This is a genomic window from Mycobacterium sp. E2479 (genome assembly GCF_001667925.1).
GTDB lineage: Bacteria > Actinomycetota > Actinomycetes > Mycobacteriales > Mycobacteriaceae > Mycobacterium.
Genome location: NZ_LZJR01000146.1, coordinates 1 through 48,586, shown reverse-complemented (window position 1 = coordinate 48,586; position 48,586 = coordinate 1). Strand labels below are relative to the sequence as shown.

Sequence of the window (48,586 nt, the reverse complement as noted above, 5' to 3'; positions counted from 1 at the left end):
GAATTCGAAGCAATCATGACCACACCGGCCAGTCAGGCCGCATGACCGAAACTGTCACCTATCCGTGCAGCAGACCCAGTCGGCGTGGGCTGCGGGAACGGGTGCTGTGATCGCGATAGCCGATGCTGCCACTGCGAGTGCCGTCAGAGTCTTGATCATGGGAATCTTCGCTGCCTTGCTTCACCTTGTTTGCCGGTACTTTCTTGATTCATTTCCGCCTACCAGACCACAACTTCCGCTTGGTCTCCGCCGTAGCAGTTGACCGATTTCAGCACCTCGCCGTCGGGGAAGTCTGCGGGGCGCATTTGCCCACACACCATGGGATAGACGGTGCCGGTTTCCGGTGAGTACGCGTCGAATTGGCGGCACATTCCGCAGGCGTAGAACGCATGCGCCACGGCGTCGGCGAAGGCACACGATGTGCGGTCACCGACTACGCCTGAGTGACCGCCAGGGCACATGACAAAATTGTCGGCGTGCGCAGGTGCCGGGGGCGCGGCAAATCCCAGAACCGTTATTCCGGCGAATAGTCCGGCGGTGATCGTGCGTGGGATTGCGTGGTTGGCATTCATCTCGTTTCTCTTCTCGGGTGTTCAACATGGGACAAATACGGCCCGGTCATCGGGCGGCCCGACGCCCTACGGACATCATGGTCCGCGTCGGGGTTTTATACGCTCGGAATTGGAAATATTTGCACAGCGGCGTTCTTTTCGACCGGTGTGAGCGCACTACCGCCCGTGATGCTCGACCATTCCGGCCTGGGCGTCCGTCAGGCCACCGCATTCGTTGCTCGGCCTCCCAATATTCGACGGTGTAATCGCCGGTGCGGATTGCGACGAGCGGATTGCCGCTGTCGCGGATGAACTGCTCCGCGTCGACCCACGTCAGCAACTGCGCCAGGCTTTCGGCGACACGGGCCTCCGCCTGGCGTCACGGGCGAGGCCTTTTATGAATTGACAAGTCTCCCAGAGCTTTTCTGTGGCCACTCCGCCAGCGGCGGGAGGGTCAAGATGTAGTCGAGCAGCCTGTCGCGTCTCATCGTCTCGATGTTCTCGGCGGTGAGGGCCAGGAGGGATTGGATCGCAGCGTCACCAGGGTCAACGACATCATCGGATACCACGTTCGGCGCCGTAGGCGTGGTACCGACTCCCGAACTGGATATTTAGCCCTGCATAGCTAAGCCAAAACGACCCCAGTGGGCCATGCGGCGGAGCAGAATCTGAGTGCATACGGCCCCAATACGGCCGCGTGGCAGCGGCTTGGAGGAATGGCCTCCGGACCCGCGCCGAACTATGGAGGAACATGAAACGTCCCGTATTCAGCGCCATGCGCGTGGCCGCTTTCACAATTGCGGTTGCGGCGATGATCTCGGCCGCACCTCTTGCCCAGGCGCAAACGGATATCGAGACTAACTGTAAGAACTCCGGCGGCCAATATTCGTCGGAGGAGGTACAGCCTCACTTTGGTGCCAACCCCACTCTTATCGAGACATGTTGCACCGGCACCGGGGCATCGGCTAAATGCATTACCTACCGCGACGGTGTGCAGGGGCCCACATACGGAGGGGGATGACCGCAAGGCGTCCACTTGGCTCAGGTAATCCGGGCCCCGACAGGACGGCGCCGAGATCAACAACATCGTGTCGGGACGGCGTTAAGCTCACCAGTGACGGGAGGATTTGTACTGATTAGGAATCTTACAGTTGGCGGTCTGACCGTACACAAGCAATTTCAGCGGGTCACCTTCGTGGTCATCGCAGCAATGATCTGCGTGGCATCGACAATCCCCTTCCAGGCTCATGCCGAGACGCCCTTGGCAGCCTTCTGCGCTGATAACGCGGCACAACTTCAAAGAACTATGCATGAGTCGGGGCTTGATCCAGCCCAATGGGCCAGTGACCCGAAAAACCTTGCGAAGTTTGGTTTTCAAGGTCCTGGCGACATCGACACCCTGTACCACATGGTCATCGACAAGGGTGCACCATATATCACTTCCCATTGGTCAAACGAGAACGGCGCAATCGAATGGCGGTGCTCGGGCCAATGACGGCAACCGAAGTTTGGGGGTCCGAAGGCTACGCCTTCTCTTACACGCCGCACGCGCCCGAGATGGTGCGGGCGCCGGAATCCAGTAGGAGGAAGCAAAGCACTGATGCCTTGGGTTGAGTGCTTCAACCGCTGCGGACGGTACTACCCACATTTGTCAGGAAGTGGGTACGCGGCCCCGGGAGCCAACCTCCGCCCGGCCATTCTGGACTGAAGACAACGGCCACGATCCCAACCGGACGAAACCACAACGCGAGGGGCAGTCCGACGTTACTGTCGTGCACGGTTGGAGGTGCGGTTGCTGGGGGATTTATGGGGACGGTCGTCTATGAATGAGGTGATGTTCGGGCGCTACCGGCTGATCGAGGTGATCGGTCAGGGTGGCATGGGCAAGGTGTATCGAGCCCACGACACCGTCATTGACCGCTATGTCGCCGTGAAGGTGTTGTCCCCGGAGTTGGCCGCTGAACCTGGGTTTCGAGAGCGCTTCCGCCGCGAAGCCCACACAGCCGCTCAGCTGACCGAGCCACACATCGTGCCCATCTACGACACCGGTGAAGTCGAGGGCAAGTTGTATCTGGTCATGCCGATCATCAACGGCACCGATGTGGGAACCTTGCTCAAACGCGAGGGTCCGATGAACCCACAGCGGGCTGTTGTCGTCATCGAGCAGGTCGCAGCCGCACTAGACGCTGCACATGCCGCCGGGCTGGTTCACCGAGATGTCAAACCTTCCAACGCATTGATGACCAGCCGCGACTTCACCTACCTGATCGATTTTGGTATTGCCCACAACCTCGCGGCGACACGAGTGACCAAAACCGGTGCCATCATTGGAACTTTGGCCTACATGGCCCCCGAGCGTTTCACCGATGGTATCGCTGATGCGCGAGCCGATATCTACTCTTTGGCATGCATGCTGCACGAATGTCTCACCGGCGCCCAGCCCTATCCCGGTGATAGCGCCGAACAGCAGATCACCGCACATCTCACCCTGAGCCCGCCGAAACCCTCGAACCTCAACCCGAATGTCCCGGCCGCCTTTGACGACGTCATTGCTCGCGGTATGGCAAAGCGGCCAGCGGATCGTTTTGCCTCAGCAGGCCAACTCGCCAGGGCGGCAGGCGATGCGGCAGCGTGTTACCAAGCACCAACCGCCTACGCTTCTGTCCCTCGACGTCCGGTGGGCACCCGTGAGTTCTCGGCCCAATGGCCCAACCCAGAGGGGTCGGGATACACCCCATATGCCGACCACCTCCACGCCCCTCCGCCACTAGAACGCAAGCTCGGGCGTGCGCGAGTGGTACTGCTCGTCGGAGCGGTGGCCGCGTTCGTGGCTGCCGCACTGATAGCGGCATTATTGATCGTGCGAAACAACCAAGGGTCGCCGCCGAGCGCTTCGGAGGCAACGTCGTTGACGGCACCGAGTACTAGCGAAACAACGGAGTCTTCGACCATCCGACCGTCCTTCACGACGACGTCGAAGCCTCCAATCACCTTGCCAGACACCGATGCCCAGGGGTTTGTGGGTTATCCAGCCGCTCGATGTGACCCCGGGAACACACTTACTTTGATGGCGCGCACTACCCAATCTTTGGTGGTGATCTGTCAAATCGGGCCCGCGAATTATTACTACCGCGCTCTTAGGCTGAGCGACGGCGCCAGCATCGAACTCACTAATGCGGTGCGTTCATCAGACGGATTCGATGTGTCGAACCCCGCCGACGGCAGTCTCCGCCAAGTCCGCCCCACCTACGTGAGGATCTCGTTCCCAGGTGGTCCGGTCCAATCGGAGCCAATGGTCGAGTACGCGGCACGGTGATCCCGAGGTTGCATCCATGCCGTTAACAGCCGGTCAAATATTTGCCGGGTACACCATCATTCATCTACTGGGGTCTGGGGGCATGGGCGAGGTGTACCTTGTTGAGCACCCTCGGCTACCGCGACGTGACGCCCTAAAGGTGCTTCCGACCGACGTATCAGCCGATCCCGACTACCGTGCCCGTTTCAACCGTGAAGCAGAGCTGGCGTCGACGCTCTATCACGCCCATATCGTCGGCGTGCATGATCGGGGGGAAGAAGCTGGACAGCTCTGGATCTCAATGGATTACGTCGACGGTGTCGATGCGAGCCATTTCCTTTCCAGCCGGTATCCGGCTGGAATGCCTTTTGAGCAAGTCAATCGAATCGTGACCGCTGTTGCCAACGCCCTGGATTACGCGCACAAGCGAAATTTGCTCCACCGAGATGTCAAGCCAGCCAACATCATGATGACCCACCTCGAAGACGATGGCGAGCAGCGAATCCTCCTGACAGACTTCGGGATTGCCCGTAGCCGTGATGATATCAGCGGGCTGACCGCAACTAACTTCACGGTCGGAACAGTCGCTTACGCTGCCCCCGAACAATTGATGGGCCAGGACCTTGATGGCCACGCCGACCAGTACGCCTTGGCTGCCACGACCTACCATCTGCTCACTGGTGCCCAGCTATTCCCTCATTCAAATCCCGCAGTAGTCATCAGCCACCACCTGAAAGCGACACCGCCATCGATTGCTGATAAACGGCCCGAACTGGCCGCCCTCGAACCCGTGTTGGCAATCGCATTAGCCAAAAACCCCGACGACCGTTTTCAGCACTGTAGAGACTTCGCGCACGCCCTCACCTTGGCAAGGATCCGAGCCCGCAGCGGCGACACCAGCCATCATCAGGCTGCAACACAGACGGCGGTTGGCACTGAAAAGCCGCTCACCTCTGCGGCGCCGGTGGCCGGGCCGAAGAACCCAGTCAGTTCTCCAAACCGAAATACCGGGACAAAGGATCCACCGGCGTCCACCCCGCCCCTGGTTGGCGCGAATAATCGAAGCTCGGTTGCGGCGAAGGCGATCTCAGGCGACACGAAGGAGGAACAGCATGTACATGGCGTGTTCCGGCGGAAACGGGGCGGCTGGCTAACCGTCGTACTGGTTTCGGGGGTCGTCGTCGTGCTCCTGGTCCTTGCTGGGGTCGTGTATTCCTCGATGTCGACATCGGGTCGCGGCGGCTCCTCCTCCGGAACCACGACTTTCGCGCCCCAACCGCCGACCCCGTCGCCCACAGCTGCGCCGCCGCCACCGGCGCCGACGAGACCCGCCGAGACCGATGTTCGAACGACGATCGCAGTCGTCAACGGTCGACCCGCCAACGGGTTCCACGAAGTGTCCAACTCGAACGCCGACACACCCTTGGGTTGCGAGAAGGCCGCGCAGGCTGCGGTTACCGCCAACGTCTACTACTGCTACCCCAACTCCGCCAGCGCGGATCTTTGTTGGTCTGCGCCCCCGACATCGATGCTCTGCCTTAACAATCCGTGGGATAAAGAGCTGCGCCGATTCCCACTCAGCACACTTCCCTTGCCTCCGGTGCAGCATGGTGTCGATCCTTGGCCCTATGCCCTTGAGCTGGACGACGGTGCTAGGTGCCGCCTGCTGGTCGGCATGCGTGATGTACGACCCGATGGCGATATTCCTGAATACGATTGCGGTTCGGGCCAAAGCGGTTTCGTGGTGCTCATGGGGCGAGACTCGACCAACCCCATCAACCGGTCTTCAGCGATATGGACAGTCGAAGCCGGACCGCTCTTCTCCGTGGCGAAGATCTACAAAGTAAGTACGGCGTGGTTCGCGGGAGCTGAATAATTTCGGCGCTGCCGAGGCGCTCCCAGTAACTGGGTCGGCATCACGCCGACCCCTGCGTAGGTCGATTCATTCAGGCGGCAGTCCCGGTCAACTCGGCAGGGGTTCAACTCGGCAAGGGTTCCGCTTACGCAGCGCCCGTCGGCGATGCAATGCTCGACAAGGTAAAGTCTGGCGGCGCTATTCATCACCGCCATCATTGATCTTGCCCTTTAGCCTCAGATCTTCGGCAAGGTTGATTATGAACCGGCAAGCATCCATAAGAATTTCCCGCCAGTCCGGGGGCCACTCCACTAGCGGCGGGGCAGTCAGAATGAAATCCATTAGCATGTCCCGCTTCTCTTCGTCACATGTGCGCTCCGCAGTAAGCGCCGCCAAGGCTTGGATTGCCGCATCGCCAGGATCTACAACGTCATCGGATTCCACGTTGGGCACGGTAGACGTTGGTACCGACAGTGCGGCCGACGCGGCGGGCCCGGGCACGTAAGCACCATTCTCTAGGAAACGCAGAAGACCTTTGCGGGCAAAGCGCAACAGCTTGTCGGTCGGCCCCGTTACTGTCGCTGGGTGACCAACAAACGGGGCATTACGATCGCTGGGCGAGTGCTATCCATTGATGAGTGCATCGACAAGCTGCGCCGCTACCCGTCGCGGACCCTTCTTCGTTACGACCTGCCTGGTCGTGGAGATCCCAACACCCTCAACCGTGACGACGTCACCCGCACACGGGCCGTCTCGTCGCGAATCTCCGAGGCCGAGACAAATTGGTTTCTAGACCGCGCCAAAGATGCGCCGTGGCCCTCGACAGAGGCCGACGATCTGCGACAGGCCGACCCCTCCGTAATAGATGGGCCCTATGACCAGCTGGTTACCTTTTACAACCATTTCAGCGACGGGGCTCCGCGTGGGATCGGAATAGCGAAGATCAGCAAGGTACTTCACGTTAAGCGGCCTGCCGCATACCCCATCCTCGACAAGCGAATCACTTCCATCTACCGCGACGCCGCCGCCCAAGCTGCACGCCGGTATCCGCAGCGGGGGTATCGGCGGGCGAACTGGGCGGCGATCCGTGACGATCTGATCGCCAACACAGAATCTGGTGCGTTGGAAGTGCTCCGGGTCGCACTAGACGATGCTGTCGAATCCGGCGCCAGACTCACCTCGCTAACGGACCTTCGACTTCTGGATATTCTCACCTGGCGCTAGAAAGCCCGCCCAGGCCGATGGTCCACGGCGGCTCACGTGCTTCGACGCGACGACCGATATGTCTCGGAAGGACGAATTGTCAGACGGTCCTGCCAGACTCACGCTATGGCAACCCACTCGCTGCTGGAACTCACCCTCTATGTAGCCGATGTCGACGAATCCGCAGCTTTCTATCGCGCCATAGGCATCACCCTGTTCAACGACGACCAACCGGGTCGACCACACACAGTCGACGGTCATGTCGGCGAGACCGGTACCGTCCTTCAACTCTTTCCTGCGGGGGACAAACCAATCGCGAAGGTGCAGCTCGGATTCCACGTAACCGATGTCGCCTCAGTCGCAGCGGAACTCACCCGCCTCGGCGTTCCATACGAAATCCCCGGTGTGAGGCGGGTCCGGACTGCGGACCCGAACGGTAATCGGGTGCACCTGACCGACGTGATCAGTTGATTCGTGGGTCACAGCTTCGTGCCGACAGCTCATAGTCGAACGAGCAGCCCCGTGGCTGGTAGCTCTCGACAGTCGCTGTGAATGCATCCACTTCCTGCCCCTGGGCTGTCGCAAGGTCCTATTGTGTCGCTGACTGATATGCCATGGAGGAGCACAGTGGAGGGCACGCCGTTCGGGCGTTACCGCCTGATCGAGATGCTGGGTCGCGGGGGCATGGGTGAGGTGTGGCGTGCATATGACACGGAGACCAAGCGCACCGTGGCCATCAAGGTGTTGCCACCGTATCTGGCTGACGACAATGAGTTCGTGCATCGCTTCCGACGCGAAGCCGAAGCCGCCGCCCAGCTCAACAGCCCACATGTCATTCCCATCCACCACTACGGCGAAATCGGTGGCCGCCTCTACGTGGATATGCGGTTGATCGACGGCCGCGACCTGGGCGCCCTTCTGACCGAGGGGCCGCTAGAACCGGCACGTGCCGTGCGCATCATCGACCAGGTCGCCAAAGCCTTGCATGCCGCCCACAAGGTGGGTCTGATCCATCGCGATATAAAACCATCCAACATCCTGCTCGACGATGATGACTTCGCCTACCTGATTGATTTCGGGATCGCCCGCGCCGCTGACGAAACACGAATGACCAAATCAGGACACATGATCGGGACCCTTCAGTACATCGCGCCCGAGCGGCTCGACAGCCAAATCGAAGAGGATGCCCGGGCTGATATTTACTCATTGGCCTGTGTGCTTTATGAAGCTCTGACCGGAGAGCCACCCTTTGCCGGTAGTACCGCTCAGCTCATGTTTGCGCACCTCAACACCCCGCCGCCTCGACCTTCGGTCACCCGACCGGATGTGTCTCCACTGGTCGATGAGGTCATTGCGACCGGCATGGCCAAAGAACCAAACCAGCGCTATGCCACCACCATCGAGCTAGCCAACGCCGCCAGTGACGCGATGACCGAGCCCGTCCGCCGACCGACACCGAGCCCCCCGACTTTTCCGGCGACGGAACGGGCATGCTTGCCGCCGACGGAGCCGGTAGGCACTCGTGTCACCGCGCAACCGACAACCGCCGAGGCCCGGTCTGTGACCTTCGAAGAGCGAGCTACGCCACCCAATCCACCCATACCGACACGGGGCAACGCGATCAGTCGACGCACCACAATCGCACTCGTCGTTGGCGCCGTCGCACTGGTCGCCGTGATCGCGTTGGCCATCGGCATTCCCGGCCTCGTCAAACAACGACCCTCTGAATCATCCTCGATATCGTCGTCACCCTCGATACCATCGACCCCCACACTGTCGACGGCCACCGCGACTACTTCCGAGAGCGCAAGACCATCGGGTGCAACTGACTTCACGTCACTATTGATCCAACCTAGTGATGTCGGTCCCGACGCTGTTGTTGATGGGCCGCCGAGTCAGAACCCCAGCGGCATCACGGGCGTGGGACAGGTCTTCAAGAACCCCGACGGCAAGCGCACCATTATCGACACGATCGCGGTGTTTGCCGACACGGCCACGGCTACCCAGACTGCGACGAACATGAAGGATGTCGTCGGTAAGAAGGTCACCGGCCAGCAGCGGCCGATCGACATCGGCGCCGACGGGTTCATCGCGATCGGCCAGGGAATCGAACCCGGGAGCTGATCCCGTCAAGGGAAACGACGCGACCATATCCGGGCCTACCCGCCCGGGCGGCATAAACTCTGTGATCCATGAGCGCCGAGGAACCCGAGACTGCGGCCCACGACGCCACTGAAGCTAGCGCGTCCAACGACGCGACCGGGGTCATAGGTGACGATTTCTCTACCCGCTCGCGGAATGTGGCCGGTCGGGCCGAACCACTAGGCAAGGCGTGGTCTGACGAAGACGACACCGATGATCATGAGAATGATGATGCCCAGCCCGAGCGTCACTCTTGGAGCGTTGTCACCGGGCACGCTGCGGCGCTTATTTCGGTAGGTGCTGCCGTGGCGGCGATTACGGTCGTGGTGGGAGTGGTGATGTTCAAAAAGGATCACGCAACGCCACCCCCCGCTGACAACAGAACCGCACCACCAGGAATCGCGACAACTCAGCTGTCTCCCACAACCTCGATTGCGGCACCGCCTTCGGCTCGCACGGCAACAACTCCGCCAGAGTCAGCTCCCGTGTCCCACACTGCGCTTCCCGCCTGCTACGACAGTGCGTCGGTTGCTGAGAAACCCTCCACAGCAGGGCTTCTCTGCAAAGGTCACTGGTTCGAGAATTTGACCTGGAGTTCGTGGGGTCCCGACGCGGCAGACGGAGCGGGCTTCGAAGCTGTCAAGGGCTGCACACCGAGCTGCGCCGAGGGCGAGTTAACCAGAAACCGCGTCGAAGTCCATTTCTCAGGGCCTGCATCCCCGCCCGCCGACTCTGGATGCCCAGCCGATATTGGCTACTACACGCAACTCATCGTCGCTTACCCGACATCCACGCCGCCCCAGTTCGCGACGGGCTACGAAGGCGCACCCATCTCAGAAAAATACAACGGCATACCTTCCTACCGATGGAACGGACTCATTCCGCACTGCTACTGAGCCAGTCCAGCCAGCTAATATGGCCGGGCGCTTACCGACTCGGAGTTGATGAGTCAAGTACATACCAGCTGCGGGGCAGAAAGGTCGCACCACCCTGAACGTTCGGGCTGAACCAGGCTTCAGGCCGTGGCTAAGGCAACTAGCCTTGGTGGCTCTTGTCGCGTCGCCCTCGCACCGGCCTAGCGGAACCAAGCCGGGTGCGGGGCATCATTTTCTCGCACATCCATAGCAAGCCCGTGTCATCGACCTTCGCGGCGATCCCACGAACGCAGTCTTCAAACGGCGCATCGCCTACTAGGTCTCCGAGAGGGTCTTGTTCAAACTGCGTTGATCGCTTGGCGACAACAGCTGTCAACTTCATGCCAGCGCTGTTGACAATCGGCCCGAAACCAGCGTTGCGCGCTCGCGCCAGTTGCTCGTCGGGCCAGTACGGTTCACCGGTGCTGAGGTACAGGTCGACATGGGTTACTTGCCCTGGTGGTGGCGCAGGCCCTACCGCGTGCAAAGTAACTCCTGGCTGCAGCTGCGGGATTGGAGCCGATGGAACGCCCTTGACGAACATTGTCCAATCTGCGGAGAACCGAACTATATGGAGGGTGTGCTCGTCGATCTCTCTGCCGACGAAGTCGAGGGGCAGATACTGCCCTGGGTCCGCGCCCCAACCGCCGCCTGCATCTAAGGCCGCTTGAACAAGATGATCGCGTTCAACGTCGAGCCGAAAGTGCTGCTTTCCGAGATGCTGCGGTCTGGGATCAGTTCCGTGGATGCTGACCTTCATCGTCTGCAGGGGAAGGTATTGCGACTTAATGTAGAAGGAGGTGCGGTGCCATTCGATGAATGACGCATACCCGAACATCTTTTTGGAGCGTTTGCCGATGCATACGATGATCGACTCTTGCCCATCCATGTTTCCCACGCAGTCCAAGGTACGGCGGGAGCATTGGCGGTGAAGACCCTCCGGTCGTGACCGTCGCTTTTCTGCCGGCCAACTTTCTCATGGCCATGGAGACGTACGCTGTTCCTCTCAGACCTCGCTTAGCCGATTGAAGATCGTCACCGCATGGAGGGCAGCGCAGCCACGAGGCGGGGCGCTCAGTTGACGTGACAATTGCGAGCGCAACAAGCCAGTGCACGCCCCCACGGCAGCTGGGTGGACTTTTGCATAGTCGACATGGGCACAGACTTCGACGACTTCTCGACTCGCGCCAATGCATTCGCAACTGAAGGCGTCAGCGCGACCGAGCAGGCCAACCGGGCCCATCTGCGGCAGGTTATTAGTACCAGCGGGTTGACACCGTACTCAGGCGAGTGGTGGCATTTCGACGGCCCGGCCGCCCGTGTTGAACGCCCGATCAACAATGTCCCCGTCCACTGAGCCGGACATCCGCGCGTCTACCGGTGCAGGGTCGCGTATACGGTGATGTGCCGTTGTTTGGACGCTGCGTAGTAGGTGGACGTGAAGTAGAGCGTGCCATCGTTCTGCGGGGCGAGAGTGATTTCCGAGGTCACGCAGTTGCCCTGCGTGATCGTCTCGGTAAGTAACCGTATTCCGTTCGCTGTGGAGCCATGCCCTTTCCAGGTGCCGGCGCAGTTGAGCCCCGGGTAGCTCACCGTGCCGGTGAGCTGTGCGCCGTCGACGATGTCGGCGACCACATCGAAACCCGTTTGGTCGCCGGAGACGGGTCCAGACCAATTGCCGGTCAACGACATCGGCGCCACGGTCGGGTTGGTCGATGATGGCGTCGACGAAATAGGCGGAGCAGAATTGCTCCAGACCGACACCGTGGGACCCGGTGTTGAGACCTCCGCGCCGGAGTTCTTGTCGGCGCTGTTGCTGCGCACGATGCCTGGCGTTGGCGAGGTGACATGGTTCTGCTGAACCAGCAACCCGATGATGACACCCACACCAGCCAACAACACCGCACCCATGACGATCGCCGCCGGCGCCAACCACGGCCGGGGTCGACTCAATCCCTGCGGTCCGGGTTGCCCTTCCGGACGGAACGGGGCCGCGTCACCGGCACTAGGCCCGCGGTAACGGGGGGGTGCCTGCCGGGTCGTCGCAAACGGTCCACTGTCGGACCCAGGTGAGGACGTTCCATCCAGAGCGCGTTGGGCCGCACGGCCCAGCCCCCCGGGGGTGCCAAATCGGTCGTCGGGGTCTTTGGCCATCCCGCGGGCAATGACGTCGTCGAAGGCAGCCGGCAGCCGAGGGTTGACCATGCTGGGGCGCGGCGGCGGCAAGGAAGTGTGGGCGGCGATCACCTGTTCAAGCCCATTGGCCCTATAAGGAACCTCACCGGTGAGCATTTCATACAGCACAGCGGCCAGCGAGTAGACGTCCACCGCCGCGGTGGTCGGCCGGTCCTCGAACCGCTCCGGAGCCATATACGCCACCGAACCGACCGCCGAACCCTCGATGGTCAAACGGGTATCGGCGAGATTTTGCGCGATGCCGAAGTCGATCAAGTAGGCGAAATCGTCTGCCGACGTGAGCAGGATGTTCTGCGGCTTGATGTCGCGATGGATCAACCCCCGCGCGTGAGCGGCATCCAGCGCTGAGGCGACCTGGCGGATGATCCCAACGGCACGCGCCGGGTCTAGCGGGCCGCGCCTAAGCAGCTCGTGGAGGTCTCGGCCGCGGACCAGCCGCATATCGATGTACAGACTGCCGCCGATCTCACCCCAGTCGTAGATGGGGATGACATGGGGATCCTCCAGCATCGCCGCGGCGTGGGACTCCCGCTGGAATCTGGTCCGAAAACGCTCGTCGCAGGACAGTTCTGGGCGCAGGATCTTCAACGCGACAGTTCGATCCTTGGTGGTGTCGTAAGCCTCATACACCTCCCCCATGCCGCCTCGTCCGAGCAGTCGTCTGAGTTGATACTTGCCGAACGTCGATCCAATGCGGTCGTCTGCTGTGACCACGCCACCCCCTTAAGGTGCCGCCAAGAATTATCGGTCGGTCACCGACGTCGCGGGTCCGATAAGCCGAAACCGGAGTCACCGAAGCAAGCACAGAAGCCAATTAGTACGCGAAACCGTGTGCGCATCGGGGTACTAAGGCTGGCCAGGTCGTCGACGCAAACCCGGGTCGAGTTCGGCGCGTTGACTAGTTGCAGATTGCGACTTGCGGCCGAGTCCAGTCCACCTCCCCTCGCCCGCAGCTCTGGCGGCTCATGGAGGCAGTGCTCGGCTACCTCGAACCTATAGCCGGCCTATCGCGAAACGTCATCTGCAACAACCGGACCGCATACTTAACACCAGCTGCCTATAGCTAGGCAATAGGTTTTGGACCTCGGAATCCGTCCAGGGCGCTCCGCAGCTTCTTGTCTATCTGAGCTGCCCAGTAAGCCGCCACCGCCTCGAAGTGGTAGTGACGCTTGGCGTGGACTCGCAGGCTGGCGTGAGTGATCCGGTCTGCCTTCTCACGACCTTCGTTCACCTCACGCAGAATGTCTGCGTAACTGGCAGTCATTACTGTGCCGCCGGGACGCCACGCAATCGGGACACGACACCAATCCAGCAGCTCGTTGACCCGTAGGCGAACTTCCTCATCACGGCAAATGTGGCAACGCGGCTCAATGCGTTCGAACCGGCCGTCGCATACACGCCCACCCGAGATCCTCATTCACCCATCTCCGCTGCTGAGCGGCATGAAGTTCATGCTGACACGTTCTGATTGCAGCTTTCTACAGGCGTTCACCGCTCGCGGTGTCCCCGTCTTCGTCGAAATCGGCGTTGTCTCCTGGATACTGTTGGCAGCAGGGAGAGAGTTCGGGCTCTAGTTCGCCATCTTCCATATCGTCCACGGACGCATCGGGGCGGTGCACCAGGCTGGTGTATCTCCCGTACCACTCAATCTGGTTGGAAACTGGTCGACCGTCAGAGTAGACGTCCCAGTCAGTAATATCTCCCTCGCTATTCTCGCCTCCCCCAGCACCTCTCGGCAGCCGATCAAGAAAGGCAGCGGCCTTCAGCCATAACGTCGCCATGTCGAGGTCCCTCAGGAGTGCCGCGCGTAGTTCGTGATCCAGTTCGGCTTCATCGACTCTAAAGGCCGCTCGCCGGATGGTCCGAGACCCCAGAGCGTAGATGTACTTTTTATGGTCCTCAGCAGTAGCCATTACGAAGTCCTTTTCTTTTGCGTGGGTTGAAGCCGCATAACGGTCCAGTGCGGCATTGCTTTGAGGACGGCCTTAGCTCACGCCTGCCACACCGCGTTATGCGTGTCCGCCGGGCTCACTTCGCGATGATCAGCGCTGCTCTTGTCGTACAGCACGTACACCCGAATGACCGTTTTCAGGTCTACTTCGCACGACGGTGGGACTAAAGCCAGAAGGGGATCGGTTCTTCTTCTCCGACATGTGATTAGTTGCCGATAAAGCCACACCCTCATGAAACTCATTCGCCCGTCTGAGCAGTATTTCCTGTAACGAGGCGAACGACGTTGGAGTTTCAGTTCTCTGGCGACGGTGAGGCGGGTCTGCCACACTTACTTCGCAGCCTGGCGGCAAGGGTCCTCTGAGCCCGCCGGCGCGCCGTTGAATGCTTCGGCTGTAGAAATCGGCAGGCCCGGGATCGCCCGCTGCACCAGTGCCTTCTGCGCGCGTCCAGACAGGCGTTCCATCACTGTAAGTTTCGTAGAATGCCTTCAGGAGAGCGGCCTGCAGAGGATCCACATCAATGTTTGCGACCGTCATCTGAGCCAACGTCTCGTCGTAGACGCCGTCAGCGAGTTCTTGAAGCTGAGATTGGAGCCACGACAGGGTCTTTCTGTCGATCCGCCGTCGTCGACAGGTGATGTCAGCCAATCTGTCCGAGATGTTTCTGATGCGGATGATTTTGTCGGCGTAGGAATGTTTTGCCTCGTCGTCGTCGACGTCGTGTCTCCGTTGCCAGGGAGTGTTAGTCACGATGGTGATCTCCTTTTTTGTATCCGTGCAGTCCGTAATTTGTTTCTGAACCGAGCGCCCCCTCGAAGCCCTCATCGCCTGTGGCTCCGTCTGTCGCGCTTGCGGGAGGCCTTATAGTGGGCGCTCCGGTCGATGGGTCGACCGTTGATACGGACGGGTGCAGCTGGCTTGCCGCTGTCCGCCGTGGCGGTCGCAGTGTCCCGCCTCCTCAATGCGGCGAAGTCAACCGACCTTGCTCTCCCCGCGTAGTCCTGCCCCTCCTGCCCTTGTGTTGGAGGGACTTTCGTCAACGGCCCTTGGTGCCCGTTGTAGGACCTACATTGGGTTTCATCCCGCGCAGCTTGCGCAGTAGCCCCTGACCTGCGGTTTTGTCCGAACTTATCCGGCGCAGCCGCTTGCGCCTCATTGCCCCCAAAGGAAGCCGTCGCCGCTCGCGCAGAATGATTTTCGTCGTTGAAACCATTGTGAGCTGCGGATTCAGCCCCATGCGCAGGCTGCGCAGTTTGATTCGAATTGTTTTCGCGGTAGTCGCTTCCGGCGAGCAGACCGATGCCCCGGTAACCGTGCACCCGCTTGCCGTCGATGGGGATGTCGGCCCTGCCCAACCCCGGCACCGCGGCATGCAGAGACCGGCCGAACGTGACCTTTGCTCCGGCGTGGTGCCCGTTCGAATCGGCCCACAGCTTCCAGGCGACATAAAGAAGGTCCTTCTCGACGACCTTGTCCCGCCCCAATTCGCACCGCTCCCGCACAAACGCCGACACCGGCGAAGCGAGGTCCATCATCATGGTGGTGGCGTCCTCGGAGGATCCAGGAACGGTGAACCTACCGTTGGCGACGAGCCTGTCCAAGCCTTCAAGTGCCCAATTCAAGATCCCCGGCATCTCGGGTAGTAGGCGACTCTCTATCGTGCGATCCTCGCGGTTGAGGAAGCTCTTCGTCAGTTGCAAAATGAGCATCCTGGTAGCGATCGCACCTGATGAATCGGTGAATCTTGGCAGTTCGTTGGACAGCATGACGAACCGAGTCGGCAGCCGGCCCGTCCATGGCTCTCGGTACTTACGGTCGACGGTCAGCATGTCCTCGCCGGTGATCGACAACAGACGCTCAACGACAGCGTGCGATGGCCCAGATCCAAGGCGGGCGTCTGAGATGATGGCTACCGGCTTGCCCAATAGGGGCGACAGGCCGAAGTTAGTCCCCAGGCTGCTCAGCGTAGGACCCGCCACGTTGCCTTTGCCGATCAGCGTGGTGAGCGTCCGCGCGATAGTGCCCTTTCCCGCACGCATCGGGCCAATTAACGCCAGCAACTTGTGCATGTCGGTCCGCCCCGAGAGCAGGTAGCCAAAAGACTCCTGGAGCAACATGATCGACTCAGGATCGCCGGACCACAGCGAGTCCAAGAACTCAAGCCAGACGGTGGGCTCAGGGGCCTCCGGGTCGTAGCACAATGGGACCGAGACGAGGTTGAATAGCGACGGCGTGTGGCCAATCAGCGTTCTCCGGGGTAAATCGAGCAGCCCGTTGGCACACGAAATCATCTGGGCAGCGTCAGTTTTCACCTCGCTTTCCGAGATCCACGACGGAGGATCGATGTCGAAGGGAAAGTGCGCCAGTGCGCCCATCGCCTCCATCACGTTCGCGACCTTGCGCCGGTCGGGGTTCCAGCTCCTCGTCTCTACCCCGTTGGCCATCGCGTGCTCGTAGGTGGCGCCGCTCAGACTGCGGTAGATGTGGCTGCGCAATTGCGCCACGTCCAACTCACTCCAATGTGTGGCGTGCCAACGCTTCCAACCGCCACGCCAAGATAGAAGGGTGCGACCGCTGTCCGTACGGAACAGTCGATCGATCCTGCGCGCCACTTCCATCGGCGCAGATGGCGGCGGAGCATCGAACTCCCGCCCGTAGTCGTCATGAGGAAGACCGGGCAATGGCTCGATGACGTAGCAATTCTCGTCTTGGGTCGCTTCCTCGCGGTCACTCTGCGTGTTCTCGGCATCTCCATCGAGATGGGTGTCGCCATCGTTGCTTTCGTCTTCCGGCGGCCGACCGTCGTTCTCGGGCATCGGATCAACGGATCCTGCATCAATCACAGTCCGGCCCCCTGTCTAAGAGCGCGGGCCGCGGCTCGAAGGTTACCTTTATGGTTCAGCACCGCGTAAGCTCGAAATTTCGTGTAGCCCTTGGGCGATCCCGCCTCGGTCACTTCGAATGGCGTGTTAGTGGAGTACACGAACAAGCACCCATGACGGATCGTTGCCGAGCACGACGACGTCGCAGCCGGGTGAAGCCAGCGGCTACCGTCCTCCTCCGAGTCGAAATCTAAGCACTCCCAGCCATGTGGGCCCAGGACCTCCACCCAGCTCGTCGCTGCGCAGAAATCGTCTGCGACTGAGCCGGCCGGAAAGTTGTGTTCGCGCAACGTTGATCTGGACCGACCGCGGCGGCCATCAACGACCAGCTCGATGAACCACTCCGGTGGGATTGGAACCGGCCCGTCGATCCGCACGTAGCTTTTGCCGGTAACCGGGTGGATCGAGGGAGCTTGCACGCCAAGGCTCGTCGACGTCTTCAGCTCGATACCGGAACCCAAGTTCTCGGAGATCAGCCTGCCGGGAGGACGGCGCACGTATAGATGAACACCGCCGTCCCCCGCGCCCCGAGACGGTCGTAAGGCACTCGGGGAACTTTCCGTAGTGCCTCTGCATTCTGGCCCAACTAATGTTCCCCCCGTGACGCGGATCGATGTCTATCAGCAGCATCGACTTCGGAACCCGGGCACCAATATTGCAACCTCGATACGGACCGGACCATAAGGTCCGCACCGTGACCACGTCGTCGGTGGCGTCGTAGACGCCGTGGCCGAGCTTCCCGCATCCACCCTTGCACTTGCCGCGCATAGGATCCGGGGGCGGCAGTGGTGTACAGCAGCCAATGTTCTTAAACGCAGGATGGGCGCTGGGGATAGCCGGAACCTTGCCACGCAGTGGGATGATCGGCCAGTGATGCTCAGCGTATTCGACAGCCTCGTGCAGCAGAATCTCCGCTAGCTCACGACCTTGCCGGTCCTCTGTACTGAGCAATTGTGCTGCTACCATTGATTTCATTCCTTTCTAACTTGCCAAAGTGGGGTATATGTCCGAGGCCTCCGTTGACGCGGGGGCCTCGGCTTGTCTGCGCAAGTCGAGTACGAGGCATCCGTGGAACCGCCGTCAAGGCAACGACATTGCACGGATCGCGGTCTCGAACCGAGGGCCTTGAGGACATCAGGATGCCGCTGTCTCAGTCAGGCGGGCGATGTAGGAGTCCACAGATGATTCCGTGATGAAGGCCCGTGAACCGACCTTCACCCGTTTGATTTGCCCCTGCTCGATCAGTGTGTAGACCATCCGGCGGCAGACCCCGCCGAGCCTCGTTTGGGTGGTCGGTATCGAAAGAAGTTGATCGTGCACAAGTAGCCCCTCACGTGCGTACATGAGATCGGAAGCTACCGCGGGCCCCCCCCAATAAGGGAACTAATTAAATGCGTTGTCTTAGAAAGAATTTAGTTTGATAAGCGGATTTATCCCGGTCAGCGGCTCAGAGACTTAATTGAACACCCAGAGCCACCACGGCAGCCCTGGCCCCATCCTGAGAGCCATGCCCATACACATCACCTGTGATGCTGATCGAGCTGTGGCCCAGCAGGTCGGCCACCTGCCGAATGTGGGTACCGCCTTCCAACCAGGCGACGGCTGTACTGTGCCGCAGCGTATGCACGCCAACACCTTCCAGGCCTGCCTCGGCCGAGGCCAGCTTGATGTCGCGCAGCACAGAGCTGGGCTCAACGGGGGTGCCCAACTCCGACGTGAACACCAGGCCGGTGTCCTGCCATACATTGGCAGCGCGCAGCCGCTCTTCCAGCTGGGTTTTGCGGTGTGCCTTGAGCATGGCGACCACAGGAGGTGCCAACGGGATCTCTCGACGTGACCGCTCGGTCTTGGGCACGGTGATGGCGAGCTTGCCATTGACTCGACTTAGCGTGCCGCGCACCAGCAGTACGCCGTTGTCGAGATCCACATCAGCCCAGCGGAGCGCCAGTGCTTCGCCACGCCGCAGTCCGGTAGAGGCGATGAGCTTGAGCACCGGCGCGTAGCGCAGACCGCCAGCAGCCACCAGGAGGGCCGAGACCGTGCTGGTGTCCAAGTACTTGGCCTCGATTCGCCGAACTCCGGGACGCTTCACCAGATGGCAGGGATTGCGCGCCAGCAGGCCGTCGCGCACAGCTCCGTCGAGAGCCTGGCGCAGAATCGTGAACGTCTGCCGGATGGTCGAGTCGGACAGTGCTCGCACCGGCTCAGGGTTGGGGTGTTCCTGGGTCGGTTTGCCCGGCTTAGTCGCTGCTCGCATCGAGAGCACCAGGCCTTCGATGTCGGAGGGCTTGAGCCGATCCAGCCGCACTGCACCGAGGGGGCCGGACTCAAGGTGCTTACGGCTGAGGTTGGCGTACAACTCTTTGGTCGCCGCCTTGCGGTCACTGGCAGCCAAGGTGGTCGCTCGCCAGTGCACGAGCCATGCGCTCACAGTCGAGGTGGCGTCCCTCGGAGGCTTCCCCGCCTCCAACCGATCCTGCACCTTGTCCAGTTCGGCCAGCGCGAGCTTCTGCGTGGCCCCGTAGACGGAGACTCTTTTGCGTTCTCCCGTAGCGGAGTCCCGATACGACAACCGGGCTTCCCAGCGTCCATCGGTACGTTGCCGGACTGCTCCCCGCCCGTTTGCTGCGCGCTTTGCCACGGCGCCATTTTACCGGCCAATTGGGGTATGAATTGGGGTCCCAGCCCTTCGGCTGGATTCCTATGAGAGGTGAAAACACCTTCTGAACTGTGTCGGGCTGACAGGATTTGAACCTGCGACCACTTGACCCCCAGTCAAGTGCGCTACCAAACTGCGCCACAGCCCGCGCGCCGATGCATGCAACCGGCGGCAGGTCGAAAGCCTACCGTAGATGGTCGGCCAGGCCGCCCAGTGACCTCCGCTATAGCGTGGCCCGCATGTCACGTCCGGCGTTGCCGCTCCGGGCCAGGCGAGGCCATGCAGTAAATCCCAAACGCGCCAGCGCGGGTGCTACCGCATTTGGGAATCGCCAGATGGGTCCAAGCGCCGACTGGCTCCGCGCCACAGGCGCTCAGCGCCGCCTGGCTCCCCGCTTTTCGCGCACCCGCACATTGATCCGGATCGGTGATCCCTCGAACCCGAAGGTCTCACGCAGCCGGCGCTCCAGGAACCGCCGATACCCGGCCTCCAGAAAACCCGTGGTGAACAGAACGAACGTCGGGGGCCGAGCGGTCGCCTGGGTGGCGAACAGGATGCGAGGCTGCTTGCCCCCACGCACCGGGGGCGGCGTGGCCGCCACCACCTCTTTGAGCCAGGAATTCAGCGCGCCGGTCGAAATCCGCGTATCCCATGAGGCCAGTGCGGTCTCCATCGCGGGCACCAGCTTCTGCAACGCCCGCCCCGTCTTGGCGGAGATGTTGACCCTCGGTGCCCACCGCAGCTGCACTAGTTCGCGGTCGATCTCGCGCTCCAACAGCTCACGGCGGTCCTCGTCCACCAGATCCCACTTGTTGAAAGCCAGCACCAGGGCCCGGCCGGCCTCGATGACCATCGACAAAACCCGCTGATCCTGTTCGGTGAGCGGGTCAGATCCATCGATCAGCACGATGACCACCTCGGCCGCATCGATGGCCGAGTGCGTACGCACGGAGGCGTAGAACTCGTGCCCGCTGGCTTGGCGCACCTTGCGTCGCAAGCCCGCGGTGTCGACGAACCGCCACACCTTGTCGCCGAGCTCGATCAGCGAGTCCACCGGGTCAACCGTCGTTCCAGCGACGTCGTGCACCACGGAGCGCTGATCGCCGGCCAGCTTGTTCAGCAGCGAGCTCTTGCCCACGTTGGGTTTGCCGACCAGCGCGACGCGGCGTGGTCCGCCGGACGTGGGCGCCACCTCGGACACCTCGGGCAGCGCGGCAAGCACCTCATCGAGCAGATCCGCCACCCCGCGGCCGTGGATGGCACTGATGGCGTGCGGCTCGCCGAGCCCCAGTGACCACAGCAGCGCTGCGTCCGCCTCGGCCTTGTCGCTGTCAACCTTGTTGGCCGCCAGGAAAACCGGCTTGCCCGACCGCAGCAGGATCCGTGCGGCGGCCTCGTCGGCCGCGGTGGCGCCGACCAACGCGTCGACCACCAGGATCACTGCATCGGCGGTGCGCATGGCCACCGATGCCTGTTCGGCCACCAGTTGTTGGAGTCCCTTGGCGTCCGGCTCCCATCCGCCGGTGTCCTGCACGACGAACCGGCGACCCGTCCACAGCGCGTCGTAGGACACGCGGTCGCGGGTGACACCCGGGATGTCCTGCACCACCGCCTCTCTCCGCCCGAGAATCCGATTGACCAGCGTCGACTTGCCGACATTGGGCCGGCCGACAACCGCCACTACGGGCGCCGGACCTACCTCCTCCTGTTCGTCGAGTCCGAATCCAACTGACTCCCAGTCGCTTTCGTCGCTCCACGTGCCGTCTTGACTCACCGCACCGCTCCGGTCCGCTGCCTGACCAGATCGTGCAGGTGTGAAATAACTTGGGGCTCGGTCATTTCGCTGGTATCGACGATCACCGCGTCCGGGGCCGCCCGCAGCGGTGACACAGCCCGGGTGGAATCCAGATGGTCGCGCCGGCGGACGTCGGCCAGCACCGCCTCGTAGTCGTCGGCCAAGCCCGCCGCCACGTTCTGATCGTTGCGCCGCCGCGCCCGGGTTTCGGCCGATGCGGTCAGGAAGATCTTCACGGGCGCATCCGGCAGGACGACGGTGCCGATGTCCCGGCCCTCGACGACCACACTGCGCGGGCCCTGGGCCATTTCGCGCTGCATGGCGACCAGCCGGGTGCGGACGGCGGGCACCGCGGACACCGCCGACACCGAGGCGGTGACCCGGTCACCGCGGATTTCCGTCGAGACATCTTCTCCGCACAGGAAATAACGGTCGCCATCGGGCTGATAGTCCACAGACATCTCTACCGTCTGCGCGGCGCGGGCGACGGCGTCGGCGTCGGCGGGATCGATGCCGGCGCGCAGCACGGCCAGGGTCACCGTCCGGTACATACCGCCGGTATCCAGATAGCGCGCACCGAGCGCTTGCGCCAATCCCCTTGATACCGAAGACTTTCCGGTGCCCGCCGGGCCGTCGATGGCAATGATCGTTCCATTCACAGGCCCACCGCTTTGTAGAGCTGGCCGACCTCGTGATGAGCCAACGCCCGAATTGTGCCCGGTCGCTGTTTTCCCAGCGCCACGGGCCCGATGTCGGTGCGTACCAACGACTCCACCGGGAATCCGGCGGCCGCCAGCAGCCGGCGCACGATGCGATTGCGGCCCTCGTGCAGCGTCACCCGCACCAGCGTCTTGCCGGGGATGGCGTCTACCACCGCGAACTCGTCGAGTTTGGCCACGCCGTCGTCCAATTCGATCCCAGCACGCAGCTTCTTCCCGAGCCCTCGCGGCACCGATCCGGTCACCGTCGCCAGGTACGTCTTGGCGACCTCGTGGGAAGGATGCATCAGCCGGTGCGCCAGCTCGCCATCGTTGGTGAGCAGGATCAGCCCTTCGGTATCGGCGTCCAGGCGCCCGACATGAAACAGGTTCTTGTTGCCGCGGACCTTGCGCTCCACCAGATCGCCGATGCACGGTCGGCCGCGGTCGTCGGACATGGTCGAGTGCACACCGCGCGGCTTGTTCAGGGCGAGGTAGACCTGGGAATCGTCCAGCACCACCCGGGCGCCGTCCACGCGGATCACCGACGAGTCCGGGTCGACGCGAGTGCCCAATTCGGTCACCACGTGGCCGTCCACCTCGACGCGGCCGTCGATGATCAACTTCTCGGCGGCCCGCCGCGACGCAATTCCGGCTTGGGACAACACTTTTTGCAGCCGGATCCCCTGTACTTCCTCCATCAATCCTGGTCCACGTCGAACGTCATCGCCGGGTCTGACGGCTGACCGCCGGAAAGTTTGATGAAACGTGGCTCGCTGTCCAGGGATTCGCTGAGGTCCTCGATCGTGTCGACGTCGGGAAGCAGCGGCGCGATATCCGGAAGGTCGGCCAGCGAGGTCAGCCCCAGCCGCTCTAAGAACAGGTCGGTGGTGGCGAACGTCGTCGCGCCGGTGTCCTCGTCGACTCCCGCTTCGGTGATCAAGCCGCGCGCCAGCAGCGTGCGCATCACGGCGTCGACGTTGACGCCGCGCACCGCGCTCACCCGCGCACGCGTCACGGGCTGGCGGTAGGCGACCACGGCCAGAGTCTCCAGCGCGGCCCGCGTGAGCTTGGACCGCGCTCCGTCGAGCAGCAGCTTCTCCACATAGGGCGCGAACCGGGCACGGGTGTACATCCGCCAGCCCTCGCTGTTTTTCCGCAGGTCGATGCCGCTGTCGCGTTCCGTGAACTGCTCGGCCATCTCCTGCAACTTGGCGGCGATCCGGTATACCGGTTGCTGCGTGGCCGACGCGAGCGCCTCCGCGGTGACCGGCGTGTCCACCACCAGCAGCAGCGCCTCGAGCACCGCGCCGAGTTCTTCGGACTCCATGGGCACGACTTCGGCGATGTCCGGGATGCCCACGTCGAGAGCTGCGTCGAGATCGACGTCCGGCATATCTTCAGTCACTTATTCGTCCCGCACTTCTACCAAGGCTTCACTGGCCGGACGCTCCCCGGTCCACGAGATTTGGAGCACGCCAAGCGGCTCTGACTGGTCGAATGCTACCGCCCGGGACCGATACAGTTCGAGCAGCGCCAAAAAGCGCCCGACCACCTCCATCGACGCCTCGCAATCGGCGACCAGCTCGGAGAACGTGGCCCACGCCCCGCTGCCCCGTGCCTCCAGGATGGCCAGCAACTTCTTGGCCTGCTCGGGAACCGAGACCTGCACCTGGTGCAGGTGCTCGACCGACACCGTCGGTGTGGGTCGCGGGGTGAACGCGATCGCGGCGATCTGAGCGAAGCGTTCGGCGTCCACGCCGATCATCACCTCGGGCAACAGTTCGGTGAACCGGTCTTCCAGCGACACCGACCGCGGATAACTGCGCAACGCCGTGGCCTCGAGTTCGGCGAACATCTCCGCGACGTGCTTGAACGCGCGATACTGCAGCAACCGGGCGAACAGCAGATCGCGCACCTCCAGCAGCGCGAGATCTTCGTCGTCGTCGACCCGTCCGGCCGGCAGCAGTCGGGCGGCCTTCAAATCCAGCAGCGTGGCGGCGACCACGAGGAATGCCGTGGTCTCCTCGAGCTCCAGCTGCGGACCGATTTCCCGGGTGTAGGCGATGAAGTCGTCGGTGACCTGGTGCAGCGCCACCTCGGTCACGTCGAGGCGATGGGCGAAGATCAGCTGCAGCAGGAGGTCGAACGGGCCCTCGAAATTGGTCAGGCGGACTTGGAAGCCAGCTCCGTAGCCGTTCTGCTGTGGCGCCTCACCGGTTTCGGTCGCGTTCACGCGCCGAATCGGTCGATGAACTCGCGGGCCAGCGCGCGATAGGCGATTGCCCCGGTGGACCGCGGGGCCCACGTGGTGATGGGTTCGCCGGCGACGCTGGTCTCCGGGAATCGGACGGTCCGGGTGATGACGGTGTCGAACACCAGGTCACCGAACCGCTCCACGACCCGGGCCATCACCTCGCGGGAGTTGACCGTGCGGGGGTCGTACCGGGTGAGCAAGATCCCGCTGATCTCGAGCTTCGGATTGAGCCGGTCGCGCACCTTGTCGACGGTGTCGGTCAGCAGCGCCAGCCCGCGCAGCGAGAAGTACTCGCATTCGGTCGGGATCACCACGCCGTCGGCGCAGGCCAGGCCGTTGACGGTGAGCAGCCCCAGTGACGGCTGGCAGTCGATCAGCACATAGTCGTAGCGGTCCAGCACCGGATGCAGCGCGCGGCCCAGCGTCTGCTCGCGTCCCACCTCGTTGACCAGCTGGATCTCGGCGGCCGACAGGTCGATGTTGCTGGGCACCAGATCCATGTGCCTGACCCGGGTTTGCAGCAACACGTCGTCGATCGACACCCGCGGCTCGACCAGGACGTTGTGAATGGTCTTGTCCAGCTCATAATGCGGGACGCCCAGGCCGGCGGACAGCGCGCCCTGCGGGTCCATGTCCACCAGCAGCACCCGCCTGCCGTACTCGGCGAGCGCGGCACCCAAATTGATGGTGGACGTGGTCTTCCCGACGCCGCCTTTTTGATTGCACATGGCGACGACTTTGGCCGGGCCGTGCGAAGTGCGCGGCTGTGGCTCCGGGATCGCCCGCGGCGGCCGCCCGGTCAGACCGAGCTCGACGCCGTTGTCCGGCTGCTCGGTCATGGCGGGGGTGTTCGGGAGATGAACATCGTCGGAAAGTCTAACGGGTTCCTCGCGCGAAACCGGGCGACCCGCAGGCAATTAACCAGCCAATATGACCAAAAATCGGTGGCGGAACGCACATCCCGGCAGCCTATTAACTTCAGTCACAGCAGCACCATTTCCGAGGGGTGTGCGGCTTCGAACCGCGCTAGCACCGGCGCTATCGCTTCTGCGAATCACCAATCAGCACCACCACGGCCTCAAACCGGCCACCGGCCTATCGTGACGTCTATGAATCTCAAGCGACGGATTCCTCTCCTGCGGTGGTCGTTCTGGCGCGTAGCCGCCGGTGCCCGAAACATCACCACCACCGGCCAGATCGGTGACGGGCGCGAGGCGGCCGCCGTCGAGTACGTCCTGCAGAACGCGCGGGCCGGCGACATCGACGACGTGCTGGCCACCATCGACAAGTTCGCCTACGAAAAATCGTTGCTGATCAACGTCGGTGACGAGAAAGGGCTGCTGCTCGACGCCGCAGTGCGGCGCGCCGGTCCGTCGCTCGCGCTCGAGCTGGGCACGTACTGCGGGTACGGCGCATTGCGCATCGCCCGTGCCGCCCCGAACGCCAAGGTGTTCTCGGTCGAACTCGCCGAGGCCAACGCCGCCAACGCCCGCCAGATCTGGGCGCACGCCGGCGTCGCCGATCGGGTCACGTGTGTGGTCGGCACCATCGGCGACGGCGGGCGCACCCTTGATGCGCTGGCCAACGAGCATGGGTTTGCCGCCCGCACCCTCGATTTCGTGTTCCTCGATCACGACAAGGACGCCTACCTGGACGACCTGACCAGCATCCTGGATCGGGAGTGGTTGCATCCTGGCTCGATCGTGGTCGCCGACAACGTCCGGGTGCCGGGGGCGCCGAAGTACCGCGAGTACATGCGGCTGCAGCAGGGCAAGCGGTTCAACACCGTCGAGCATAAGACCCACGTCGAGTACCAGACACTGCTGTCCGACCTGGTGCTGGAGTCTGACTACCTAGGCGGATGAGCGGGCCGAGCAGCCCGGGTGCACAAACTACTGGGCCCGGGGGTGGGCCTCGGCCCACACTTCGCGCAGCGCGTGCACGGTGACCATGGTGTAGATCTGCGTCGTCGTCACCGAGGCGTGCCCGAGCAGCTCCTGCACGACGCGCACATCGGCGCCACCCTCCAGCAGGTGCGTGGCGAAGGAATGCCGCAGCATGTGCGGCGACACCCCCGAGGTGATGCCGGCACGCGCTGCCGCGTCCTGCAAAACCTGCCACGCGCTCTGCCGTGACAACCGTCCGCCGCGCACGTTGAGGAAGATGCCCGGCGTGCCGCGCCCGCGACGTGCCAGCTCCGGACGACCCCGTACCAGGTACGCGTCCAGTGCGGCCACGGCCGGACGTCCGATCGGCACCAGCCGCTGCTTACCGCCCTTGCCGCGCAACAACACCGACCGCGAGTGCGTGTCGACGTCGTCGACGTCGAGGCCGACGGCCTCGGAAATCCGTGCGCCGGTGGAATATAGGAGTTCCAGCAGCGCCCGGTTGCGCAGGGTCAGCGGTCCGTCGGCCGGGCTGTCGCCACCCGCACCCTCCAGTAGCGCCAGCACCTGGTCGATGGTCAGGCTTTTGGGCAGCCGGCGGCCCGGCGTCGGTGGCCGGACCGCACGCGCCACGTCGAGTTCGGCCAGCCCTTCGGCGGCGGCGAACCGATGCAGACCGCGCACCGCGATCAGCGCCCGCGCCGCCGACACCGCCGACAGCGCGGCGGCTCCGGTGTCGGGATCGCCGCGGCGCAGCGCCACCAGGAATTCGCTCACGTCGTTCTCGCCCACCTTGGCCAGGTCGTGAATTCCCCGGTCCGACAGATGTTTTGTGTAGCGACGCAAGTCGCGGGTGTACGAACTCAGGGTGTTCGCGGCGACGCCGCGCTCGATCGTGAGATGGTCAAGGTAGCCCTGCAACTGCGTGTCCAGCGCCACCGTCGTCATTGCGCGGCCTTGCGCGCTGCGAACGCCGTCGGCTTGTCCTGCCACGGGCTGTCCACTGGACGCGGCTGAGCGAACCCTGTCGTCACGGCGTGGGCGGCCAAAATTCCTGCCACGGCAATGGCATTGACGATTTCACCGCTGAGCACCTTACGGGCGGCGTCGGCCAGCGGATACCACTCCAATGTCATGTCGGCTTCTTCGTCGTGCGCGTCGGGCCGCTCGACCTGAGTCAGACCGGTGGCCAGATAGACGCGCACCGACTCGTCGCTGAAGCCCGGTGTGGAATTGAGGTCTACGAGCACCGTCCAGTCTGCCGCCTTCAGCCCCGCCTCCTCCATGAGTTCGCGAGCCGCGGTGAGATGAGCCGCCTCGCCGGCGACATCGAGCAGTCCCGCGGGCAGCTCCCACAGCCGCCGACCGAAGGCGTGCCGGTACTGGTAAATCATCGGGAGGTTGCCGCGGTCGTCCATCGCGACCACGGCGACCGCGCCGAAATGTTCGACGATCTCGCGGGTTACCACCTTGCCGGCGGGCATCCGCACGCGGTCGCTGCGCAGCGCGAAAATCTTTCCGGTGTACAGCGTTTCGGACGACTCCGTCTCGAAGACGTGGTCAGCCACGGGTCGCGGGCTCAGGTATCGGCCGCGCAGCGCTGTCCCGATGCTGGATGCCGTTCGACGACTGTTCCGGGATCTCCACGGGCAGCAGCTCGCCCGCCTTGTAGTCGATCGCCGCGCCGACGAAGGCGACGAACAGCGGGTGCGGCCGCGTGGGCCGGCTCTTCAGCTCCGGGTGAGCCTGGGTGCCGACGATGAACGGGTGCACGTCCGGCGGATACTCAACGAACTCCACCAGGTGGCCGTCGGGAGACGTTCCGGAGAACTTCAGGCCGCTTTCCGCGATCTTGTCGCGGTAGGCGTTGTTGACCTCATAGCGGTGGCGGTGGCGCTCCGATACGTCCGTGGCGCCATATGCCTGGGCCACAATCGATTCCGGTTCGAGCACCGCGCGGTAGGCGCCCAGCCGCATGGTGCCGCCAAGGTCGGCTTCGCCGGCGACGATATCGACCTGATCGGCCATCGTAGAGATGACGGGGTCGGGCGTCTCGGGGTCGAATTCCGCCGAGTTGGCCTGGGTCAGACCGGCTGAGCGGGCGGCCTCGATCACGATGCATTGCAGGCCGAGGCACAGGCCGAGTACCGGCAGTCCGCGCGTGCGTGCGTGGTGGATGGCGCCGATCTTGCCCTCGATGCCGCGGATGCCGAACCCGCCCGGGATCAGCACGCCGTGCACGTCGCCCAGGGCCGACGCGGCACCGGCCGCGCTCTCGCAGTCGTCGGAAGCAACCCAGACCAACTCCACCTTGGCGTGGTGCTTGAACCCGCCGGCGCGCAGTGCCTCGGTGACCGACAGATACGCATCGGAGAGCTCAACGTACTTGCCCACCAAGGCGATCCGCACAATCTCGTGCGGCTCGTGCACCCTGCGCAGCAGGTCGTCCCATTCGGTCCAGTCGACATCGCGGAACGGCAGGTTGAGCCGGCGCACCACATAGGCGTCGAGTTCCTCGCGGTGCAGCACCTTGGGAATGTCGTAGATCGACGGCGCATCCGGGGTGGAGATAACGCCATCGATGTCGACGTCACACATCAACGCAATCTTGTTTTTCAGGGCTTCGGGTACGTCGCGGTCGCAACGCAGAATCAGCGCATCGGGGCTGATACCGATGCTGCGCAGCGCGGCCACCGAGTGCTGGGTGGGTTTGGTTTTGAGTTCACCCGATGGTGCCAGGTAGGGCACCAGCGAGACGTGCAGGAAGAAGACGTTCTCCCGGCCGAGGTCGTGGCGCACCTGGCGAGCGGCCTCCAAGAAGGGTTGCGACTCGATGTCGCCGACCGTGCCGCCGATCTCGGTGATGACCACATCGGGACGGTTACCCTGGGCGTCCGGTTGGGCCATCGACATGATGCGCGCTTTGATCTCGTCGGTGATGTGCGGGATCACTTGGACGGTGTCGCCCAGATACTCGCCGCGCCGCTCCTTTGCTATGACCGTCGAATACACTTGTCCCGTAGTGACATTCGCCGAACCGGACAGATCACGGTCCAGGAACCGTTCGTAATGGCCGACGTCCAGGTCGGTTTCGGCGCCGTCCTCGGTGACGAAGACCTCGCCGTGCTGGAACGGATTCATGGTGCCCGGATCGACGTTGAGGTACGGATCGAGCTTCTGCATCGTCACGTACAACCCGCGGGCCGTCAGTAGTTGACCAAGGCTGCTGGCGGTCAAACCCTTGCCCAACGAGGAAGCGACTCCCCCGCTGACGAAGAGGTGCTTGGTGGCGGATTGCGGGTGCTTTCGCACAGGCGACCTCCGTGAAGACGGGCAGGGCGTCAAAATTGTTCTAGCGAATAACTAGATGGGCCTGCCGACCCACGGAAACCCACCCTAACATCCGCCGCGCCGTGCCGCGGCTAACACGCCCGCTACTGCGGCACCGTGATCGACGTCGCCCCGTGTCCGGTGCCGTACTGTCCGGCGTGGCCGCCGCCCAGCAGGTCGTGCAAGCCCAGAATGGCGGTGATCCGGCCCGGCGCGGAGTCGACGTCGTCCACTGTGGTGATCGCCGAGTTCATCCCGGCGTCGGCGCGGGTCACGGCCACGGCGGCGCCCCCGGTCGCCGAACCGTCGCGCCCGGCGAGCAGGGTGCCCGAGCCGTGCGGGGCCAACGCGGCCGAGAACCGGGCAACGCTGACGCCCTTGTTGCCGGCGTCTTGGGGCAGCGAGCCGCCCGTGACTACCAGCGCAGCGTTGGCCGCGCCCATGTGATCGGTGGCCTGATAGGTGATGAAGCCCGTGTCACGCAACGCCGCCAGCACGGTGTTGCGCTGGATATCGTCCACCGCGGGCACCGCCGTGTTCGCGTTGGCCAGCAGGGCGATGCCCAGTAAGTCGCCCGCCTGCGAACCTTGGTCGACGAGCTTGGTGCTCAGCTGCTGGCCCGCGGGCAGTACCGAGGAGTTCACCACCGTCTGCAGCTTCTCCGCCGAGTTGGCCTCGACGAACTCCTGCGTCAGCGACACCGTTCCGGTCACCGCCCCGCCGGCCTGACCGATGAATTTCGACACCGCGGCCACGTCGTCGTCCTGGGCATCCGGGGTGCGGAACACCACAACCGACTTGCCGCCGAGCGCGTCATGCACCATCCGACCGGCGAGTTGGGTGTCGAAATTGTTTGCCGCGCTGAGCTTTTCGTTCAGCACATTCTTCTGGTCGTTGAGCCCGCTGATCTGCGTGTGCAAGTCGCGCTTCTCGTCGCGGAGGCTGGACAACAGGGTGTCCGACAAGAAGCCGGAGCCCAGCACGACTCCCACGGCCAGCGCCAAAAAGACTGCGGCCAGCGATAAGGCATGTTGACGCAACGAGATCATTAAACGCACCAGTCCCAACTGAGAATTGTGAAACTCAGGTGACCCACTTCTGCACCATCAGGCAGAAGTGATTCCAGTAGTCGGTTACCCAATGCAGCACCGCACCGTCGGTGCGCGAGACCCACAGCGCGACGATGACGGCGATCAGCATGGTCAACGCGAGCAGCGCGATGGCGCCCGCCGAGATGTGGTTGCGGTACAGGGTGGCTACTGCCTTGGCGTCGACCACCTTCTCGCCCACCCGCAGCCGGGTCAGGAACGTGGAGGGGTTGCTGTGCGCGCGAGTGCGGTCGAAGAACGTCTCGATGTTGGCGGTGTGCCCGGCCGTCACGAGCAGCGCGGCGCCGTGGTGGTCCGCCAGCAGGAGGGCCAGGTCGATCGCCGAGCCGGCGGCCGGAAACGTCATCGCCCCGACGCCGAGATCCTGGATCCGTTCCAGCCCGGGCGCGTGACCGTCGGCGTCGGCGGGCAACACCACCTGGGCACCGCACTTGAGCGCGTCCGTGCTGATCTGGTCGGGGTCACCGACGATGATCTGGGGCCGATAGCCCGCCTTGCGCAAGACGTCCGCTCCGCTGCCGACACCGATCAGCGCCGGCTGATACTCCTTGATGAACGGCTTGAGCGAGCGCAGATCCTCGGCGGCGCTGGGCTCGTCGGCGACGATCACCACATGCCTGCGGCGCAGGTCCACGTCGACGTCGGGGATGCCGATGCCGTCGATCAGCAGCGGGCTCTCGCTCTTGATGAACTCGATTGTGTTGCCGGCGAACGCCTCCAGGTGTGCCGACAGCCCGCTCTTGGCCTCGCGCATCAGGTCGGCGATGTCGTGGTCGGTGCGCTCGGTCCCCCGGACCAGCCTGCGATCACCGACGTAAACCCCGCCCTCGTACAGCCGGATCTTGGAGCCGTCCTTGACCTTCCTGAAGACGTCGGGTCCGGCCTCGTCGATCAGCGTCACCCCATTGTTGACCAGCACCTCGGGCCCCATGTTCGGGTAGCGGCCCGACACCGACGGAGACGCGTTGACGACCGCGGCGATGTCCGCCTCCACCAGCGCGTCCGCCGTGATGCGGTCCAGATCCAGGACGTCGAGCACCACGATGTCGCCGGGGCAGACCCTGCGCAGCAGTCGGTCGATGTTCCGGTCAACCCGGGCGGTGCCGACGAGGCCCGGCCGGGCGGGGTTACGGGAAAGCAGGCCTGACATCTTCATGGGGGCGATTCTGTCCGCGAAGCCACGGCGGGGATGGGAGGCGCGCCGTAACATCAGCCTCAGAAGTTATCTAGAGTCCCATTAGTCACATCTATATTAAGTGTTTCCGACGGTTAGATCTCATCCTTCTGTGCCGCATCGAGCAGTTCACGGGCGTGCGCACGGCCGCTGTCGGATTCACCCAACCCGGCCAGCATCCGCGCCAGCTCGGCCACCCGCTCGTCGTCGGCGACCCGCCGCACCACGCTGGTCCCCTTGGGCCCGGCTCCATGCACCACCAAGTGCATGTCGGCGTAGGCCGCGACCTGCGGCAGGTGGGTGACGACGATGACCTGGTGGGTGCGGGCCAACCGCGCCAGCCGCCGCCCGATCTGCACCGCCGCCCGGCCCCCCACGCCGGCGTCGACCTCGTCGAACACCATGGTCGTGCCCACTGTCTCCTTGCGCGAGGCGGCCAGCACCACTTCGAGGGCCAGCATCACCCGGGACAACTCGCCCCCGGAGGCGCTCTTGGCCAACGGCAGCTGATCCATCCCGCGGTGCGCGGCGAAGCCGAACTCCACCTGGTCGACGCCGTCGGCTCCGGCGCGGGCCAGTTCGCCCGACGGCAGCCTGAGCATGGCGGCGTCGTCGGCAGCCGACGCGACGTCGACGGTGACGTCGATGCTGAACTGGGCGTCGGCCATCGCCAGTCCGGACAGCTCGGCGGTGACCTCCTTGGCGAGCCGCTTGGCGGCCTTGCGCCGGAGATTGCTCAGATCGACCGCGGCCCGGGCCAATTCACTTCCGAGCTCGTCGACCCGCGCCGCCAGGGCGGCCAGTCCTTCCTCGGAGACGTCGAGTTGGGCCAGTCGTTCGCGCGATTCCCGGGCCCAGGTGAGCACGCCGTCGATGTCGGCGGCGTACTTGCGTGTCAGCGTGCGCAGTTCGGCCTGCCGGGCCAGTTTGGATTCCAGGGCGCTGGCATCGACCGGCAGCTCCTCGAGGAAGCCGCCCAGCTCAGCGGCCGCGTCGACGACCACCGTCAGCACCTCGCCGAGCTGGCCGGCCAACGAGACCAGCTTTGCGTCGTCCGTCGATTCCAGTGCGGCCCTTGCCTTTCCCAGGCTGTCGGTCGCGCTGACTCCGGTTCCGTCCGCCTCATCCGAGGACAGGGCCGCGCGGGCCAAGGCCGCGGCCTCGCGGAGGGTGTCCAATTCGGAGAGCCGCAGGATCTCTGCGACCAGGGCATCGTCCTCGCCGGGTTGTGGGTCCACGGCATCGATCTCGTTGAGCGCGAAGTTCAGCCGGTCGGCTTCCAGCGCGAGCTCGCGCATCCGGTTGCGGCGGTCGAGCAGGTCGCGCCGCGCCGAGAGCCAAGCGTCCCGAAGCTTGCAGTAGCGCTCGAGCGCGGGGCGGGCCTTCGCGAACCGGTCCAGCGCGCCGCACTGCTCCTCGGGCCGCATCAGCCGCAGCTGGTCGTTCTGCCCGTGCAGGGTCAACAGCCCGGCGGTGAAGTCGCCGAGCGACTTGGCCGGCACGCTGCGGCCGCCCAGATATGCCCGCGACGGTCCGTCACGGCTGACCGAGCGCAGCGCGATCACGCTGCCGTCCTCGTCGCGTTCGGCGCCCGAGGCGTCCAGCATGTCATCCAGCTGCGCGACCACAGCGTCGTCGAGATCCGTTGTGGTGAAGCGGCCTTCGACGATCGCCCGATCGGCACCAGAGCGCACTCGGGTCGCGTCCGCGCGGGCACCGCCGAGCAGGTGCAGCCCGGTCACCACCATGGTCTTGCCGGTTCCGGTCTCGCCGGTTAATACCGTCAGGCCGCGGCCGAACTCCCCGACCGCGGCGCTGATGGCACCGAGGGACTCGATGCGGATTTCGGTCAGCATTCAGTCAGCACCAGTGCTAACGCCCTCAGTTCCCGCGCCACCCGGTCACCGGCAACCGGAATTTGCGCACCAGCCGGTCGGTGAACGGGGCGCTGTCCAGGCGGGCCCATTTCACCGGTGTATCGCAACGTTTTACCTCCAGCCGGCTACCCGCCGGGATCAACATCTCCCGGCGCCCGTCGCAGAACACCAGGGCGTCATGACCGTCGGCCTCGATCTCGATCGCGATGGTGGCGTCCGGGCTGGTGACCATGGGGCGGCCGAACAGCGCGTGAGCGTTGTTGGGTACCACCAGAATTGCCTCGAGGTCCGGCCACAACACCGGTCCGCCGGCGGAGAACGCGTAGGCGGTGGATCCGGTGGGCGTCGAGACCAGCACCCCGTCGCAGCCGAAGGCCGACACCGGGCGCCCGTCGATTTCGAGGACCACCCCGAGCACCCCCAGCCGGGGACCCTTTTCCAGGCTGACTTCGTTCAGCGCCCAACCATGCACGGAGTGGTCGGCGCCGTGGCGCACCACCACGTCGAGGGTCAAGCGGTCTTCCACCCGATAGTCCTGTGCGACAACATGATCCAACACCCGGTCGATAGCCTCGGCCTCGGCCTCGGCCAGGAAACCGATGCGGCCCAGGTTGACGCCCAGCACCGGGATGCCCGCGTTGCGGGCCAGTTCGGCGGCCCGCAGGAAGGTGCCGTCACCGCCCAGTGCCAGCACCAGTTCGCAGCCCTCCGCCGCCTGCGGGTCGGCGTTGACCACCTCGATCTCGATACCCAGGGCGCGCATGTCGTCGGGAGCCAGGCGCAGCGGACCCTTGTCGACCGCCTCGGCGGACAGCACGCGAAGTGCGATTCCGTTGTCGCCCAGTACTTTCTGCACGCGCCGCGCGGTCTCGGTGGCCTCGTCTCGGCCGGTGTGGACCACCATCAACACGGTGCGTAGCGTGTTTTCGTTCACTGTGGCCCGCTTTCCACCGCGCGCCGCACCGCCGTCGCCAGCTCGTCGCCGGCCAGCGGCCGATCGGTCTGCGCGCGCAGCCGCAGAAAGTATTCGACATTGCCCGACGGCCCCGGCAGCGGGCTGGCGATGACGCCGACGGTGTGCCAGCCGAGCTCGCCCGCGCGACCGGCGACGGCCAGCACCGCCTCGGCGCGCAGGCCCGGGTCGCGCACCACACCTCCGGCGCCGACCAACTCCCTGCCCACCTCAAACTGCGGCTTCACCATGGGAACGATATCCGCGTTCGGCGCGGCGCAGCCAGCCAGCGCCGGCATAACCGTAGATAGCGAAATGAATGACAGGTCAGCCACCACAAGGTCGGCTCGCCCGCCGATCGCCTCCGGCGTGATCTCGCGAACGTTCGTTCGCTCGACGACGACCACCCGCGCGTCGGTGCGCAGCGACCACGCCAGCTGGCCGTAACCCACGTCGACGGCAACCACCTCCGTGGCCCCGCGATCCAGCAGAACCTCGGTAAAGCCACCCGTCGACGCGCCGGCATCCAGGCAGCGGCGCCCCACGACCGAAACTTCGAACGCGTCCAGCGCCCCGATGAGTTTGTGCGCTCCGCGCGACACCCAGCCGCGCTCACCGTCCTCGGCGACCGTCAGGGCGGCGGTGACGGCGACGGCGGTGCCCGGCTTGCGCGCCGGAATCCCGTCGATGCAGACCTTCCCGGCGCCAATCAGCTCCGCGGCCTGCTGGCGGGACCGGGCCAGGCCGCGCCGAACCAGCTCGGCGTCAACGCGGGCGCGTCGAGACATCCGCGCGTTCAGCCCTTCTCCGCCGACTCCAGCGCGGCCAGCAGCACGTCGTGCGCTTCGGACAGGCGACGTGCTATGTCTTCGAGCTCGTCCAGCGACGGCACCTGCCCGGGGTCTTCGCCGCTTCCGGGCTGGGGTAGGCGCGCGAGCAGGGCGTCGATTTCAGCGCGAATCTCATCGGGATCGATAGTCATCGCGTTCCTACGCTAGTCACCCGCCGTGGCCTGGTCCATCGGTGTACCAAGTCGGGAAAGGCCGGGGATTCGCGTGTCGCGCACCCGCGCGGCGTGACCATCGCCGCCCACCGATGGGAAAGGTCTTCGATCCGGAGCATCCGTACGAAGAGCCGCCTCGCCGTTGCGACGCCCATCCGGACCGCACCGACGCGCCGTGTGCAGACTGCACGCGACAGCCGAGGCGCGGTCTGTTCTGGCACGAAAAGGCAGCCGAAACGTTCGACAGCCTGGAGGATGATCCGGTGCGATTGGGGGCTTGGCGATCCGCCACGCGCGACGGCACGTCATGAGTAGTATTCGGTGCTTCGCCCCTACGACGAGGAGACTGCACCATGGATGAGGTAGGCGAGGACGACGTTCACGGCCAGCGCTTGGCGGCACCAGCCTCCGTCGCGTCAAAGCCCGGTAATGGGCTGTTGCCACGCCTATATCGTCGCCTGTTCTTGCCGGACCCGTCGGTCTATTGGGTGCGCAGAGTGATGGACTACGAGACGCGGAAATTGGTGCGGAGTGTTGGGCCCGACCAACTCAGCGCGCTGGAGATTTCCGGGGATTATTGGGGCCGCATCGAGCAGTTCAAGACGTACCGCTCGGTTGGCTATCCAGAGTTCGACATCTGCGCGTCGACACTGGATGAGCAGTTCGATCTGATATTGGCAGAGCAGGTGTTTGAGCACCTGTTGTGGCCTTACCGGGCGGGAAAGAATGTGTATCAAATGCTTCGCCCCGGCGGCTACTTCTTGATGACCACGCCGTTTCTGATCCGAATCCACGAAGTTCCGGTTGATTGTTCGCGCTGGACGGAAACCGGCATCCGGTACTTTCTGGCCGAGTGCGGCTTCGACTTGGACCGGATCGAAACCGGTTCCTGGGGTAATAGCGCTTGTGTTCGCGCCAACTTTTTCCGCTGGGCTCGGTACCGGCGCTGGTGGCATTCCCTGCACAACAACCGGTATTTTCCGGTCTCCGTGTGGGCATTTGCGCAGAAGTGATGCAAATTGAGCTCGGACCTCCGGGCCGACGAAGCTTGCGCTGCATTGTATGGCGCGCGCCGGTTCATCCCCTCCCGAGGATTTCTTGCGCTGATCCGTTCCGCACTGGCGCTCCTACTTTCAGACGCGCGAAAAAGAGCGGAAGAGGTAGTGTTCCGGTATTTCGCATCGACGCGCCACAGGCGGTAAAGATGCTGTGCGAGTAGCGGACTGACCTCGGTATCATCGACTCCGAACCCCCTCCCCCGTCACTCGGTGTGTACCAAAGACCAGCGTTGCAGCGCGGTGCGCGCGGTGTCGTCGGCGGCCTCGATGCGCACCTCGCCGGAGCCGGAGCGGGCGTACACCGCGGCGGCAACCGCGCGAACGATCGACAGGCCGTCCCCGTCGTCCGCCCCGTCGGCACTGACGCTGATCGCCGTGTCCGCGACGTCGACGCGCCAACCGGGCTGCGGCCCGACCGCAAGCTGCTCGCCGTCGGTGTGCAGCGAGCGCAGGTCGTGGCCGATATAGGTGGGGCGCTGGGCGGGTTTGGCGTAGACCGCGTCCCGCGCGGAATTGACCCCGGTGAGCACCATGAGGCTGGGCAGCTCGGCGGCGTTGGCGCCCTCGATGTCGGTGTCGAGTCGGTCCCCGACCACCAGTGGGGCGCGAAAGTCGCCGCGAGCCGCGGCATCCCGCAGCAGTGCCGGCGCCGGCTTGCCCGCGACCTGAGGCTCGCCGCCGGTGGCCGCCCGAAGCGCGGCCACGAACGATCCGTTGCCGGGCAACAACCCGCGTTCGGTGGGCAGCGTCAGGTCGACGTTGGACGCGACCCACACCGCGCCGGCCCGGATGGCCAGCGCCGCCTCGGCCAGATCCGGCCACCCGATGGTCTGGGACAGACCCTGCACGACGGCGGCCGGGCCGTCGTCGTAGCTGCGCACGGGCCGCAGTCCGACGGCTGTGATCTCGTCGGCCAGCGCCTCGGTGCCCACGATCAGCACCGGTGAGCTGGGCGGCAACTGGTCGGCGAGCAGCCGCGCCGCGCTTTGCGCGCTGGTGGCGACGTCGTCGGCGATCGCGGTGAAGCCCAGCTCTGTCAGGTGCGCGGCGACCTCGTCGGCGCTGCGCGAGGCGTTGTTGGTGACGAAGTACGCGCGGCTGCGCACCTCGGCCAACGCCTGCACCGCGCCCTCGGTGGGCCGACGGCCGCGAAACATCGTGCCGTCCAGATCGATCAGCAGGCAATCATATTGCTGCGCAATGGTTTTAGCGTGATTCGGCTCCGTCATCAGCCGAGTTCACTGACGCGATCCTCGGCGTCGGTGACGCCGTCGACGTCGGCGGCCGCCGAGTGCAGGAACCATTGCAGCGCCTCGTCGTCACGGCCGAGCGCCAGCAGGGTGTCGGCGTATGCGTAGAACAGCCGCGCGGCCGTCGTACCGCTGCGGGCCGGGTCCAGTTGTGGCGTGGACAAGACGGTGAGCGCCTGCTCGAGTTGGCCGAGATCCGTGCGCGCCCCGGCGGCGACGATCCGCAACTCGTCGGCGTCGTCACCGCTGAGCTCGGCGGCCTCGGGGCCGCGCGCGAGTTCGATCGCCCGCTCCGGACGGCCAAGTCCGCGTTCGCAATCGGCGATCAACGCCAGCAGGGAGGACTTGCTGCCCATCCGGCGCGCCGCGCGTAACTCGGCGAGCGCCTGTGCCCAGTCGCCGCAGTGGTAGGCGGCGATGCCCACCGCTTCCCGAATGGTGGCGATCCGGCTGGACCGGGCGCGCGCCGCCCTGGCGTGGCGCAAGGCGGCCTCCGGGTCTTCATCGAGCAGCTCGCCCGCAGCCACCAGGTGGCGCGCCACGGCATCGGCCGTGGCGCGGTCCAGCGTGGTGAGCTCGCGGCGGATCTCGGGTGACAGCTGCTTGGCTTCCACACCGGGCGGTATCGGCGGCCCGTCCTGTGGCGCGCGATCGACCTGAGCCTCCCGGCGCGCGGTGCCTTGCGGCTGAACCGGCCGCGCACGGCCCGGACCTGACCAGCCGCTGGATGCCGGCCGGCCTCGCCGTTCGCCGCCGTGCCGTTGCCTGTCGTCGACCACGCAGCCGAGAATACGGGCAGCCCGGCGCCTAGCTTCGCGGCCGGCTACCCAGTAGCGGCGCGAACACCGCCGGACAGTAGGTCGCGATCGCGACGATGGTGAACCTGCCCGCCATCTCGTACGACATTCCGTTGACCTCGGCCATCTTGGAGGTCACCTCGTCGAACGACCCGCCGGGTTCGACCAGCATCGGGCACACCGACTGCCCCAGCGCCGTGGTGCCGGTCGGCTGGCTGTAGGAAATCCCGGCATTGGTCAGCGCGGACAGGAAGGCGTTGCCCACCATGTCGGCGCGGATCGGCGCCGACAGCGCCGCGGCCATCGCCACCAGACCTGTGATCCCCAGAATCGGCAGGACGGTCAACCGCACACGCCTCGCGAAAAGCACCGTGACAACAGTGGTCGGTGCGGGTCACGTCAACGACACGGTGAGGTAAAGATCTGTGCACACACCGCGTTTTGCGGCGGCCGTCCGGCCCCCGTCCCGTTAGACCTTTTCGACCCCGGCGACGGTGCGTTTGCCGCGCCGCAGCACCAGCCATTTGCCGTGCAGGAAGTCCGACGGTTGCGGCGCCCATTCGTCGCTGTCGATGCGCACGTTGTTGACCGAGATGCCGCCCTCACCGATGGTGCGCCGCGCGGCCTTCCTGCTCTCGGACAGGCCGCTGGCGACCAAGAGGTCGACGATCCCGTCAGGGCCACCGGGTTTGAGCTCGGCGACCGAGGTCTCGCGCAGCGCCGCCGACAGCGTGCCCTCGTCCAAGCGGTCCAGTTCGCCCTGTCCGAACAGCGCCCGGCTGGCGTGCTCGACGGCGTCCGTGGCCGCCTCGCCGTGCACCAGCGCGGTCAGTTCGCGCGCCAGCCGCCGCTGGGCGACCCGCTGCTGGGGGCGCTCGGCAGTCGCCTGTTCCAGCTCGCCGAGCTCATCGGCCGTCAAGAAGGTGAACCAACGCAGGTACCGGATCACGTCGGCATCGGCGGTGTTGAAGAAGTACTGGTACCAGGCGTAGGGCGTGGTCAGCGCCGGGTCCAGCCATAGGCTGCCGCCCCCGGTGGACTTGCCGAACTTGGCGCCGTCGGCGGAGGTCACCAGCGGCACCGTCAGCGCATGGACGGAGGCGCTCAACTGCTGGCGCACCAACCGGACGCCGGCGATGATGTTGCCCCACTGATCGGACCCGCCGATCTGCAGAGTGCACCCGTAGCGCCGGTGCAATTCGACGTAGTCGTTGGCCTGCAACAGCATGTAGCTGAACTCGGTGTAGGAGATGCCATCGCCCTCCAGACGCCGCCGGACGGTGTCGCGGTCCAGCATGACGTTGACCGAAAAGTGCTTGCCGACGTCGCGCAGGAACTCGATCGCCGTCATGGGGCTGGTCCAGTCCAGGTTGTTGACTACGACGGCGCCCGTCGGTGACTCGTCGAAGTCGACGAAGCGTCGCAGCTGCCCGCCGATCCGCTCGGTCCACTCGGCGACGGTGTCAGCCTCGTTGAGGGCCCGCTCGCCGACGTCGCGCGGGTCGCCGATCATGCCGGTGGCGCCGCCGGCGAGCACGATCGGACGATGGCCGGCGCGTTGGAACCGGCGCAACGCCAGCAGGGGCACCAAGTGCCCGGCGTGCAGGCTGGGCGCCGTGGGGTCGAAGCCGGCGTACACCGTCATCGGCCCGCGCCGCGCCTCGGCGGTCAGCGCATCGAGGTCGGTCGACTGCGCGATCAGGCCGCGCCAACCCAACTCGTCGATGATCATGTCGCCCATGATCCAAGATCCTTCCAAAGATCGGTTCGGCTAGTCGCTGGCGCCCGGGGCCGGCGCGCGTGGGCTGCGGCGATACGCCGAAACCTCCGGACGGCCGGCAAGCCACAACCGCCACGGCCGATCGGCGGCCTGACTGACACCCACCCGCGGGCCGGACGTCGCAGTCAGCGGTTCGTGTAGCTCGAGGGTCACCGGACTGTTGCGCGCGAAGAGGTCAATACCGTTGTCGTCCATGGCGATTCCCATGGCGGAGCATAAGTTGCCCGGGCCCCGCGCCAGGGCGGCGGTGTGCACCAACTCACCGCGGCGGGCCCGCGCGACGTCGACGCCGTCCTCGATGGCCGCGGCGCGCAGCAAGACCGCGGCGGCGGTGCCGTCGGGTCCGCAGGAGACGTTGGCGCAGACATGGATGCCATGGCTGCGGTAGGTGTAGAGCCGCCCAGGTGGGCCGAACATCACGAAGTTGCGAGCGCGCAGGCCCTTGTACGAGTGTGCCGCGGCGTCGGGCCAGGGACCGTCGGGGACTCCCCCGTACGCCTCGACCTCGACGACTACCGCGGTCACACCCCGCGCGGTGAGGGTCGCGCCTAAGAGCCGGCGCGCGGCCTCGACGGGGTCGGCCAACAGCTGGGCCGCGGCCGTGCCGTCGCGAAATCGTCCTCGAGCCTTGGCCACATCAGATCCTGAATCCTCTTTTCTGAACCCAACGAACTTACCGGCAGGCCGGACATGGCAGTATCCCGGTGTCCCGTGACCCCAGGGCCGGGAGAAGGAGCCCACCCCATGCATGCGATCGATCCCGCCGCCACCGCGTGGCTGCTGGCCAGCACGGCATTGGTTTTGCTGATGACCCCCGGCCTGGCGATCTTCTACGGTGGCATGGTCCGCACCACCGGTGTGCTCAACATGATGATGATGAGCTTCATCTCCATCCCGCTGGTGACGGTGGCGTGGCTGCTGGTCGGCTACACCATCGCGTTCTCCGAGGACGGGGCGGGCGGACTCGTCGGCAACCTCAGGCATTTCGGCATGCTCGGCATCACCCCGGACACCGCCCGCGGCACGGTTCCGGAGCTGCTCTTTGCCACATTCGAGTTGACGTTCGCGATCATCACGGCCGCCCTCGTCAGCGGCGCGATCGCCGACCGAGCCAAGTTCGCCGCGTGGATGGTCTTCGTCCCGGTGTGGGCAATCGCCGTGTATTCCATTGTGGCGCACTGGGTCTGGGGGCCCGGCGGCTGGCTGGCCAAGCTGGGCGTCCTCGACTACGCGGGCGGGCTCGTCGTCGAGATCGTCTCCGGGTCTTCCGCATTGGCGCTGGCACTGGTGCTCGGCCCGCGAATCGGGTTCAAGAAGGACGCGATGCGCCCGCACAATCTGCCGTTGCTGTTCGTGGGTGTCGGGCTGCTGTGGTTCGGCTGGTTCGGCTTCAACGCCGGTTCCGCCTTGGCCGCCAACGGAACCGCCGCGGCCATCTTCCTCAACACGCTGGTCGCCGGGTGCCTGGGCATGCTCGGCTGGCTCTCGGTCGAACAGATCCGCGACGGCCGGCCCACCACTTTCGGTGCGGCATCGGGTGTGGTCGCCGGCCTGGTCGCCATCACCCCGTCCTGCGGGACGGTCAATACGCTGGGCGCGCTGGTCGTCGGGCTGGCGGCGGGCGTCGTATGCGCGTTCGCGGTGGGCGCGAAATTGCGCTTCAACTATGACGATTCGCTCGACGTGGTCGGCGTGCACTTCGTCGGCGGTGTGGTCGGGGTGTCGTTGATCGGTCTGTTCGCGACGGCGGTCATGACCGCGGGCCCCCAGGGCCTGTTCTACGGGGGCGGCTTCGGCCAGTTGGGCAAGCAGGCGCTGGCAATCGGGGTCGTCGCGCTCTACGCGTTCACCATGACGTTCGTGTTGGCGAAGGTCATCGACCGGTTGATGGGCTTCCGGGTCAGCGCCGAAGACGAGACCACCGGTGTCGACCTCACGCAGCACGCCGAAACCGCGTACGCCGAGGGCGTGCACGGCCATCTGCCGCAGCGCCGCCCTGCCACCGGCGAACGCTTCAACTAGTACACCGGCGCTGCCGGCCCGTGCCGTCTCCTGGCCACACGGCGATTCCGCAATGCGCTAGCCGCTAGCGCATTCGAAAGTCACCTCTCATTGCGGTCTTGACAACCCCGCGCGACCGGGCAATTATTCATCGCATGATGAGTTCATCGCATGATGAATTAATTGCCTGGCCCGGCGAGCCGGCGGTGCACATCGAGCACCTGCGCGTCATCCGCGGCAAACGCCCAGCTCTGCACGACTTCTCCGTCGAAATCGCCAGGGGCAGCATCACCGGCCTGCTGGGTCCGTCCGGCTGCGGCAAGACCACCCTCATCCGCTGCATCGTGGGCACGCAGATCATTGCCAAGGGCACCGTCACCGTGCTCGGCGTCCAGGCCGGCAGCGCCGAACTGCGCCACCGGATCGGTTACCTGCCACAAGACCCGACCATCTATAACGACCTGCGGGTCGTCGACAACGTTCGCTATTTCGCGGCGCTCTACGGGTTCGACGGCCAGGCGGCGGATGCCGCCATCGACCGTGTCGGGTTGACCGATCACCGGACCGTGTTGTGCGGCAACCTCTCCGGCGGTCAGCGCACCCGGGTGTCGCTGGCGTGCGCGCTGGTCTGCCAGCCCGACCTGCTGGTGCTCGACGAGCCCACCGTGGGCCTGGATCCGGTGCTGCGCGCGGACCTTTGGGAACAGTTCGCTGAACTGGCCCGCACCGGGACCACGCTGCTGGTCTCCAGCCACGTGATGGACGAAGCCGACCGCTGCGGCGACCTGCTGCTGATGCGCGACGGCCGGTTGGTCGCCCACACCACCCCGACCCGACTGCGAGAGGACACCGGATGCACGTCACTGGAGGACGCGTTTCTGTCCATCATCAAGCGCAGCACCATGCGCGAAGCGGGCTGAACCTGCGCGGCTACACCGCGACCACCGCGCGGATCCTGCGCCAGTTGGTCGCCGATCACCGCAGCGTCGCGATGATCCTGTTGGTGCCGGTCCTGGTGATCAGCCTGATGTACTTCATGTTCGAGAACGCCCCCCACCGCCCCGGTGGGCCGACCCCATTCAACAACGCCTGCCTGATTCTGCTGGGTCTGTTCCCACTGTTCGTGATGTTCATCATCACGGCGATCACCATGCAGCGCGAGCGGGCCTCCGGGACCCTCGAGCGCATTCTGACCACGCCGTTGCGCCGCCTGGATCTGCTGATCGCCTATGGCACCGCCTTCTCCGTCGCCGCTGCGGCGCAGGCGATTTTGGCGTGCATCGTGTCGTTCTGGCTGTTGGGTTTCGACACGGCCGGCAGCCCGGCGTGGGTGTTCGTCATCGCTATCGTCAATGCCGTGCTGGGCGTCGGTCTGGGCCTGCTGTGTAGTGCGTTCGCCCGCACCGAGTTTCAGGCCGTGCAATTCATTCCGTTGGTGATGGTGCCGCAGCTGTTGTTGGCCGGCATCATCGTGCCGCGCGCGCTGATGCCACACTGGCTGCAATGGATCAGCAACGTGCTGCCGGCCAGCTATGCGCTGGAGGCCTTGCAGCAGGTGGGTGCGCACCCGGAACTGACGTTCATCGCCGTGCGCGACATCGTCGTCGTGCTGGGCTTCGCCCTGGCGGCGTTGTGCCTGGCTGCGGCGACGCTGCGACGGCGGACGCCCTAGTGGCGATCGCAAGCGCGGGGGGCCGGCGGCGGGGCCGGCCGGCCGGCAACTCCGACACCCGCGATCGCATCCTCGACAGTGCGCGGGAGTTGTTTGCATGCAACGGAATTCGCAATACCTCGATCCGCGCCGTGGCCGCGGCGGCCGGGGTGGATTCTGCGTTGGTTCATCACTACTTCGGCACCAAGGAGAAGCTTTTCGCCGCGGCCGTGCACATCCCGGTCGACCCGATGTCCATCATCGGCCCGCTGCGCGAGGTGCCCGTCTCCGAACTCGGCTACCGCATCCCGTCAACGTTGCTGCCGCTGTGGGATTCCGAGGTCGGTACGGCGTTCATCGCCGCGCTGCGATCGATCCTGGCCGGCGAAGAGGTCAACTTGTTCCGGGCGTTCATCGAGGACGTGATAGCCGTGGAAATCGGCCCGCGCGTGGACAACCCACCGGGAAGCGGTACCACCCGCATCCAGTTCGTCGCGTCACAACTGGTGGGGGTGGTGATGGCGCGCTACATCCTGCAGCTGGAGCCATTCAAATCGCTGGCGGCAGAGCAGATCGCGCAGACCGTCGCGCCGAACCTGCAGCGCTACCTCACCGGGGATCTGCCGGACGGCCTTGTTCCATGAGCCGGGCATGCTCATCGTCGCCGACGTCGCGGGCCTCGTCGATGAGCAGTACCGGGATGCCGTCCTCGATGCGATACGCCCGTCGCAACCGCGGGTTGTAGAGCAGTTCTGACCCGACCAGCACCAGTGGGCCCCGGTCGTCGGGGCACACCAAGATGCTCAGCAGTCCATCGTCGATCATGTGTGCGCTCCAATCAGCTCGGAACGGGCGGCGCTGGTCAGGCGGCGGTACTGGTTGGCGTCGGCGTCGAAGTACCAGACTTGACGGCCGGCTTTCGGGATCCCGGCCGCCCGTAGAGCACTGACGGTGGGCCGGAACGTCGCGCTCAGGTTCATCTCCGGCACGACGCACACGATGTCGGGTCCCAGGCCGATCGGAAGCTTGGCGAAGGCCTCGGTCAGGTCGGCCGCGGTGATGGAGGCCCCCGGCAACAGCGTCACCGCCGACATCGCCACCTCGTGGTCGCCCACCGGCACGTTGTAGGTCACCGCGAGGTCGACGCCGTTAATGCAACCCAGCGCGTCGGTGACCGGTTCGGCGAACACCATGCCACGCGCGGTGCGCACCACCGAGCCGCGCCGGCCCGCCAGCCAGAAGTCACCGTCGTCGTCGCGGTAGAACAGGTACTCGGTCGCGATCCACGTGTCGCCGGCGGCAAAGACTCCGCGCTTGACCGAGGCGCTCGGATCGATCGGGCCGTTGGAGGCGGCGAGCAGAACGCCGACCTGGTTGGGTTCGGCGACCTGCACGAAGCCGCGCTCGTTCTCCGAAATCAGGTCGTGCTCGACGTCGTAGGCGCCCAACTCGATTCGACCGGCGCCCGGCAGCGGGCGGCCCTTGCTGCCGATCTTGGCGCCGGACACGTTGGCCAGCACCGCCTGCCCGTCGGTGGTGGCGAAGAACTCGACGACGTGGGCGGGCGCGAACGCCTCGACGACACGCCCCCATAGGCCGGTCGGCATGCCGGAACCGATAAACAGCCGCACCGGATGATTGCCGTGCAGCACGAACGCGGGATCGTCGACGATCTCGCCCAGCATGGCCCAGGTGTAGGACACCACGGTGACGCCGTACTGGCGCACCTCCTGGACGAATCGGTCCCGGTCCAGTCCGCGCGATAACGCGATGCGGGTGCCGCCGACCACGGCGCCGCCGAGGCTGACCAGCAGCGCCGACTCGTGGTGCAGCGGCGTCAGGCAGTAGACGGTGTCGCGGCGGTCCAGGGCGGCCGTCGAGGCGGTACCGAAGGCCGACACCGCCCAGCGGTAGTTGGTGATCTGCCTGGCCACCAGCTCGCCGCCCGCCGCGCTGAACGCGATGAACGCCAGATCCCGGGCCAGCCCCGGGTTGGGCCGGTACCACCCGGGCAGCTCGACGGCATCCGGGTCGATCTGCTCCATGTCGATGACGTCGGAGTCGTCGGGCAGATGCAGATCCCGCGACTCGCCACCGCCGAGGACCAGCACCTGCCGCAGCCCATGACGGTCGGACCCTCGCACCGCGTCGAGGTTGGTGGGGTCGGTGAGCAACTCAGTCACTCCCCCGAGCCGAACCGAGGCGGATAGATCGGCGTCAGGCCGCATCACCACCGCGATGGCACCGAGCCGGGACAACGCGGCGATGGCAACCAGGGCGCTGGGCCGGGTCTCCATCAGGACGCCTACGCGGTCCCCCTGCCGAACCCCGACCTCGATCAGGCCGCGAACGACGTTGTTGACGCGCCGGTTCACCGCGTCGTAGGTGTGCACGCGGCCGTCGAACAACAGAAATTCGCCCTGGGGCGCGTCGTGGGCCTGTTCCTCGATGATGCGGCCCAACGAAATCCGGGTGTGGTCGTTGATCTGGCCCAGGCGGACCAGTCGCGGAAGGGTGCGGGCCGTCTCGACGGCCAGGGTGCGCACCGACTTGTTGGCGGTGACGACGGTGTTGGCCGCGCCGCGGACCAGCCCAAGCGCCGCCTCGGAGACTTCGCCGACTCCGTGCGCGAGCCGGGAGCTCAGGGCGACGCCGCTGTCGGTGTGCTCCTCGGGCTGATCGGCCATGAGGTCGATGCTGTCCGGTTTGTCGCCTCCGATGGACAGCCACTTCACCCATTCGGCCACGGTGGGCCAACTCTGTTGCGCCGCTTTGGATCCCACGACCAAGCCGAAATGACCTGTGCGGATGGTAGATTCGTACACTTCGGCGTCCGGTGCGGCCCGCCGGATACCCCGCACCGATGCCGGCTGCCCGATGTCATCGACTTCGCCGACGAAGGCCAGCACCGGGCAGGTGATGTCGGTCAGGGTGACCATTTGGCCGTTGACGGCGAACCCGCCGGTCATCATCCGGTTGTGCGCGATGAACTGCTTGAGCAGTTCGGAGATCGCCGGACCCGACCAGGCGATCCAACCTTCGCGCTCGAGAAACCGGCGCTGCTGCTCGCGCGGGAGCAGCGCCTCCCGGTCGTGCAGCTGGCGCACGAAGTCGACGCGCGCCTTGGCGGTCTTGAGTGGATCCAGCATCTGGAAGCCGGTTCGCGCCATCCAACTCGGGATGGCCAGCCGGCTGAAGACGTGATCGGCCATGAAGTTGGCAGCGGGGGCGGCGAAGTTCGGCGGGATACCCATGGGCAGCGCGGCCAGGGTGTCCACGGGTGAACCGAAGGTGACGATGCTGGCCACGCTTTTAGAACGCCGGTAGGCGGCGACCTGGTAGCACCACATCCCGCCCTGCGAATAGCCGACCAGATGAACGTCGCTGCCGGTGGTGTCCCTGACCGTGTCGATGGCCTGACTGAGCGCGACGATGTGGTCGGCCAGGGTGCGACGCATGCCGCCCTCGACCTTGTCGGGTTCTCCGAAGTCGATGACCCAGGGGTCAAGCCCGTGGGCGTGCAGGATTCCCACCGCGCCTTCGTCGCGCGTGACATCCCACATGTCCGCGGACATCATCATCGGGTGCACCATCAGCACCGGCGGCCCGACATTCGACTGACCACCCCGGCTGTCCGGCGGGAAATACCGCCGAAGCTTGTACATCGGCACGCTCTCGACGATCTGCGACGGCGACGGGACAGTGCCGGTTTCCAAGCCCCCCAGTCGCAAGACTTCCAGCCCGTTCTGGGCTGTAGCGATCAGCCGCTCGACCGGTCGCGTGACCATCGAAAAATTGAGATCCACCGCTGCTCCCTGAGTCTTGACAGCTTGGACATCATGGCACATCGGGCCAGCTAGAACGGCAGTGGTTCGCTAAATGGGCGTCAACCGCTGCACCCGTTCAGATCGATGGTCGACCCCGGTCCCGCGCCCTCCTGTGCAGCGGCGTCGGCGGCGGCTTGCGGCGCAGCCCGCACCGGAACGGCGGGGGCGAGAACTCCGGTGACCGCGACCAGCGCAACTACCCTCATGGTTCCGACGCACCCACGCCATTGATCGACGACCTCAAGCTCGCGGCCGCAGCTCGGCAGTAGGTGAGAACCAGCCCTGAACCAGTGAGAACAGCGCGGCGGCATCATGCCAGTCGGGCGCTGCCGGTCCGGTCTGCATGGCTAGACAGGTATCGACAGGCACTACCTAGCCAACCGGCGGGGCACCGACAGTAAATACCGCCTGAGGGGTTTTGATTACTTCCGACGTGGCGCGTTACACGTCGATGGTCTGGCTGACGTATGTCTCCCAGGTGGCGATCTGGCC

The 48,586-nt window shown here is 64.8% G+C and carries 45 protein-coding genes, 1 tRNA gene and 3 pseudogenes; 14 read left to right on the top strand and 35 right to left on the bottom strand.

The features are described 5' to 3' along the window. Positions 1 to 218 precede the first annotated feature (218 nt). A complete protein-coding gene (locus A5686_RS21805; RefSeq protein ID WP_067938544.1) occupies positions 219 to 572 on the bottom strand; it encodes a hypothetical protein in 354 nt (117 codons plus the stop codon). Positions 573 to 1,665: 1,093 nt separating this feature from the next. Between A5686_RS21805 and A5686_RS27435 the strand changes: the two genes are divergently transcribed. The 3 genes and pseudogenes from A5686_RS27435 to A5686_RS28500 all read left to right on the top strand — a co-directional run. Then, positions 1,666 to 2,046, top strand: a complete 381-nt coding sequence (locus A5686_RS27435) for a hypothetical protein (protein WP_156750186.1) — start codon at positions 1,666 to 1,668, stop codon at positions 2,044 to 2,046. Positions 2,047 to 2,385: 339 nt separating this feature from the next. Further along, positions 2,386 to 3,867: a serine/threonine-protein kinase gene (locus A5686_RS21800; protein ID WP_231986449.1), complete on the top strand. Its 1,482-nt coding sequence runs from the start codon at positions 2,386 to 2,388 to the stop codon at positions 3,865 to 3,867. Positions 3,868 to 3,883: 16 nt separating this feature from the next. Next, positions 3,884 to 4,708, top strand: a pseudogene (locus A5686_RS28500) (serine/threonine-protein kinase); the annotation flags it as partial. 1,191 nt (positions 4,709 to 5,899) lie between these two features. Here the strand turns inward: A5686_RS28500 and A5686_RS21790 are convergent. Then, on the bottom strand, positions 5,900 to 6,145 hold the full coding sequence (locus A5686_RS21790; RefSeq protein WP_156750185.1) for a hypothetical protein: 246 nt from the start codon (positions 6,143 to 6,145) through the stop codon (positions 5,900 to 5,902). A gap of 141 nt (positions 6,146 to 6,286) precedes the next feature. On the opposite strand from A5686_RS21790, the gene A5686_RS21785 reads away from it, so the two are divergent. The 4 genes from A5686_RS21785 (at position 6,287) to A5686_RS27430 (ending at position 9,942) form a co-directional block, all read left to right on the top strand. Continuing rightward, entirely contained in the window at positions 6,287 to 6,925 is a 639-nt protein-coding gene (locus A5686_RS21785; RefSeq protein ID WP_067938538.1) for a DUF6308 family protein, read from the top strand. A 105-nt stretch (positions 6,926 to 7,030) separates the two neighbouring features. Further along, positions 7,031 to 7,375 carry a VOC family protein gene (locus tag A5686_RS21780; protein ID WP_067938536.1) on the top strand — a complete coding sequence of 115 codons (345 nt, stop codon included), beginning with the start codon at positions 7,031 to 7,033 and terminating at the stop codon, positions 7,373 to 7,375. Between the two features lie 123 nt (positions 7,376 to 7,498). Then, positions 7,499 to 9,028: a serine/threonine-protein kinase gene (locus A5686_RS21775; protein WP_369829737.1), complete on the top strand. Its 1,530-nt coding sequence runs from the start codon at positions 7,499 to 7,501 to the stop codon at positions 9,026 to 9,028. 68 nt (positions 9,029 to 9,096) lie between these two features. Continuing rightward, complete coding sequence (locus A5686_RS27430; RefSeq protein WP_156750184.1) at positions 9,097 to 9,942, top strand: hypothetical protein; 846 nt, start codon at positions 9,097 to 9,099, stop codon at positions 9,940 to 9,942. 139 nt (positions 9,943 to 10,081) lie between these two features. Here the strand turns inward: A5686_RS27430 and A5686_RS21770 are convergent, their stop codons facing one another. Continuing rightward, a complete protein-coding gene (locus A5686_RS21770) occupies positions 10,082 to 10,858 on the bottom strand; it encodes a hypothetical protein (protein ID WP_156750183.1) in 777 nt (258 codons plus the stop codon). A gap of 158 nt (positions 10,859 to 11,016) precedes the next feature. On the opposite strand from A5686_RS21770, the pseudogene A5686_RS21765 reads away from it, so the two are divergent. Then, positions 11,017 to 11,317: pseudogene (locus tag A5686_RS21765) on the top strand (M15 family metallopeptidase); the annotation flags it as partial. A 17-nt stretch (positions 11,318 to 11,334) separates the two neighbouring features. On the opposite strand, the gene A5686_RS21760 reads toward A5686_RS21765, so the two are convergent. The 15 genes and pseudogenes from A5686_RS21760 to A5686_RS21700 all read right to left on the bottom strand — a co-directional run bounded on the left by A5686_RS21760 (position 11,335) and on the right by A5686_RS21700 (position 25,238). Continuing rightward, on the bottom strand, positions 11,335 to 12,870 hold the full coding sequence (locus A5686_RS21760) for a serine/threonine-protein kinase (protein WP_067938530.1): 1,536 nt from the start codon (positions 12,868 to 12,870) through the stop codon (positions 11,335 to 11,337). A gap of 764 nt (positions 12,871 to 13,634) precedes the next feature. Further along, a complete protein-coding gene (locus tag A5686_RS21750; protein ID WP_067938526.1) occupies positions 13,635 to 14,069 on the bottom strand; it encodes a hypothetical protein in 435 nt (144 codons plus the stop codon). 129 nt (positions 14,070 to 14,198) lie between these two features. Beyond that, a complete protein-coding gene (locus A5686_RS27425; protein WP_156750182.1) occupies positions 14,199 to 14,858 on the bottom strand; it encodes a hypothetical protein in 660 nt (219 codons plus the stop codon). Positions 14,859 to 14,929: 71 nt separating this feature from the next. Continuing rightward, positions 14,930 to 16,924: a phage/plasmid primase, P4 family gene (locus A5686_RS21745; RefSeq protein WP_067938524.1), complete on the bottom strand. Its 1,995-nt coding sequence runs from the start codon at positions 16,922 to 16,924 to the stop codon at positions 14,930 to 14,932. Positions 16,925 to 16,947: 23 nt separating this feature from the next. Then, entirely contained in the window at positions 16,948 to 17,487 is a 540-nt protein-coding gene (locus A5686_RS28495) for a hypothetical protein (RefSeq protein ID WP_369829736.1), read from the bottom strand. A gap of 118 nt (positions 17,488 to 17,605) precedes the next feature. Then, a pseudogene (locus A5686_RS28490) lies at positions 17,606 to 17,956 on the bottom strand (bifunctional DNA primase/polymerase); the annotation flags it as partial. 168 nt (positions 17,957 to 18,124) lie between these two features. After that, the gene (locus A5686_RS28240; RefSeq protein WP_067938522.1) at positions 18,125 to 18,334 is read right to left on the bottom strand and encodes a helix-turn-helix domain-containing protein; all 210 of its coding nucleotides are present in this window, start codon (positions 18,332 to 18,334) and stop codon (positions 18,125 to 18,127) included. Positions 18,335 to 18,437: 103 nt separating this feature from the next. Further along, positions 18,438 to 19,631 carry a site-specific integrase gene (locus tag A5686_RS21735; RefSeq protein ID WP_067938520.1) on the bottom strand — a complete coding sequence of 398 codons (1,194 nt, stop codon included), beginning with the start codon at positions 19,629 to 19,631 and terminating at the stop codon, positions 18,438 to 18,440. Positions 19,632 to 19,723: 92 nt separating this feature from the next. After that, positions 19,724 to 19,797, bottom strand: a tRNA-Pro gene (locus A5686_RS21730). A 225-nt stretch (positions 19,798 to 20,022) separates the two neighbouring features. Beyond that, positions 20,023 to 21,423 (bottom strand): ribosome biogenesis GTPase Der, encoded by a 1,401-nt coding sequence (der, locus tag A5686_RS21725; protein ID WP_067938518.1) that lies wholly within the window; start codon positions 21,421 to 21,423, stop codon positions 20,023 to 20,025. Next, positions 21,420 to 22,103 carry a (d)CMP kinase gene (gene cmk, locus A5686_RS21720; RefSeq protein WP_231986448.1) on the bottom strand — a complete coding sequence of 228 codons (684 nt, stop codon included), beginning with the start codon at positions 22,101 to 22,103 and terminating at the stop codon, positions 21,420 to 21,422. Before cmk ends, der begins: the two co-directional genes overlap by 4 nt. Continuing rightward, the gene (locus A5686_RS21715) at positions 22,100 to 22,843 is read right to left on the bottom strand and encodes a pseudouridine synthase (protein ID WP_067938516.1); all 744 of its coding nucleotides are present in this window, start codon (positions 22,841 to 22,843) and stop codon (positions 22,100 to 22,102) included. Before A5686_RS21715 ends, cmk begins: the two co-directional genes overlap by 4 nt. Next, a complete protein-coding gene (gene scpB, locus A5686_RS21710; protein ID WP_067938514.1) occupies positions 22,843 to 23,550 on the bottom strand; it encodes an SMC-Scp complex subunit ScpB in 708 nt (235 codons plus the stop codon). The genes A5686_RS21715 and scpB overlap by 1 nt, the downstream gene beginning before the upstream one ends. Further along, a complete protein-coding gene (locus A5686_RS21705; RefSeq protein WP_067938513.1) occupies positions 23,551 to 24,378 on the bottom strand; it encodes a segregation/condensation protein A in 828 nt (275 codons plus the stop codon). Next, positions 24,375 to 25,238 (bottom strand): ParA family protein, encoded by an 864-nt coding sequence (locus A5686_RS21700; RefSeq protein WP_067938511.1) that lies wholly within the window; start codon positions 25,236 to 25,238, stop codon positions 24,375 to 24,377. Before A5686_RS21700 ends, A5686_RS21705 begins: the two co-directional genes overlap by 4 nt. 270 nt (positions 25,239 to 25,508) lie before the next feature. On the opposite strand from A5686_RS21700, the gene A5686_RS21695 reads away from it, so the two are divergent. Further along, on the top strand, positions 25,509 to 26,264 hold the full coding sequence (locus tag A5686_RS21695) for an O-methyltransferase (protein WP_067938509.1): 756 nt from the start codon (positions 25,509 to 25,511) through the stop codon (positions 26,262 to 26,264). 27 nt (positions 26,265 to 26,291) lie between these two features. On the opposite strand, the gene xerD is transcribed toward A5686_RS21695, so the two are convergent. The 9 genes from xerD to A5686_RS21650 all read right to left on the bottom strand — a co-directional run bounded on the left by xerD (position 26,292) and on the right by A5686_RS21650 (position 35,709). After that, positions 26,292 to 27,233, bottom strand: coding sequence for a site-specific tyrosine recombinase XerD (gene xerD / locus A5686_RS21690; RefSeq protein WP_067938507.1), 942 nt, complete (start codon positions 27,231 to 27,233; stop codon positions 26,292 to 26,294). Then, positions 27,230 to 27,853 carry an NUDIX hydrolase gene (locus A5686_RS21685; protein ID WP_067938505.1) on the bottom strand — a complete coding sequence of 208 codons (624 nt, stop codon included), beginning with the start codon at positions 27,851 to 27,853 and terminating at the stop codon, positions 27,230 to 27,232. Before A5686_RS21685 ends, xerD begins: the two co-directional genes overlap by 4 nt. Continuing rightward, a complete protein-coding gene (locus A5686_RS21680) occupies positions 27,846 to 29,597 on the bottom strand; it encodes a CTP synthase (RefSeq protein ID WP_067938502.1) in 1,752 nt (583 codons plus the stop codon). Before A5686_RS21680 ends, A5686_RS21685 begins: the two co-directional genes overlap by 8 nt. A gap of 122 nt (positions 29,598 to 29,719) precedes the next feature. Continuing rightward, positions 29,720 to 30,664: a copper transporter gene (locus A5686_RS21675; protein WP_067938500.1), complete on the bottom strand. Its 945-nt coding sequence runs from the start codon at positions 30,662 to 30,664 to the stop codon at positions 29,720 to 29,722. A 34-nt stretch (positions 30,665 to 30,698) separates the two neighbouring features. Continuing rightward, positions 30,699 to 31,880, bottom strand: a complete 1,182-nt coding sequence (gene steA / locus A5686_RS21670) for a putative cytokinetic ring protein SteA (protein ID WP_067938498.1) — start codon at positions 31,878 to 31,880, stop codon at positions 30,699 to 30,701. Between the two features lie 113 nt (positions 31,881 to 31,993). Then, entirely contained in the window at positions 31,994 to 33,754 is a 1,761-nt protein-coding gene (recN, locus tag A5686_RS21665) for a DNA repair protein RecN (RefSeq protein WP_067938496.1), read from the bottom strand. A 25-nt stretch (positions 33,755 to 33,779) separates the two neighbouring features. Further along, complete coding sequence (locus A5686_RS21660; protein WP_082947741.1) at positions 33,780 to 34,709, bottom strand: NAD kinase; 930 nt, start codon at positions 34,707 to 34,709, stop codon at positions 33,780 to 33,782. Continuing rightward, positions 34,706 to 35,515: a TlyA family RNA methyltransferase gene (locus A5686_RS21655; RefSeq protein ID WP_067938494.1), complete on the bottom strand. Its 810-nt coding sequence runs from the start codon at positions 35,513 to 35,515 to the stop codon at positions 34,706 to 34,708. Before A5686_RS21655 ends, A5686_RS21660 begins: the two co-directional genes overlap by 4 nt. An 8-nt stretch (positions 35,516 to 35,523) precedes the next feature. Next, positions 35,524 to 35,709, bottom strand: coding sequence for a hypothetical protein (locus tag A5686_RS21650; RefSeq protein WP_067938493.1), 186 nt, complete (start codon positions 35,707 to 35,709; stop codon positions 35,524 to 35,526). A 521-nt stretch (positions 35,710 to 36,230) separates the two neighbouring features. Here A5686_RS21650 and A5686_RS21640 point away from each other — a divergent pair. After that, entirely contained in the window at positions 36,231 to 36,743 is a 513-nt protein-coding gene (locus A5686_RS21640; RefSeq protein WP_067938551.1) for a methyltransferase domain-containing protein, read from the top strand. 248 nt (positions 36,744 to 36,991) lie between these two features. Here A5686_RS21640 and A5686_RS21635 read toward each other — a convergent pair whose 3' ends face one another. The 5 genes from A5686_RS21635 to A5686_RS21615 form a co-directional block, all read right to left on the bottom strand. Further along, positions 36,992 to 38,017, bottom strand: a complete 1,026-nt coding sequence (locus A5686_RS21635; protein ID WP_067938489.1) for an HAD-IIA family hydrolase — start codon at positions 38,015 to 38,017, stop codon at positions 36,992 to 36,994. Next, on the bottom strand, positions 38,017 to 38,817 hold the full coding sequence (locus tag A5686_RS21630; RefSeq protein WP_231986447.1) for a tetratricopeptide repeat protein: 801 nt from the start codon (positions 38,815 to 38,817) through the stop codon (positions 38,017 to 38,019). Before A5686_RS21630 ends, A5686_RS21635 begins: the two co-directional genes overlap by 1 nt. Positions 38,818 to 38,845: 28 nt before the next feature. Continuing rightward, positions 38,846 to 39,205 (bottom strand): DUF732 domain-containing protein, encoded by a 360-nt coding sequence (locus tag A5686_RS21625; RefSeq protein WP_067938485.1) that lies wholly within the window; start codon positions 39,203 to 39,205, stop codon positions 38,846 to 38,848. A 99-nt stretch (positions 39,206 to 39,304) separates the two neighbouring features. After that, positions 39,305 to 40,576: a tyrosine--tRNA ligase gene (tyrS, locus tag A5686_RS21620; RefSeq protein WP_156750181.1), complete on the bottom strand. Its 1,272-nt coding sequence runs from the start codon at positions 40,574 to 40,576 to the stop codon at positions 39,305 to 39,307. A 30-nt stretch (positions 40,577 to 40,606) separates the two neighbouring features. Next, complete coding sequence (locus A5686_RS21615; protein WP_067938483.1) at positions 40,607 to 41,251, bottom strand: DNA-3-methyladenine glycosylase; 645 nt, start codon at positions 41,249 to 41,251, stop codon at positions 40,607 to 40,609. Positions 41,252 to 41,359: 108 nt separating this feature from the next. Between A5686_RS21615 and A5686_RS21610 the strand changes: the two genes are divergently transcribed. The 4 genes from A5686_RS21610 (at position 41,360) to A5686_RS21595 (ending at position 44,911) form a co-directional block, all read left to right on the top strand. Continuing rightward, entirely contained in the window at positions 41,360 to 42,637 is a 1,278-nt protein-coding gene (locus A5686_RS21610; protein WP_067938481.1) for an ammonium transporter, read from the top strand. Positions 42,638 to 42,771: 134 nt separating this feature from the next. Continuing rightward, positions 42,772 to 43,536: an ABC transporter ATP-binding protein gene (locus A5686_RS21605; protein WP_067938479.1), complete on the top strand. Its 765-nt coding sequence runs from the start codon at positions 42,772 to 42,774 to the stop codon at positions 43,534 to 43,536. Continuing rightward, positions 43,470 to 44,288, top strand: a complete 819-nt coding sequence (locus A5686_RS21600; RefSeq protein WP_197520666.1) for an ABC transporter permease — start codon at positions 43,470 to 43,472, stop codon at positions 44,286 to 44,288. The genes A5686_RS21605 and A5686_RS21600 overlap by 67 nt, the downstream gene beginning before the upstream one ends. Next, positions 44,288 to 44,911 (top strand): TetR/AcrR family transcriptional regulator, encoded by a 624-nt coding sequence (locus tag A5686_RS21595; RefSeq protein ID WP_156750180.1) that lies wholly within the window; start codon positions 44,288 to 44,290, stop codon positions 44,909 to 44,911. The genes A5686_RS21600 and A5686_RS21595 overlap by 1 nt, the downstream gene beginning before the upstream one ends. Here the strand turns inward: A5686_RS21595 and A5686_RS21590 are convergent. Genes A5686_RS21590 through A5686_RS27410 form a run of 3 tightly spaced genes read right to left on the bottom strand, consistent with a single transcriptional unit; the run spans position 44,877 to position 48,300 of the window. Beyond that, a complete protein-coding gene (locus A5686_RS21590) occupies positions 44,877 to 45,092 on the bottom strand; it encodes a Trm112 family protein (RefSeq protein ID WP_067938477.1) in 216 nt (71 codons plus the stop codon). The two genes, A5686_RS21595 and A5686_RS21590, sit on opposite strands and share 35 nt — an antisense overlap. Beyond that, a complete protein-coding gene (locus tag A5686_RS21585) occupies positions 45,089 to 48,115 on the bottom strand; it encodes an acyl-CoA synthetase (protein WP_156750179.1) in 3,027 nt (1,008 codons plus the stop codon). Before A5686_RS21585 ends, A5686_RS21590 begins: the two co-directional genes overlap by 4 nt. Before the next feature lie 38 nt (positions 48,116 to 48,153). Beyond that, positions 48,154 to 48,300, bottom strand: a complete 147-nt coding sequence (locus A5686_RS27410; protein ID WP_156750178.1) for a hypothetical protein — start codon at positions 48,298 to 48,300, stop codon at positions 48,154 to 48,156. Positions 48,301 to 48,586 lie beyond the last annotated feature (286 nt).

Coding starts and splice junctions, on each gene's coding strand:
- A5686_RS21805 (WP_067938544.1), bottom strand. CDS start 572: ATGAATGCCAACCACGCAATCCCACGCACGATCACCGCCGGACTATTC.
- A5686_RS21800 (WP_231986449.1), top strand. CDS start 2,386: ATGTTCGGGCGCTACCGGCTGATCGAGGTGATCGGTCAGGGTGGCATG.
- A5686_RS21780 (WP_067938536.1), top strand. CDS start 7,031: ATGGCAACCCACTCGCTGCTGGAACTCACCCTCTATGTAGCCGATGTC.
- A5686_RS27430 (WP_156750184.1), top strand. CDS start 9,097: ATGAGCGCCGAGGAACCCGAGACTGCGGCCCACGACGCCACTGAAGCT.
- A5686_RS21750 (WP_067938526.1), bottom strand. CDS start 14,069: ATGGCTACTGCTGAGGACCATAAAAAGTACATCTACGCTCTGGGGTCT.
- A5686_RS21745 (WP_067938524.1), bottom strand. CDS start 16,924: ATGCCCGAGAACGACGGTCGGCCGCCGGAAGACGAAAGCAACGATGGC.
- A5686_RS28240 (WP_067938522.1), bottom strand. CDS start 18,334: ATGTACGCACGTGAGGGGCTACTTGTGCACGATCAACTTCTTTCGATA.
- A5686_RS21715 (WP_067938516.1), bottom strand. CDS start 22,843: ATGGAGGAAGTACAGGGGATCCGGCTGCAAAAAGTGTTGTCCCAAGCC.
- A5686_RS21700 (WP_067938511.1), bottom strand. CDS start 25,238: ATGACCGAGCAGCCGGACAACGGCGTCGAGCTCGGTCTGACCGGGCGG.
- A5686_RS21695 (WP_067938509.1), top strand. CDS start 25,509: ATGAATCTCAAGCGACGGATTCCTCTCCTGCGGTGGTCGTTCTGGCGC.
- xerD (WP_067938507.1), bottom strand. CDS start 27,233: ATGACGACGGTGGCGCTGGACACGCAGTTGCAGGGCTACCTTGACCAT.
- A5686_RS21675 (WP_067938500.1), bottom strand. CDS start 30,664: ATGATCTCGTTGCGTCAACATGCCTTATCGCTGGCCGCAGTCTTTTTG.
- steA (WP_067938498.1), bottom strand. CDS start 31,880: ATGAAGATGTCAGGCCTGCTTTCCCGTAACCCCGCCCGGCCGGGCCTC.
- recN (WP_067938496.1), bottom strand. CDS start 33,754: ATGCTGACCGAAATCCGCATCGAGTCCCTCGGTGCCATCAGCGCCGCG.
- A5686_RS21655 (WP_067938494.1), bottom strand. CDS start 35,515: ATGTCTCGACGCGCCCGCGTTGACGCCGAGCTGGTTCGGCGCGGCCTG.
- A5686_RS21650 (WP_067938493.1), bottom strand. CDS start 35,709: ATGACTATCGATCCCGATGAGATTCGCGCTGAAATCGACGCCCTGCTC.
- A5686_RS21640 (WP_067938551.1), top strand. CDS start 36,231: ATGGACTACGAGACGCGGAAATTGGTGCGGAGTGTTGGGCCCGACCAA.
- A5686_RS21635 (WP_067938489.1), bottom strand. CDS start 38,017: ATGACGGAGCCGAATCACGCTAAAACCATTGCGCAGCAATATGATTGC.
- tyrS (WP_156750181.1), bottom strand. CDS start 40,576: ATGGGCGACATGATCATCGACGAGTTGGGTTGGCGCGGCCTGATCGCG.
- A5686_RS21610 (WP_067938481.1), top strand. CDS start 41,360: ATGCATGCGATCGATCCCGCCGCCACCGCGTGGCTGCTGGCCAGCACG.
- A5686_RS21605 (WP_067938479.1), top strand. CDS start 42,772: ATGATGAGTTCATCGCATGATGAATTAATTGCCTGGCCCGGCGAGCCG.
- A5686_RS21600 (WP_197520666.1), top strand. CDS start 43,470: ATGCACGTCACTGGAGGACGCGTTTCTGTCCATCATCAAGCGCAGCAC.
- A5686_RS21590 (WP_067938477.1), bottom strand. CDS start 45,092: ATGATCGACGATGGACTGCTGAGCATCTTGGTGTGCCCCGACGACCGG.
- A5686_RS21585 (WP_156750179.1), bottom strand. CDS start 48,115: ATGTGCCATGATGTCCAAGCTGTCAAGACTCAGGGAGCAGCGGTGGAT.
- A5686_RS27410 (WP_156750178.1), bottom strand. CDS start 48,300: ATGAGGGTAGTTGCGCTGGTCGCGGTCACCGGAGTTCTCGCCCCCGCC.